Annotated in this window: 44 protein-coding genes; 21 read left to right on the top strand and 23 right to left on the bottom strand. The window is 70.4% G+C overall.

Going from position 1 to position 48585, the window contains the following annotated elements; translation table 11 throughout:
• From VED21_RS08305 to VED21_RS08295, 3 genes are all read right to left on the bottom strand, one after another.
• On the bottom strand, window positions 1-332 hold a 332-nt coding region (locus tag VED21_RS08305; protein WP_324881865.1), incomplete at its 3' end, for a transporter substrate-binding domain-containing protein.
• A gap of 46 nt (window positions 333-378) precedes the next feature.
• On the bottom strand, window positions 379-1032 hold the full coding sequence (locus VED21_RS08300; protein WP_324881864.1) for an amino acid ABC transporter permease: 654 nt from the start codon (window positions 1030-1032) through the stop codon (window positions 379-381).
• Window positions 1033-1044: 12 nt separating this feature from the next.
• A complete protein-coding gene (locus VED21_RS08295) occupies window positions 1045-1719 on the bottom strand; it encodes an amino acid ABC transporter permease (RefSeq protein WP_324881863.1) in 675 nt (224 codons plus the stop codon).
• Between the two features lie 442 nt (window positions 1720-2161).
• Here VED21_RS08295 and VED21_RS08290 point away from each other — a divergent pair, with 442 nt between their 5' ends.
• From VED21_RS08290 to VED21_RS08265, 6 genes are all read left to right on the top strand, one after another.
• Window positions 2162-4060, top strand: coding sequence for a multicopper oxidase family protein (locus VED21_RS08290; protein ID WP_324881862.1), 1899 nt, complete (start codon window positions 2162-2164; stop codon window positions 4058-4060).
• A gap of 107 nt (window positions 4061-4167) precedes the next feature.
• Window positions 4168-6945: a phosphoenolpyruvate carboxylase gene (gene ppc / locus VED21_RS08285; protein ID WP_324881861.1), complete on the top strand. Its 2778-nt coding sequence runs from the start codon at window positions 4168-4170 to the stop codon at window positions 6943-6945.
• 121 nt (window positions 6946-7066) lie between these two features.
• Entirely contained in the window at window positions 7067-7525 is a 459-nt protein-coding gene (locus tag VED21_RS08280) for a carboxymuconolactone decarboxylase family protein (RefSeq protein WP_324881860.1), read from the top strand.
• 86 nt (window positions 7526-7611) lie between these two features.
• Complete coding sequence (locus VED21_RS08275) at window positions 7612-7893, top strand: hypothetical protein (protein ID WP_324881859.1); 282 nt, start codon at window positions 7612-7614, stop codon at window positions 7891-7893.
• 122 nt (window positions 7894-8015) lie between these two features.
• Window positions 8016-8741: a hydrogenase nickel incorporation protein HypB gene (gene hypB, locus VED21_RS08270; protein WP_324881858.1), complete on the top strand. Its 726-nt coding sequence runs from the start codon at window positions 8016-8018 to the stop codon at window positions 8739-8741.
• 15 nt (window positions 8742-8756) lie between these two features.
• Window positions 8757-9431: a Crp/Fnr family transcriptional regulator gene (locus tag VED21_RS08265; RefSeq protein ID WP_324881857.1), complete on the top strand. Its 675-nt coding sequence runs from the start codon at window positions 8757-8759 to the stop codon at window positions 9429-9431.
• A 42-nt stretch (window positions 9432-9473) separates the two neighbouring features.
• Here VED21_RS08265 and VED21_RS08260 read toward each other — a convergent pair whose 3' ends face one another.
• Genes VED21_RS08260 through VED21_RS08230 form a run of 7 tightly spaced genes read right to left on the bottom strand, consistent with a single transcriptional unit; the run spans window position 9474 to window position 17026 of the window.
• Complete coding sequence (locus tag VED21_RS08260) at window positions 9474-9671, bottom strand: 4Fe-4S binding protein (RefSeq protein ID WP_324881856.1); 198 nt, start codon at window positions 9669-9671, stop codon at window positions 9474-9476.
• Window positions 9672-9689: 18 nt separating this feature from the next.
• Window positions 9690-10772 (bottom strand): nickel-dependent hydrogenase large subunit, encoded by a 1083-nt coding sequence (locus VED21_RS08255; protein WP_324881855.1) that lies wholly within the window; start codon window positions 10770-10772, stop codon window positions 9690-9692.
• The gene (locus tag VED21_RS08250) at window positions 10769-11362 is read right to left on the bottom strand and encodes an NADH-quinone oxidoreductase subunit C (protein WP_324881854.1); all 594 of its coding nucleotides are present in this window, start codon (window positions 11360-11362) and stop codon (window positions 10769-10771) included. Before VED21_RS08250 ends, VED21_RS08255 begins: the two co-directional genes overlap by 4 nt.
• Window positions 11359-11889 carry a 4Fe-4S dicluster domain-containing protein gene (locus VED21_RS08245; protein ID WP_324881853.1) on the bottom strand — a complete coding sequence of 177 codons (531 nt, stop codon included), beginning with the start codon at window positions 11887-11889 and terminating at the stop codon, window positions 11359-11361. The genes VED21_RS08250 and VED21_RS08245 overlap by 4 nt, the downstream gene beginning before the upstream one ends.
• Window positions 11890-11908: 19 nt before the next feature.
• Window positions 11909-12328: an NADH-quinone oxidoreductase subunit NuoB gene (locus VED21_RS08240; RefSeq protein ID WP_324881852.1), complete on the bottom strand. Its 420-nt coding sequence runs from the start codon at window positions 12326-12328 to the stop codon at window positions 11909-11911.
• Between the two features lie 20 nt (window positions 12329-12348).
• Window positions 12349-13287, bottom strand: coding sequence for a complex I subunit 1 family protein (locus VED21_RS08235; protein WP_324881851.1), 939 nt, complete (start codon window positions 13285-13287; stop codon window positions 12349-12351).
• Window positions 13288-13306: 19 nt separating this feature from the next.
• Window positions 13307-17026: a proton-conducting transporter membrane subunit gene (locus VED21_RS08230; protein WP_324881850.1), complete on the bottom strand. Its 3720-nt coding sequence runs from the start codon at window positions 17024-17026 to the stop codon at window positions 13307-13309.
• A gap of 416 nt (window positions 17027-17442) precedes the next feature.
• Here VED21_RS08230 and hypA point away from each other — a divergent pair, with 416 nt between their 5' ends.
• From hypA to VED21_RS08210, 4 genes are read left to right on the top strand one after another with little or no spacing between them, the layout of a single operon-like run.
• Window positions 17443-17820, top strand: coding sequence for a hydrogenase maturation nickel metallochaperone HypA (hypA, locus tag VED21_RS08225; RefSeq protein WP_324881849.1), 378 nt, complete (start codon window positions 17443-17445; stop codon window positions 17818-17820).
• Window positions 17820-19550, top strand: a complete 1731-nt coding sequence (locus VED21_RS08220; RefSeq protein WP_324881848.1) for an aldehyde ferredoxin oxidoreductase family protein — start codon at window positions 17820-17822, stop codon at window positions 19548-19550. The genes hypA and VED21_RS08220 overlap by 1 nt, the downstream gene beginning before the upstream one ends.
• A gap of 31 nt (window positions 19551-19581) precedes the next feature.
• Complete coding sequence (locus VED21_RS08215; protein WP_324881847.1) at window positions 19582-19806, top strand: MoaD/ThiS family protein; 225 nt, start codon at window positions 19582-19584, stop codon at window positions 19804-19806.
• Window positions 19807-19809: 3 nt separating this feature from the next.
• Window positions 19810-20631, top strand: coding sequence for a HesA/MoeB/ThiF family protein (locus tag VED21_RS08210; protein WP_324881846.1), 822 nt, complete (start codon window positions 19810-19812; stop codon window positions 20629-20631).
• A 36-nt stretch (window positions 20632-20667) separates the two neighbouring features.
• On the opposite strand, the gene VED21_RS08205 is transcribed toward VED21_RS08210, so the two are convergent.
• Window positions 20668-21165 (bottom strand): ferritin-like domain-containing protein, encoded by a 498-nt coding sequence (locus tag VED21_RS08205; protein ID WP_324881845.1) that lies wholly within the window; start codon window positions 21163-21165, stop codon window positions 20668-20670.
• A 175-nt stretch (window positions 21166-21340) separates the two neighbouring features.
• On the opposite strand from VED21_RS08205, the gene VED21_RS08200 reads away from it, so the two are divergent.
• The gene (locus VED21_RS08200; RefSeq protein ID WP_324881844.1) at window positions 21341-22609 is read left to right on the top strand and encodes an App1 family protein; all 1269 of its coding nucleotides are present in this window, start codon (window positions 21341-21343) and stop codon (window positions 22607-22609) included.
• A 4-nt stretch (window positions 22610-22613) separates the two neighbouring features.
• On the opposite strand, the gene VED21_RS08195 is transcribed toward VED21_RS08200, so the two are convergent.
• On the bottom strand, window positions 22614-23705 hold the full coding sequence (locus VED21_RS08195) for a LacI family DNA-binding transcriptional regulator (RefSeq protein ID WP_324881843.1): 1092 nt from the start codon (window positions 23703-23705) through the stop codon (window positions 22614-22616).
• A 128-nt stretch (window positions 23706-23833) separates the two neighbouring features.
• On the opposite strand from VED21_RS08195, the gene VED21_RS08190 reads away from it, so the two are divergent.
• From VED21_RS08190 to VED21_RS08170, 5 genes are read left to right on the top strand one after another with little or no spacing between them, the layout of a single operon-like run.
• Window positions 23834-24853 carry a TRAP transporter substrate-binding protein gene (locus tag VED21_RS08190; RefSeq protein ID WP_324881842.1) on the top strand — a complete coding sequence of 340 codons (1020 nt, stop codon included), beginning with the start codon at window positions 23834-23836 and terminating at the stop codon, window positions 24851-24853.
• Between the two features lie 46 nt (window positions 24854-24899).
• Complete coding sequence (locus VED21_RS08185) at window positions 24900-26786, top strand: TRAP transporter large permease subunit (protein WP_324881841.1); 1887 nt, start codon at window positions 24900-24902, stop codon at window positions 26784-26786.
• Between the two features lie 38 nt (window positions 26787-26824).
• Window positions 26825-27364, top strand: coding sequence for a VOC family protein (locus VED21_RS08180; protein WP_324881840.1), 540 nt, complete (start codon window positions 26825-26827; stop codon window positions 27362-27364).
• Window positions 27365-27375: 11 nt separating this feature from the next.
• Window positions 27376-28650 (top strand): ribulose-bisphosphate carboxylase large subunit family protein, encoded by a 1275-nt coding sequence (locus VED21_RS08175; RefSeq protein WP_324881839.1) that lies wholly within the window; start codon window positions 27376-27378, stop codon window positions 28648-28650.
• Window positions 28647-29969: a four-carbon acid sugar kinase family protein gene (locus VED21_RS08170; RefSeq protein WP_324881838.1), complete on the top strand. Its 1323-nt coding sequence runs from the start codon at window positions 28647-28649 to the stop codon at window positions 29967-29969. Before VED21_RS08175 ends, VED21_RS08170 begins: the two co-directional genes overlap by 4 nt.
• 104 nt (window positions 29970-30073) lie before the next feature.
• On the opposite strand, the gene VED21_RS08165 is transcribed toward VED21_RS08170, so the two are convergent.
• From VED21_RS08165 to ehuB, 6 genes are all read right to left on the bottom strand, one after another.
• Window positions 30074-31036 (bottom strand): alpha-ketoacid dehydrogenase subunit beta, encoded by a 963-nt coding sequence (locus VED21_RS08165; protein WP_324881837.1) that lies wholly within the window; start codon window positions 31034-31036, stop codon window positions 30074-30076.
• Between the two features lie 13 nt (window positions 31037-31049).
• The gene (locus VED21_RS08160) at window positions 31050-32006 is read right to left on the bottom strand and encodes a thiamine pyrophosphate-dependent dehydrogenase E1 component subunit alpha (protein WP_324881836.1); all 957 of its coding nucleotides are present in this window, start codon (window positions 32004-32006) and stop codon (window positions 31050-31052) included.
• Between the two features lie 22 nt (window positions 32007-32028).
• The gene (locus VED21_RS08155; protein WP_324881835.1) at window positions 32029-32724 is read right to left on the bottom strand and encodes a hypothetical protein; all 696 of its coding nucleotides are present in this window, start codon (window positions 32722-32724) and stop codon (window positions 32029-32031) included.
• Window positions 32725-32846: 122 nt separating this feature from the next.
• Window positions 32847-34187 carry a GAF domain-containing protein gene (locus VED21_RS08150; RefSeq protein ID WP_324881834.1) on the bottom strand — a complete coding sequence of 447 codons (1341 nt, stop codon included), beginning with the start codon at window positions 34185-34187 and terminating at the stop codon, window positions 32847-32849.
• Between the two features lie 10 nt (window positions 34188-34197).
• Window positions 34198-34665, bottom strand: coding sequence for a hypothetical protein (locus VED21_RS08145; RefSeq protein ID WP_324881833.1), 468 nt, complete (start codon window positions 34663-34665; stop codon window positions 34198-34200).
• Window positions 34666-34811: 146 nt separating this feature from the next.
• Window positions 34812-35639, bottom strand: coding sequence for an ectoine/hydroxyectoine ABC transporter substrate-binding protein EhuB (gene ehuB / locus VED21_RS08140; protein WP_324881832.1), 828 nt, complete (start codon window positions 35637-35639; stop codon window positions 34812-34814).
• A 302-nt stretch (window positions 35640-35941) separates the two neighbouring features.
• Between ehuB and VED21_RS08135 the strand changes: the two genes are divergently transcribed.
• Window positions 35942-39493 carry a PAS domain-containing protein gene (locus VED21_RS08135; RefSeq protein ID WP_324881831.1) on the top strand — a complete coding sequence of 1184 codons (3552 nt, stop codon included), beginning with the start codon at window positions 35942-35944 and terminating at the stop codon, window positions 39491-39493.
• Window positions 39494-39514: 21 nt separating this feature from the next.
• On the opposite strand, the gene VED21_RS08130 is transcribed toward VED21_RS08135, so the two are convergent.
• The 5 genes from VED21_RS08130 to VED21_RS08110 form a co-directional block, all read right to left on the bottom strand.
• Window positions 39515-41098: a multicopper oxidase family protein gene (locus VED21_RS08130; protein ID WP_324881830.1), complete on the bottom strand. Its 1584-nt coding sequence runs from the start codon at window positions 41096-41098 to the stop codon at window positions 39515-39517.
• A gap of 16 nt (window positions 41099-41114) precedes the next feature.
• Entirely contained in the window at window positions 41115-42806 is a 1692-nt protein-coding gene (locus VED21_RS08125) for a GMC family oxidoreductase (RefSeq protein ID WP_324881829.1), read from the bottom strand.
• Between the two features lie 12 nt (window positions 42807-42818).
• Window positions 42819-43349 carry a sugar dehydrogenase complex small subunit gene (locus tag VED21_RS08120; protein WP_324881828.1) on the bottom strand — a complete coding sequence of 177 codons (531 nt, stop codon included), beginning with the start codon at window positions 43347-43349 and terminating at the stop codon, window positions 42819-42821.
• A 161-nt stretch (window positions 43350-43510) separates the two neighbouring features.
• On the bottom strand, window positions 43511-44155 hold the full coding sequence (locus VED21_RS08115; protein WP_324881827.1) for a hypothetical protein: 645 nt from the start codon (window positions 44153-44155) through the stop codon (window positions 43511-43513).
• Between the two features lie 72 nt (window positions 44156-44227).
• On the bottom strand, window positions 44228-45049 hold the full coding sequence (locus VED21_RS08110; protein WP_324881826.1) for a helix-turn-helix transcriptional regulator: 822 nt from the start codon (window positions 45047-45049) through the stop codon (window positions 44228-44230).
• A 139-nt stretch (window positions 45050-45188) separates the two neighbouring features.
• Here VED21_RS08110 and VED21_RS08105 point away from each other — a divergent pair, with 139 nt between their 5' ends.
• From VED21_RS08105 to VED21_RS08090, 4 genes are all read left to right on the top strand, one after another.
• Window positions 45189-46916, top strand: coding sequence for an FAD-dependent monooxygenase (locus VED21_RS08105; protein WP_324881825.1), 1728 nt, complete (start codon window positions 45189-45191; stop codon window positions 46914-46916).
• The gene (locus VED21_RS08100) at window positions 46913-47104 is read left to right on the top strand and encodes a hypothetical protein (RefSeq protein WP_324881824.1); all 192 of its coding nucleotides are present in this window, start codon (window positions 46913-46915) and stop codon (window positions 47102-47104) included. Before VED21_RS08105 ends, VED21_RS08100 begins: the two co-directional genes overlap by 4 nt.
• 219 nt (window positions 47105-47323) lie before the next feature.
• Window positions 47324-48355 (top strand): TRAP transporter substrate-binding protein, encoded by a 1032-nt coding sequence (locus VED21_RS08095; RefSeq protein ID WP_324881823.1) that lies wholly within the window; start codon window positions 47324-47326, stop codon window positions 48353-48355.
• A gap of 21 nt (window positions 48356-48376) precedes the next feature.
• A partial coding sequence (locus VED21_RS08090) for a hypothetical protein (protein WP_324881822.1) occupies window positions 48377-48585 on the top strand: 209 nt, incomplete at its 3' end.

The following is a 48585-nucleotide window of genomic DNA, read 5'->3' as shown; positions in this document are numbered from 1 at the left end:
CGCTCCTCGGTGATGCCCAGCGAGGCGACCAGCACGTCCACCTTGTTGGTCAGCAGGTAGGGGATGCGGTTCGGGCCGGTGACCGGCACGATCTCCACCGGCACGCCCATGTGCTTGGCCAGCAGCTTGGCGACGTCGGCGTCGTAGCCGTCCGGCTTGCCGTCGGCGGTGGTGATGCCGAAGGGCGGGAAGTCCACCAGCATGCCGATGGTCACCTTGCCCTTGCCCTTGATCTCGGCCACGGTCTGGGCGCCGGCCGGGACGGCCATGGCAACGACGGCGGCGACGGCAGCCCCGGCGAGGGCGAGGCGGCGGGTAATCGAAACGGACATCGTGGGCTCCCTCGTATTGTGATCGATTATGATTGGCGGACGGGGATCAGCGGCCGGGGGCCGCGTAGCGGGCCTCCAGGCGCGCGGCCAGCAGCGACAGCGGCCAGCACAGGACGAAGTAGAGGGCCGCCACGATGCTGAACACCAGGAAGGGCTGGAACGTGGCGTTGTTGACGATCTGGCCGGCGCGGGTCAGTTCGGTGAAGCCGATGATGGCGGCCAGCGAGGTGCCCTTGATGAGCTGGACCAGGTAGCCGACGGTGGGCGGCAGCGCCACCTTCACCGCCTGCGGCAGGATGACGTAGCGCATCAGCCCCGGGTAGCGCAGGCCGAGCGCCGACGCCGCCTCCCACTGGCCCTTCGGCACCGCCTGGATGCAGCCGCGCCAGATCTCGCCCAGGAAGGCGCTGGCGTTCAGCGTCAGGCCCAGCGCCGCGGCGGCCCAGGGGTTCATGTCGATGCCCAGCACGGTGGCGCCGAAGAACACCAGGAACAGCTGCATCAGCAGAGGTGTGCCCTGGAACACCTGGATGTAGCCGGTGGCGAGCAGGCGCACCGGCTTGACGGTGGCGGTGCGGCCCAGCGCCACGAACAGCCCCACCGTGGCGCCGCCCAGGAAGGCGATGGCCGACAGCGCCAGCGTCCATTGCACGGCGCTGAGCAGGAACAGGAACTCGTTGTAGCCGAAGGAGCGGATCATGGCGGGCCTCCTTCAGCGGCGTTCGAGGTCGTAGGTGAAGACGAGGCGGTGGATGACCGCGAACAGCGCCGAGAACATCATCGCCATGACGAGGTACATGGCCGTGACGACGATGTAGATCTCGAAGCTGCGGAACGTCTGCGACTGGATGTTGTTGGCGGCCGAGGTCAGCTCGTCCGCCGAGATGGCCGACACCACGCTGGAGCTGAGCATCAGCAGGATGAACTGGCTGGTCAGCGCGGGGTAGACGGTGCGCAGCGCCGGCTTGATGATGACGTAGCGGAAGACCTGGAGCGGCTTGAGGCCCAGCGCCAGGCCGGCCTCGATCTGTCCTTTTTGGATCGATTCGATGCCGGCGCGGATGATCTCCGTGGCGTAGGCGCCGACGTTGACCACCATGGCGATCAGCGCCGCAAGGTCCGGCGACAGGCGGATGCCCGCGGTCGGCAGCCCGAAGAAGATCAGGAAGATCTGCACCAGGAAGGGCGTGTTGCGGATGACCTCGATGTAGGCGTTGATCAGCCAGCGCACCGGCTTCGGCCCCGAGGTCTTGCCCAGCGCGCAGAGGATGGCGACCAGCAGCCCCAGCGCCATGGCGCCGAGCGACAGCTGGATGGTGAGCCACGCGCCGGTGAGCAGGTAGTCCCACGACGCGAAGACCGCGTCGAACTGGAAATTGTAGTTCACGGACGTCCCTCCGCAACCGCGCCGGCGCCCTGCGGCGCGTCCGGCGGATTGTCCTTTGCCCGGAAGCGCGTTCCGGTGTTTGTCACACGGTAATTGGATCGTTCCAAATTGGCAAGGGCAATGAGGTCGCAGGGGGCCGGGGCGCCGGTTGGCGCCAGCCCGCGCATTCATGTTTTGCGAGTTGAAAAAATATGACCGGCAGAAAGTTCTTTTGTGTCTGGTCCCGAAAGGGAAGGAAGTACGCACTCGGAAAATAAAAAAGCCGCCGGACCGCCGCTGAGTCTTCCTAGGTGGAAGAGTTCCCTCCTTCCGGATTATGGGCGTGGGGTGCCGTGGCTTATCGGCACAGGTCGGTCTCTTGGGTGTGGTGCGTGTGCTTTTGGCGGGGGTACCATTTTGCGGGATTTCCGGTGCAGCCGTGTCCTGAAGAGGGGGGTCTGGGATGGAGGACAAGCACAAGGAGAAGCACACGCACGGGGGCAAGCGCGAACTCCTCGACCCCTCCACGCAGGACCGCTTCGTCAACGACCTGCCGGTCCCCGGCGTGATCGACGCCACCCGGCCCGGCCTGTACCGGCTGGAGATCCGCGAAACGGAGCAGTGGCTGGGCCTGACGGACAAGCATGGCAAGCCGCTGGAGACGACGGTCTGGGGCTTCGCAGAACCGGGCGGGGAGGCCAGCTATCCGGGGCCGACAATCCTGGCGCAACGCGACGTGCCGATCTCCGTCGACTGGGACAACCGACTGCCCACCGACGGCCACCTGCTGCCGCTCGACGAAAGCCTGCTGATGGACGGCGGGCTGGCCGGCCTGCCGCGGGGGCAGGTCCCCGTCGCCATCCACCTGCACGGCGGCCACACGGAACCGGGCAGCGACGGCCTGCCCGAGGCGTGGTTCACCCAGAACGCGGCGACGACGGGACCGGACTTCCGCTCGACCGTGGCCGACTACGCCAACGACCAGCCGGGCGCGACGCTCTGGTATCACGACCACGTGCTGGGGATGACGCGGCTGAACGTCTACACCGGGCTGGCCGGCTTCTACCGGCTGCGCGACGCGAACGAGGCGACGCTGATCGCCGACGGCGTCCTGCCCGGCGGCGGCCGCGACCTGTCGGTGGCCATCCAGGACCGCGCGTTCACGGCGGACGGGCAGCTCCTCTACCCGGCCTACGCCGACGATCCGGTGCCCGGCACGGACCAGACGGTGGCGGAGGAACTGGGGCCGGACTTCGAGGGCACGTTCCCGACCGCGCGGCCGGAGTTCTTCGGCGATTTCATCCTCGCCAACGGCATGGCGTGGCCGAAGCACGACGTCGATCCGGGGCAGCACCGGGTGCACCTGCTGAACGGCTCGGACTCCCGCTTCTACGTCCTGCGGTTCAGCGATCCGAACGTGAAGGCGACGCTGGTCGGCACGGACGGCGGCCTGCTGCCCAAGGCCGTCACCGTCATGGACGGCGACGGGGTGCAGGAGGCCGGGGAGCGCATCACCCTGGCGCCGGGCGACCGGGTGGACCTCGTCCTGGACTTCAGCGACGCCGACCTGCGCGGGCAATCGGTGGTCCTGGAGAACGTCGGGCCGCGGATCGACCCGTTCGGCGGGTTCGAGGCCGACGGGTCGCTGGCCGGCGACGTGGAGGCCGCCGACCCCGAGACGGACCCCGTCGGCACCATCCTGCGCTTCGACGTCGCCGACACGGCCCCCATCCACAACGCCGATGTGGCGGACGGCACCGTCCTCGATGCGGACTTCACGGCCCTGGAGGCCGACGACGCCGGCCGCACGCGCAAGCTCGGCCTGTTCGAAGGCACGGACGAGGAGGGGCGGATCGAACCGATGCTGGGCGTGGCGGAGGAGGTGCGGGACGTCGACGGCAACCGCATCCCCTTCGGGCCGCTGGAGTACGAGGCGCCGGTCACCGAGATGCCGAAGCTGGGCAGCACCGAGGTGTGGGAGATCCACAACTTCACCGCCGACGCCCACCCCATCCACCTGCATCAGGTGCAGTTCCAGGTGCTGGAGAAGCAGCGCTTCCGCTTCACCGACGCCGACGGGGACGGCGTGCCCGACGACACCACCGGCAATGGGCGGGTCACCGTCGGCGCCAACGCCCGCAACGACGACGTGGTGCTGCTGGGCGCGCCGGACGACCACCCGCTGCCGCCGGAGGAGACGGGGTGGCAGGACACGGTGTGGGTGGCGCCGGGCGAGGTGATGCGCATCGCCGCCACCTTCGACATCCCCGGCGACTACGTCTGGCACTGCCACATCCTGTCGCACGAGGACCACGACATGATGCGCCCCTTCCGGGTTGTGGAGGACTGGCCGGGCACCTGACGATTGGCCCGCGGGCGTTTGCTGCACCGCGAGATTGGGCGTGACAACGGGGCCGAACGGGCTAACTCTGCTGCAAGAAGCAGCACGAGACCGGAGCGCGCGCGACCATGAGCGAGACAGCCATCGCCACCATCGACGCCAACATCGATAAGGACCAGCCCCTGCGCGACGACATCCGCCTGCTCGGCCGGCTGCTCGGCGACACCGTGCGCGAGCAGGAGGGGGAGGAGTGCTTCGGCGTGGTGGAGCGGGTGCGGCAGGCCTCCGTCCGTTTCAACCGCGACGACGACGCCTCGGCCGGGCGGGAGATGGCGGAGATCCTGAACGGCCTGCCGCGCGACACGGTCGTCTCGGTGGTGCGCGCCTTCTCGTACTTCCTGCACCTTGCCAACATCGCCGAGGACCAGCACCACATCCGCCGCAACCGCGACCACGCCATCGCCGGCTCGCCCCCGCGCGAGGGCACGCTGCCGCACGCGCTGGACCGGCTGGAGAAGGCCGGCGTCGGCACGGGCCGGCTGGCGGAGGTGCTGGAGATAGCGCTGGTCAGCCCGGTGCTGACCGCCCACCCGACCGAGGTGCAGCGCAAGAGCATCCTGGGGCTGGAGCACAAGGTGGCCGCCCTGCTGGACGCCCGCGACCGCTCCCGTCTGACGCCGGAGGAGGCGGCGGAGAACGCCGAGGCGCTGCAGGCCGCCATCCTGACGCTGTGGCGGACGCGCATGCTGCGCCCGCAGAGGCTGGCGGTGATCGACGAGGTGAAGAACGGCATCTCCTACTACACCGACACCTTCTTCGCCGAGCTGCCGAAGCTCTATTGCCGGTTCGAGGACCTGCTGGCGCGCCGCTATCCGGACCGCGGCTGGCGCCTGCCGCCGTTTTTCCGCATCGGGTCGTGGATCGGCGGCGACCGCGACGGCAACCCGTTCGTCACGGCCCCCATCCTGCGCGAGGCGGTGCGCCGGCAATCGGCCGCCGCCTTCGACCATTACCTGTCCGAGATCCACGAGCTGGGCGGCGAACTGCCGCTGTCCAAGCTGCTGAAGGACGTGTCGCCGGAACTGGCGGAACTGGCCGCGCGCTCCCCCGACACCTCGCCGCACCGGGAGGACGAGCCGTTCCGCCGGGCCTTGAGCGGCATCTACGCCCGCACCGCCGCAACCGCCCGCGTGCTGGACCAGCACGAGGCGCTGCGCCACGCGGTGGCCGACGCCGAACCCTATGGCGCGGCGACCGAGCTGCTGGCCGACCTGGAGGTGCTGGCCGCCGCGCTGAAGGCCATGGGCGCGGCGCGGCTGGCGAACGGACGGGTGCGGCGGCTGATCAAGGCGGTGCAGGTCTTCGGCTTCCACCTCGCACCCATCGACCTGCGCCAGAACTCCGACGTGCACGAGCGCACGGTGGGCGAGCTGCTGGCGGTGGCCGGCCGCTGCGCCGACTACAAGGCGCTGGCGGAGGACGAGCGCATCGCGCTCCTGGCCGAGGAGATCGCGTCGCCACGCCCGCTGCGCTCCCCCTTCCACGGCTATTCCGAGGAGACGGCGGGCGAGCTGGCGATCCTCGACGCCGCCCGCGAGATCCGGCGGACCTATGGCGCGGCGGCGCTGCCCAACTGCATCATCTCCAAGACCGACGGTGCCTCGGACCTGCTGGAGGTGGCGCTGCTGCTGAAGGAATCCGGGCTGCTGGTGCCGGGCACGGCGCCGAAGCTGGCGATGAACATCATCCCGCTGTTCGAGACCATCGGCGACCTGCGCCAAGCCCCGGCCACCATGGGGCGGCTGTTCGCCCTGCCGGTCTGGCGGGCACTGGTCGCGTCGCGCGACGACGAGCAGGAGGTGATGCTGGGCTATTCGGACAGCAACAAGGACGGCGGATTCCTCACGTCGGGCTGGGAGCTGTACAAGGCGGAGATCGAGCTGGCCAAGCTGTTCGCCACGCACAAGGTGCGGCTGCGGCTGTTCCACGGCCGGGGCGGGTCGGTCGGGCGCGGCGGCGGGCCCAGCTATCAGGCGATCCTGGCGCAGCCGGCGGGGGCGGTGTCCGGGCAGATCCGCATCACCGAGCAGGGGGAGGTGATCGCCTCCAAATACTCCAACCCCGACGTCGGCCGCCGCAACCTTGAAGTCCTGACCGCGGCCACGCTGGAGGCGACGCTTCTGGACGTGGAGAACGACGTGGAGCCGGCGGAGGCCTTCTACGACGCCATGGAGCGGCTGTCCCAGCTGGCCTTCGGCGCCTACCGCGGGCTGGTGTACGAGACGCCGGGGTTCACCCAGTACTTCCGGCAGGCGACGCCGATCTCCGAGATTTCGACGCTGAACATCGGCAGCCGGCCGGCGTCGCGCACCAAGTCCGACCGGATCGAGGATCTGCGGGCGATCCCCTGGGTGTTCTCGTGGGCGCAGTGCCGGCTGATGCTGCCGGGCTGGTACGGCTTCGGCAGCGCCGTGGACGCGTGGCTGGCGGAGCGGCCGGACGGGCTGGAGCTGCTGCAGCGCATGCACCGGGCGTGGCCGTTCTTCCGCATGTTGCTGTCCAATATGGACATGGTGCTGGCCAAGAGCGACCTCGCCATCGCCGCGCGCTACGCCGAGCTGGTGGAGAACGCGGAGCTGCGCGACCGCATCTTCGGGCGCATTCGCGACGAATGGCACCTGACCAAGCGTCACCTGCTGGCCATCACGGGGCAGAGCGACTTCCTGGCGGAGAACCCGCTGCTGGTGCGCTCCATCCGCAACCGCTTCCCCTACATGGACCCGCTGAACCACGTGCAGATCGAGCTGCTGCGCCGCCACCGTGGCGGCAGCGGGGACGAGCGGGTGAAGCGCGGCATCCTGATGTCCATCAACGGCGTGGCCGCGGGCCTGCGCAACAGCGGGTAGGGGCTCATACGACGTCGTATCGGCGGGTGAGCGGCGCTCACCCGCGGGCGAGGATTGCGCGTTTGTGCCGGCGCGTTCCGCAAGCGAGGCTGTAAGCCCACTTGCGGAGCAGGAGCGCGCCATGCACACCGAAATCCCCGGCCGGATCCCCTACCGGAGCGTTGCGCCGGATGGCTACAAGGCGTTCGGCAGGGTCCATCACTACGTGGCCGGCTGCGGGCTGGAGCCGGCGCTGGTCGAGCTGATCTACCTGCGCGTGTCGCAGATCAACGGCTGCGCCTACTGCATCGACCTGCACTGGCGCGAGGCGGTGAAGGCCGGCCTGGACCACCGCAAGCTGAACGCCGTGGCGGCGTGGCACGAGGCGCCGTTCTTCACCGACCGGCAGCGGGCGGCGCTGGCCTGGGCGGAATGCCTGACGCACGTCGCGCGGACGCACGCGCCGGACGAGGATTACCGCGCGGTGACGGTGCATTTCTCCGAGAAGGAGGTGTGCGACCTGACCTACGCCGTCGCCGTGATCAACGCCTTCAACCGCATGGCCGTCGGCCACCGCCTGCCGGTCCCCGAGGAGGCGTGAGGGCGGGGCACGGCTTCTCCTTCCCGCCGGTCCCGGCGGGGCGTATGATGCGTCGGCAGGGACCAAGGCGGGTGGAGGAGACTCCCATGTCCGGAACGGTCGAGGTGCAGGGCTACATGTGGCTGGCGGACCTGTTCCGCGAGCGCGGCTGGACGAACCCCCGGCATGTCGAGCTGGACGGCGACACACCGGGGCCGCGCCTGCTGGAACGGCTGGACATCCCGGCGGGGCGGGTGGAGGTCGCCATCCTCAATCACAAGGCGTGCGCCGTCGATGCCGCCGTGGTGCGGCCGGGCGACCGCGTGGCTCTGGTTCCGCCCGGCGTGCCGGGGCCGCACCGGCTGCTGCTAGGCTTCAAGAACCGCTGAACGCCGGCCTTCCGTGCGGGGCAGCCATGTCCGTGTCCCGCATATGTCCTCCGGTCGATGCTTGAGTCGGCCCAATCACTTTGCAACACTAAGTTTTCGGGATCGCCGACCGGACACACACCATGTGCGACACCTGCGGATGCGCCGCCACCGGCCACTCTCACGAAGACGGGCGCACCATCCGCGTGGTGGCGGACCTGCTGCACGAGAACGACCACAACGCCGCCCACAACCGCGCCCATTTCGACGCGGCGGGCGTGATGGTGGTGAACCTCATGTCGTCGCCGGGCAGCGGCAAGACCAGCCTGCTGGAGGCCACCATCCAGGCGCTGCCGGCGGACGTGCGCGTCGCGGTGATCGAGGGCGACCTGGAGACGGAGAACGACGCCGCGCGCATCCGCCGCCACGGCGTGCCGGCCGTGCAGATCACCACCGGCACCGCCTGCCACCTGGACGCGGCCATGGTGCACGACGCGCTGCACGAACTGGACCTGTCGGGCGTCGACCTGCTGTTCATCGAGAACGTCGGCAACCTCGTATGCCCCGCCGCCTTCGACCTGGGCCAGCACCGCAACGTGCTGCTGCTGTCGGTGACGGAGGGGGACGACAAGCCGGCCAAGTACCCGGTGATGTTCCGCGCCGCCGATCAGGTGCTGATCACCAAGACCGACCTGCTGCCCTACCTCGGCGACTTCGATACGGCGCGGGCGCGCGGTGCGGTAGCGGCGCTGGGGCGGGCGACACCGGTACTGGAGCTGTCGGCCAAGACCGGGCAGGGGCTGGAGGGCTGGATGGCCAGCCTGACGGAGGCGGTGGCCGCGCGGCGCGCCGCCGCCCGGCCGCGCTGACGGGGGCGGGCGGTCATGCATCGCGGGGCGCGGCTGGTCAACGCCCATTTCCTGGAGATGATGAAGAGGAAGGAGTTCGACGGCTTCCTCAGCGGCTTCCACCTGCACCGTTTCGAGAAGGGCAGCACCGTGTGCGAGCCCGGCGGTGCCGACGACGCCGTGTTCATCGTGGTGTCCGGCCGGCTGCGCGCCTATCTGTCGTGCGAGGGGCGGGAGTTCACGCTGGCGCTGCTGGAGCAGGGGGCCATGTTCTCCACCCACACCCGCGCCATCGTGGAGGCCAGCAGCTATGCCGAGCTGATGGTCGCCGACACCGCCGTGTTCCAGGAGAAGCTGGCCCGCTACCCGCAGTTCGCCGGCGTCATGATCGGCATCCTGGCGGAATTCCTGGGCAGCGCCTTCACCATCATCGAGAGCCTGGTCTTCCACGACGTGCGCCAGCGTCTGGCCGAACTGCTGGTCGCGGCCGTCGAGACGGACGGTGCGGCGCGCACCAGCGACGGCGTCACCGTGTCGCTGGGCCTGAACACGGAGGACCTGGGCCAGCTGATCGGCGCCAGCCGGCAGACGACCTCGCAGCTGATCAACGACTTCATCCGCCAGGGCTTGATCGAGAAGACCGGCGGGCGGAGCTTCCTGGTCAAGGATCTGCCGGGGCTGAAGGCGGCGTGCGGGGATGGGGAGGGGTGACCGAAGCCCTTCTCCCCTCGCGGGGAGAAGGGCTTTCGAGGCTCACGCTGCCAGCGGCACGCAGGCACCCACCGGGCACAGGTCGGCGCAGTGCGGGGTGTCGTAGGCGCCTTCGCATTCCTTGCACTTGGCGGGGTCGATCCAATAGACGCCCTTCTTCAGGCAGATCGCCTCGTTCGGGCATTCGGCTTCGCACGAGCCGCAGGCGGTGCATTCGGCCGCATTGATCGTGTAGGCCATGATGGTTCTCCTTACGCTCTACCGTTCCGTGCACGAGATGCACGGGTCGATGCTGTTGACGATCAGCGGGACGTCGGCGACCTTGGCGCCGGTCATCATGATGCCCAGCGCGTCCCAGTTCATGTAGCTGGGCACCCGCCACTTCAGGCGTTCCGGGTTCTTCCCCCCGTCGGTGCGCAGGTAGTAGATCAGCTCGCCGCGCGGCGCCTCGCACTTGGCGATGGCCTCGCCGTCCGGCACGGCCGGGCGGCCGGCGACGGCGATCGGCCCTTCGGGCATCGCGCGCAGGCACTGGCGGATGAGGTCCACCGCCGCGCGCGCCTCGGCCAGACGGGTCACGGCGCGGCACCAGACGTCGCCGTCGCTTTCGATGTGCACGGGCACGTCCAGCCGGTCGTAGGCGGCGTAGGGCGCCTTGACGCGTACGTCGTACGCGATGCCGGACGCGCGGGCGACCGGGCCGACCACGGCGCAGGCCAGCGCGTCCGCGTGGCTGAGCACGCCCACGCCGCGCGTGCGCTGGAGGATGGAGTGGTTGGTGGCGTAGAGGTGGGCGATCTCCGCCAGATCGCGGTCCATGCGGTCCATCTGCGCGGCCAGATAGGCGCTGCGCTCCGCATCCAGGTCGTAGCGCACGCCGCCGATGACGTTGGCGCCCAGGTCCATGCGGTTGCCGAACAGCGATTCCTTGATGTCCTGCATCACCTCGCGGGTTTCCATGACGTGCATGAACAGGCTGTCGAAGCCGATCAGGTGCGCCATGATCGCCACGTTGAACAGGTGCGATGCGATGCGCTTGATCTCCCCGGCTATGACGCGCAGGTACTCCGCGCGCTCGGGCAGCTGCACGCCGGCGATGCGCTCCACCGCCATGCAGAAGGTCTCCGGATGGCTGTTGGAGCAGAGGGAGCAGATGCGCTCCGTCAATGTGATGTTCTGGTACAGGCTGCGCTTGGTCGCCAGGTATTCGATGCCGCGGTGCACGTGGCCGGCGGTGATGTCGACGGACACCACGGTCTCGCCCTCCACCTCCACCTTGAAGTACATCGGCTCTTCCAGGGCGACGTGCAGCGGCCCGACGGGGATCGTGAAGGCGTTCATGACGCACCGCCCTTCTTCGTCTCTTCTTTCTTCGTCATGATCTTCTCCCACAGCGTGCTGGTGCTGGCGGCGTTGACCAGCGTGGAGAAGGGGATCAGCCGTTCCAGGACGGCCGGCTCGACGCTCTCGTCGATGAAGAGGCGGCGCGGGTCGGGGTGCCCGGCCACGCGGATCGCGTAGATCTCCATGAACTCCCGCTCGGCCCAGTCGGCGTTGCGGAAGAGCGGTGTCAGCGAGTCCACCTCCGCCGCATCGTGCGGCAGCAGGACCACCAGCGTCAGCGTGTCGCCGTCCAGGTCGAAGTGGTAGGCCAGCTCGTACGCCTGCCCGTCGATGGCCACGCCCGCGGGCGGTGGGGGCGGCTCGGCCCCTTCCTCCACTTCCGGCGGTTTGGGCTGGAAGGCGGTGATGGTGGAGAGGCGGGCACCACGGGCCTTCAGCACGGTGGCGGCGGGCAGAAGGTCGCGGCGGTCGGCCAGCGTGCACCACGCGACGGTGACGCCTTTCGTGTCGGTGTCGCGCTTCAGCGCGATGCCGGCCGGGGCGGCGGCGGCCAGCGCCGCCTCGATGTCGTCGGGGAAGCGGGTCATGGTTGGCCTCCAGTGCCGGCGTCCTTGCGCGCGGCCTGCATGGCTGCGGCGGCCTTGCGGCGGCAGGCAGGGCACAGCGCGTGGAGTTGCGCCATCTCCTCCGCCGTCGGCTGGAAGGCCAGTGTCGCCACGTTCACGCCGATGGACAGGGTTTCCTTGCCGCAGCCGGCGCAGGCGACGTTGGGCAGCAGCCCTTCCTCCACCATCGCAAACTTCTCGCTCTCGGGATGGGCGAGGTGCCAGTCCTCGCTGAGGGTGATGGCGTCCACCGGGCAGTAGTGCTGGCACAGCCCGCAGAAGCAGCAGCTGTTGTGCCAGAGCAGGAAGCCCAGCCCTTCCTTCTTCTTCTCGAAGCGGATGGCGCCGGGGGCGCAGACCTGTTCGCACAGGCGGCAGCCCATGCAGGCGGCGGCGTCGAAGTGGACGCGCCCGCGCAGGCCCTTGGGCGTCGTCGCCTCGCCGAAGGGGAACGCCTCGGTCGAGGGCCCTTGGGCGAGGTTGCGCATGAGGATGCCGAGGAAGTTCATGATGCCGTCCCTCCCCCCTTCACAGCCGCGTCTTCCAGATCTCGATGGCCTGGGCGATGCCTTCGAGGATGGCCTGGGGGCGCGGCGGGCAGCCGGGCACGTTCACGTCCACCGGGATGTACTTGTCGATCGGGCCGCACACCGCGTAGCTCTCGCGGAAGACCCCGCCGGAGATCGGGCAGATGCCCACCGCCACGGTCACCTTCGGATCGGGGATTTCCTCATACAGGCGCAGCACCTTGTCCTTCACGCGCGCGGTCAGCGGGCCGGTGATCAGCACGATGTCGGCGTGGCGGGGGCTGCCGCAGTATTGGCAGCCCAGCCGCTCCACGTCGTAGCGCGGGATGCAGGCGGTGGTCGCCAGCTCCACGTCGCATCCGTTGCAGGAGCCGGCGTTGATCCGGTAGAGCCAGGGCGAGCGCGCCGCTATTTTCTGCATAAATCCCATGGCGCCCTCCTTCAGGCAAAGGCCAGGGCGACGGCGAAGCTGGCGGCGGCCAGCGCCAGCGGCCATTTCAGGAAGAAAGCGAAGGCCTGGTCGATGCGCATGCGCCCGACCGAGGTGCGCAGCAGCGTCATCCCCGCCAGGACCAGCACCAGCATCTTCGCGGCGTGCACCATCAGGCCCAGCGCCCCTTCGGGACCGGTGGGGAGGAACAGCGCGATGCCCAGGCCCACCACCACCACCGCCTTCACCGCCGACATCATCTTGAAAAGGCCGAGTGCGGGGCCGGAGTACTCCAGCAGCGGGCCTTCCAGAACCTCGGTCTCCGCCTCCGGGATGTCGAAGGGGGCGACGCCCAGGTTGGCCGGGAAGAAGGCCATGAAGGCGACCAGCGCCGGCCACAGCACGGGGTCCAGGAGGTTGGCGCCGTGTGCTTGCTGGTACGCGACGATGCCGGTCAGCGAGAATGAGCCGGTCTTGACGGCCACGGCGCCGACGACCAGCAGCAGCGGCCCCTCGTAGGCCAGCATCAGCACCATCTCGCGCGAGAAGCCGATGGCCCCGAAGGGCGAGCCGGAGGCGGAGCCCGCGACCATCATTGCCACCGCCGGCACTGCCAGCAGGTAGAGCAGGACCAGCATGTCGCCCAGCCGCGGGTCCGGTGTGTACACCCCGGCGATGGGCACCAGGGCGGCTGCCAGCATCATGGCGACGGTGCCGATGATCGGGGCGGCGAGGAACACCGGGCGGAAGGCGATGTCCGGAACCATGGTGCGCTTGGCCGCCAGCTTCACCAGATCGAAGAACGGTTGCAGCAGCGGCGGGCCGACGCGGCGCTGCAGGCGCGCCGCCACGCGCCGGTCGGCGCCCTTCAGCACCAGCCCGAAGGCCAGCGCGAACAGCCCGCCGGGGAACAGCAGGACCGCGAGGGGAAGGGCGAGGTCTTCGAGCATGTCAGCCTCCCTGGGGTCATCAGCCGCGGCGGCGCGCGAACAGCGCGCGGCGGATCGCCCGTTCCGGCGTCTCGAACAGGTTGGACGCGGTCACCTGGGTCAGCGCGGGGCGGAGATTGCCCACGCCGCATTCGTGCAGGTGCGTCTTCACCACCGCCTGACCGTGCCGGCCCAGGCGCGCGTAGCGCCACACCGGCACCGCCAGCGCCAGCAGCAGCACCGACAGCAACCCCGGATGCCAGCCGTCCGGCAGCGGGCCGGTCCAGGTGGCGGCGATGGGCGTCAGGCCCAACTGCGCCTCGATGCCGGCGATCGGCACCAGCAGCAGGCCGGGCATCACGCCGAACGCCACGCTGGCGGCCGTCAGCACGCCCATTGGGATCAGCATGGACAGCGGCGCCTCCTTCGCCCGCATGGCCTTCGCCGACGGGGCGCCCAGGAAGGCGGCGTGCGCGAACTTCAGCACCGCGGCCAGGGTGAACAGGCTGGCCAGCATGGCGCCCAGCGCCAGCAGCGGGTGGCCGGCCTGGAACGCCGCCTGATAGATCACCCACTTGGACGCGAACCCGTTCAGCGGCGGCACGCCGGCCAGCGACAGCCCGGCGAACAGGAAGATGGCGAAGGTGACGGGCATGCGCCGGCCCAGCCCGCCCAACTCGTCCAGGCTGGTGGCGTGCGTCTGCGCCATGACGGCGCCGGCCACCAGGAACAGCGTGTCCTTCAGCAGCATGTGGTTGACCGCGTGCATCAGCCCGCCGGCCACCGACAGCGACGTGCCCAGCGCCACCGCCATCAGCACGTAGCCCAGCTGGCAGACGGTGCTGTAGATCAGCAGGCGCTTGATGCCCGTCTGGATCACCGCCATGGCACCGGCGTAGAGGATGGTGACGCAGGCGACGACGGCGATGGCGTAGGTCAGGCCGCCCATCTGCCCGGCAAGCGCCGCACCGCCGAACAGGGTGGACAGCTTCAGGACCGCCCACGGCCCGCTCTTCAGCAGCACGGCGGAGATGTAGCCGCTGACCGGGGTCGGTGCCTCGGCCGGGTGCATCTGCCAGTCGATGCGCACGCACAGCATGGCCGCCTTCATGACGAACCCGGCGAAGACCAGCGCCACCGCCGTGACGGCCACGCCCGGCGGCAGGACGGGCAGCGCCTGCGCCATCGCCGCGAAGGCGAAGCCGCCGGCAGGCGCCGCCAGGACGGCGAAGCCCAGCATCATCACGGCCGCACCGGTCAGGTTGAAGAGGATGTACTTGAACCCTTCGCGCCGCGCGGCCTCCGTCTCCTCATGGACCAGTGCCACGTAGAGCGCCCAGCCGCTCATCAGCTCCCAGAAGGCGAAGAAGGCGAACGCGTCGCGGGCGGCGGTGAGGCCCAGGAGGCCGGCGATCATCAGGCAGAAGGCGGCGTAGAAGCGCGGCTGCGCATGGCCGTGCGCCAGATAGCCGGTGGCGTGCAGCAGGTTCAGCGCACCCACCCCGGCGATCAGCACCGCGAACCAGAACGACAGCCCGTCTGTGCCGTCGGCCTCGGCCAGCACCGCCGCCAGCGCCGCGAGCGGCACGGCGACGGCCAGCCGGCCGGACCACGCGGCGGACCGGCGCCCGGCCAGCCACACCGCGACCGCACCCAGCGCCGCCACGGCGGCCCCCGCCGGCCAGACGATGGTCAGGTCGGGCATGTCGGGGGCGGCAAGACCAGCCACCGGCCGCACGAGGTCGAGCTGGAAGCCCGGCAGCAGGCCGCCGAACAGCGAGGCCGCCGCCAGCACGCCCATGGCGACGAGCATGGAGGCCGGCGCCTCGGCCACCGCCGGGCCGTGGTAGGGGTGGAAGAACAGCAGGCGGACGACGCGCAGGTAGTAGACGGCGCCGACCAGCCCGCCCAGCAGGATCAGCGCGGCGATGGCCGGCTGCCCGGCCGCGGCGGCGGCGTAGACCAGCAGCACCTTGCTGACGAATCCGTTGAACGGCGGCAGGCCCATCAGCGCGAAGCTGGCCAGCGCGTAGCAGATCGCCGTCACCGGCATGACGCGGCCCAGCCCGGCGAGGTGGTTGATGCTGCGCCGTCCGGTGCGCAGGATCAGGGCGCCGATGGCGAGGAACAGCAGGCTTTTCAGCACCGCGTGGTTGGTGGCGTGCAGCAGCGCCGCCGTGGTGGCGAGCGCCGTGCCCAGCCCCAGCACCGCCGCGATCTCGCCCACCTGCGCCAGCGTGGAATAGGCGAGCATGCGCTTGGCCTCCTGCTGGCGCAGCGCCATCACCTCGCCATAGATCAGCGTGGCGCAGCCGAGAACGCTGACCGCCAGCCCGACGTCCACGCCGCCCTCGGCGAAGCGCGTCAGCGCGCCGGCTCCGAAGACGACCAGGAAGATCTTCACCAGCCCGAAGACGCCGGCCTTGGTCAGGATGCCCGACAGCGGGGCGGAGATGGCGGACGGGGCGGCCGGGTGGGCCAGCGGCAGCCAGCCGTGCACCGGCACGAGGCCGGCCTTGACGGCGAAGCCGGCCAGGAAGCAGGCGGCAATCACGGCGCCCGTCGCCGGGGCGACGCGGCCGATGCCGTCCGCCACCACGGCGAACTCGAAGCTGCCGAGCTGCGCGTGCAGCAGCAGGATGCCGAAATGCATGACGTAGGCACCGGCCACGCACATCAGGAAGTAGACGAGGCCGGCCTTCAGCGCCCGCGCCGACTGCTCGTGGACCACCAGGAAGTAGGAGGTCCAGGTCATCAGCTCCCAGAAGACATAGAAGTTGCCGAACTCGTGCGCCGTCGCGAGGCCGAGCAGAGAGCCGGTCATCAGGAACAGGAAGAACCAGTAGCGGCCGGTGTTTTGCGCGTGCGCCATGTATCCCAGCGAATAGACGACCACCACCGCCGAAATCCCGGCGAACAGCAGCGCGAACAGGCGCTGCGCGGCGTCCAGGTCCGGCGCCGCCGCGGCCAGCGCCAGCGTCGCCAGGGCCAGCGCCACGGCGCCAACGTCGCGCGCCCGCGCCGACACGCGGCCCAGCGCGTAGAGCGCGAAGCCGCCCAGGTAGGGCACCAGCACCAGCGCCGACCAGGGTGCCTCGAACTCCGGCACCGCCAGCGGGTCGGTGACGCCGGCCACGGCCTCCGCCCAATGCAGGACGGGGGCGGGCCACAGGCTCATGACCACGGTCAGCGCCGCCAGGATCCAGGCCAGCGGCGCCGCCAGGGCCGGGGCGGGGCGCAGCGTCACGGCGTGGCGCGGCGGCTCCAGGCAGACGCGCTGGATGGTGATGGTGACGTAGACGGCGGCGATGACGCTGGCCAGCGTGCCGACGGCGGCCAGCAGCCACTGTCCGTGCTCGATGGCGGCATAGAGCACCATGAACTTGCTGAACGATCCCTTGAAGGGCGACAGCCCCATGACCGAGAACATGCCGAAGCCGAACAGCAGCGCCGGCACCTGCAGGCGCCGCCCGCTGCCGGCCAGCGCGGCGAGGCGGGTGGAGCCCGTGCGGCGGATCAGCCACCACGTGGCGACGATCACCAGCCCGCGCATCACCGCCTGATAGGCCAGGTGCATGGCGGCCCCGGCGTCGCCCGCCGCCCCGCCGATGCCCAGGCCCAGCAGGACGTAGCCCGCCTCGGCGGCCGTGGAGGCGACCAGCAGCCGCTTCAGGTCGCGAAGACATGCGAGTGCTGCGATTTCCCCCGCCAGGAGGAGCAGCGCGCCCACCCACGCCAGCAGCGCGGAATCCATCGTCATGGCAATCATGTCGGCCAAACCTCCGCGCGGCCACCGGGTACGGGGGCGCGATCAACCGGCCAATGGGAGCGGACGACGCTTCGTTCTGAAGCCCTTCTCCCCTTGAGGGAGAAGGGATGGGATGAGGGGTACTTACCGGCGGCAGCCGGGATAAAGACTCTCTTCCGGCCTCCGGCCGTAACCACCCTCACCCCAACCCCTCTCCCCTCAAGGGAGAGGGGCTTAAGAAGTCGGCGAAAGCCAAATCCAACCCTACGCCCCGGCGTCGCGGCCTGTCTGTCAGCCCGCCGACACCCGTGCTCGATGTCCGCCGCGGCACGCTGACGCACCCGTTCGGGAGAGCGCCGAACTGTCGGGTCGCCGACAGACAGGGGTGTGGGGCGGGTTTAGGCTCCCCCCTGACCCGAGGCGGCACCATGCACGAGACGGCGATCGTCAGTGGCCTGATGAAGATCCTGACCGAGCAGGCGGCGCTGCACGGCGTCGCCCGCATCGCGCGGGTGAACCTCAAGGTCGGGCGGCTGCGCGGGGTGGACCCGCGCCAGCTGCGCGCCTGCTTCGAGCTGTTCGCCGAGGAGACGCTGGCCGACGGCGCCGAGCTGGTCATCGACGAGGTCGCGGTGCGCGGCCGGTGCCGCGCCTGCGGCCACGACTTCGCCGTGCCGCGCTACCGTTTCGAATGCCCGGAGTGCAAGGGCCAGGACATCGCGGTGCTCAGCGGACAGGAACTCTACATCGACAGCTTCGAGGCGGCGGCCGCCGAACCCGCGGGCCCGGACGAGAGGAGGCACTGATGGACAAGATCTTGCGCGTGAACATGACGGACCTCTCCGTGCGGACGGAGGACGTGCCGCCGGACTGGGCCGGGCTGGGCGGCCGCGGCCTGACCTCCACCATCGTGGCCGCCGAGGTGCCGCCGACCTGCCATCCGCTGGGCAAGAACAACAAGCTGGTGTTCGCACCGGGGCTGCTGACCGGCACCATGGCCGCCAGCTCAGGCCGGCTGTCGGCCGGCGCCAAGAGCCCGCTGACCGGCGGCATCAAGGAAAGCAACTCCGGCGGCACCGCCGCCAAGCTGTTCGCCAACCTCAACGTCCGGGCGCTGATCATCGAAGGCCAGCCGGCGGACGACCGCTGGTACAGCCTGCACGTCGACAAGGACGGCGTGACCATTCAGGAAGAGACCGAGCTGGTCGGTGCCGGCAACTTCGCGGTGGCGGAGGCGGTGGAGGCGCGGCTCGGCAAGAAGGTCGGCGTCCTCACCATCGGCCCGGCGGGCGAGTGGAAGATGGGCTCCGCCAACATCTCGGTGAAGGACCCCGAGGGCAAGGTGCGCAGCATCGGCCGCGGCGGCCTGGGCGCCGTCATGGGATCCAAGCGCATCAAGTTCATCGCCGTCGACGACACCGGCGGCCCGCGCGTGCAGGTGGCCGACCCGGCGAAGTTCAAGGAAGCGGCGCTGCGCTTTTCCAAGACGCTGCTGGAGCACCCGGTCAGCGGCCAGGGCCTGCCGACCTACGGCACGGCGGTGCTGGTCAACATCCTGCACGAGGTGGGCGGGCTGCCGACCCGGAACTTCACCGCCGGCCAGTTCGCCGAGCACGAGAAGATCTCCGGCGAGACGATGCACGACACCATCGTCGCCCGCGACGGCAAGCCGAAGCACCCCTGCCACCCCGGCTGCGTCATCCAATGCTCGCAGGTCTACAACGACAAGGACGGCAAGTACCTGACGTCCGGCTTCGAGTACGAGACGATCTGGGCGCTGGGGGCCGACTGCTGCATCAGCGACCTCGACGACATCGCCACCGCCGACCACGTCATGGACGACATCGGTGTGGATTCGATCGAGACCGGCGTGATGTTCGGCGTCGCCATGGAGGCGGGCATCCTGCCCTTCGGCGACGGCAAGGGCGTCATCCGAATGCTTCGGGAAGAGATCGGCAAGGGCACGCCGCTGGGCCGGCTGCTGGGCGGCGGTGCGGCGGCGGTGGGCCGGGTGTACGGCATCACCCGCGTGCCGGTGGTGAAGGGGCAGGGCATCCCGGCCTACGACCCGCGCGCGGTGAAGGGCATCGGCATCACCTACGCCACCAGCCCGATGGGGGCCGACCACACGTCGGGCTACACCATCGCCACCAACGTGCTGAACGTCGGCGGTCACGTCGATCCGCTGAAGAAGGACGGGCAGGTGGAGCTGTCGCGCAACCTGCAGATCGCCACGGCGGCCATCGATTCCACGGGTATGTGCATCTTCATCGCCTTCCCGGCGCTGGACATCCCCGACTGCCTGGCGGCCCTGGTGGACATGATCAACGCCCGATTCGGCATCAGCCTGACCTTGGAGGACGTCACCAACCTCGGCAAGCGCATCCTGAAGACCGAGCATGAATTCAACCTGAAGGCCGGCTTCACCAACGAGGACGACCGCCTGCCCGAGTTCTTCGCCCAGGAGCCGCTGGCCCCGCACAACGTGGTGTGGGACTTCACACCGGCGGAGATCGACGCGTTCTGGAACTTCTGATCCGGAGCGTTCGAGGGAAAGGGGGGGCGTCATGCAGGTGACCATCCGTCTGTTCGCCTCGTTCCGCGTCGGCCGCTTCGTGGAGGAGACGCGGGATTTGCCGCCGGACGCCAGCGTCGCGGACGTCGTCCGGGCGCTGGAGATCCCGGCGGAGGCGATCGGCATGATCATGCTGGACCGCCGGCACGCGCCGCTGGAGCAGCGCCTGCACGACGGCGCCCGCCTCGCCCTCTTCCCGCTGCTGGGGGGAGGGTGAGCCGTGGACACCCTGCGTGAAGTCCTCCAGGAGGCCGATGGCGACCTCCTGTCCTGGGGCGTGCAATGCGCGGCGGCGGAGCGCTTCGGGCTGTCCGTCGCCGCAGTGGAGGAGGAGGCGCTGTCCCTGGGCCTTCTCCCCGCGCGCTACCGCCGCAACCGGGAGACCATCTCCGTGCGGCAGCAACTGACGCTGTTCCGCAGCCGGGTCGCGGTGGTCGGCTGCGGCGGCCTGGGCGGATACGTCATCGAGGAACTGGCGCGGCTCGGCGTCGGCACCCTGGTCGCCGTCGATCCCGACCGGTTCGAGGAGCACAACCTGAACCGGCAGATCCTGTCCAGCATCGCGGCACTCGGCCGGCCGAAGGCCGAGGTGGCGGCGGAGCGGGTGCGGGCGGTCAACCCGGCTGTGACGCTGGTGCCCGTCACCACGCCCTTCGCGCCGGGTGACGGCGCCGCCTGCCTGGACGGGGCAACCGTGGTGGTGGACGCCGTCGACAGCGTGCCGGGGCGGCTGGCGCTGTGCGAGGCCTGCGCGCGGCGGGGCGTGCCGCTGGTGCATGGCGCCATCGCCGGCTGGTACGGGCAGGTCACCACCGAGTTCCCCGGCGACGGCACGGTGGCGGCGCTCTACGGCGTCGCCGAGACGGACCGGGGGGAGGAGCGCCGGCTGGGCAACCCGTCGTTCACGCCGGCGGTGGTCGCGAGCCTGCAGGCGGCGGAGGTGTGCAAGCTGCTGCTGGGCGTCGGGCAGCCGCTGCGCCGCCGCGCCCTTATCCTCAACCTGCTGGACATGAGCGTCGAGGAGATCCCCTTCGACGGGTAGGCGCCGCAGCCCCCGGCGGGAGCCGCGGCCCAAGCCCTACGCCGCCTTGAAGGCACGCACGTTGATCTCGCCCTCGGCCAGTTGGTTGAGCTTCTGATCGGTCGCCTTCTCCTCTTCCAGCGTCTGTTCGAGGAGCCGGGCGACGTCAGTCATGCCGCACGTCTCCGCCAGCGTGCGGAGCGAGCCATAGCTGGCGATCTCGTAATGCTCGACCTTCTGCGCCGCCATGATCAGGGCGACGTCGAGCACCTCGGGCGGCAGGCCTTCGTCGATGATCTCCTCCGTTTCCTCGATCAGGCCCTGGGTCGCCTCGCACGTGTTCCCGCCGGGATCGGCCTGGAGCATCTGGAAGATCTGTTCCAGGCGCTTCACCTGCCCGTCGGTTTCCCGGAGGTGGGTTTCGAAGGCCTGCTTGAGCTGGGGCGAGGAGGCCGCCTCCGCCATGGCGGGCAGTGCCTCGATGATCTGCGTTTCGGAGCTGTAGGTGTCCTGAAGCTCCTTGATGAGAAGTTCCTTGAGCGCTTGCTCGGACATGGTTGGCCTTTCCTCACGGATTGTGTGGTGCGGGGCATGGCATGGGTGCCGTGCACACCCCTTCAACAGGCGTCCGGCCGGGTTCTCGCGCCGGATTCGTCGCCGGGCCGGAAGGAACTTTTGCCCCGCCGGCCATTGATACCGGCATATGTCAACGCGAGCCGGGAGCGGAGGAATGGGCCTCGGCGACAGGGTGGCGACATGGGCGCGGGCGGCTGCCCGCATCCTGGACTTGGCCGCGCGGCCGGTGCGGACCGCCCAGGGGCGGGAGGGCATCGTCCTCCAGCCCTACCGCGGCTACGGCTCCCGGCGGGAGGTGTTCCTGATCGGCCGGGTGTTCCGGCAGTCCGCGCCGGACGGCGGCGGAACGGACCGGCTCACCGCGCAACTGCGCGACATCGGCCGGCGCATCGCCCGGCGGGCCGTTGCCGCGGCACCGGTGACCGCGCGCCTGGGCGGGGCGGAGCGGCGGGTGGAGACCGACCGGGACGGCTACTTCCGCATTCATCTGGATCTCAAGGACCCGCCGCCGGCCGACCGGCCCTGGCACCCCATGGAACTGCGGCTGGAGGGGGAGCATCCGGTGCAGGCGGAGGGGCCGGTGTTCATCCCGCCGGAACACTGCCGCTTCGTCGTCATCAGCGACATCGACGACACCATCATGCACACCGGGGTCGCCAACAAGCTTGCGATGCTCTGGCGCCTGTTCGTCGAGGACGCGGAGAGCCGCATGGCCTTCCCCGGCGTGGCGGCGCTGTACCGCGCGCTGCACGGTGGCGCCACGGGCGGCCAGTGCAACCCGATGCTCTACGTCTCCCGGGCACCCTGGGGGATCTACGACGTGCTGGACACCTTCTTCCGTCTGCACGGCGTGCCGGTCGGCCCCGTCCTGTTCCTGCGCGAATGGGGCGTGTCCTGGCGCAGCCCCCTGCCGCGCCGGGCGGAGGACCACAAGCAGGCGCTGATCCGCAACATGCTGGACCTCTACCACGACCTGCCCTTCGTCCTGATCGGCGACAGCGGCCAGCACGACCCCGAGGTCTACCGCCAGATCGTCGAGGAGAACCCCGGCCGCGTGCTGGCCGTGCTGATCCGCAACGTCTCGCGCGGGGAGGGGCGGGTGCGGGAGATCGAGGGGCTGGCGATGGCCGTGGCGCGCGCCGGCAGCACCATGCTGCTCGCCGCCGACAGCGCCGCCATGGCCGAACAGGCCGAGCGGCTGGCCCTGGTGCCGCCCGGCACCACGGCGGCCGTCCGGCAGGAGATGACGCGCGAGGGCGGCGAGCGCACGCCGTCCGGCACCCGCCGCGTCCGCCGCCCGACCCCGCGCGGCACCGCCAAGGCGGTGGCGGAGGGCGCCCTGCGCGACGCCATCGACGAAGGGACGCCCGCCGCCCCGCCGAACGTGGTGGTGGAGGCGGAGGACACGGCGCGCAAGCCGTAGGGCTTTACGACCCCAGGTTCTCGCGGAAGATCACGTCGATGCGCGGCGGCTCGACGCCGTGCAGCGCCTCGCGGCCGGCGCGCAGGTTGGCGAAGACGGTGGCGCAGCCCAGCATCGCCGCACGCGGGTCCTGGGTCAGCACCGCGTCCATGGTGCCGTCGATCAGCATGGCGCGCGTCTCCGGCGTCAGGCCGTGGCCGACGAAGACCACGTCGCGCTCCCGCCGCGCCTCGCGCAGCGCCTTGGCGACACCGCCGGGGCCGCCGCCGATGTTGTAGATGCCGGCGAGGTCGGGGTGGTGGCTGAGCAGGGTGCGCGTCTGGCGGTAGGCTTCCCCCTCGTCGTCGTGCGCCTCGCGCAGGCCCAGCACCTCGATGGCCGGCGCGGTCTCGTTCAGGCAGTGCAGGAAGCCGAACTCACGTTCCTCGTGCGCGCGGTAGCTGAGGCTGCCGGCGATCATGGCGACCTTGGCCGGGCGGGGGCCGATGAAGCGCGAGATGAGGTAGCCGGCGGTGCGCCCCGCCGCGCGGTTGTCCAGCCCGACGTAGGCGACGCGGCGGCAGTTCTGCACGTCGGAGATCAGCGTCACGGTGGGCACGTTGCGCTCGGCCAGTTCGTTCACCGCCTCGCGCACGGCCGGGTGCTCCAGCGCCATGAAGGCGATGCCGTCGGCCTTGCGGCAGTGCTGGAGCAGGGTGCGCGCCAGCAGTTCCGGGTTGAAGCTCTTGATGAACTCGACCTGCGCCTTGACGCCCAGCGCGGCCAGGGTGGCTTCGGAATTGCGCACCAGCTGGCCCAGCATGGTCAGGTAGCGGTTGGTGCCGGACGGCAGCAGGAAGACGGTCCGCACCGGCTTCGGCGCCATGGCGGCGTGCAGCTCGGCCTCCGGCAGGTAGTCCAGCTCGGCCGCGGCCTTCAGCACCCGCTGCACCGTGGCGGCGCGCACGCCGGGGCGGTGGTTCAGCACACGGTCCACCGTCGCCGTGGACACGCCGGACAGGCGGGCGACGTCGGCGATGGTCGGCAGGGTGCGCGGGCCTCCGGAGGCCGTCGTCACAGCATCGGCATCGGCGTGCCCTTCATCGCGCATCATCATAATTCCATCGTCCAAAACATCAAATCACATCATTATTCACGTTTGACAGCCTTAAGTGCACGACCTACCGTGTGTCCAACAATCACCATACAGCATCAAAATACATCATTGATGCAAGGGAGGAAAGGATGAATGCGCTCTCGCGCCGCACGGTTCTGAAGTCGCTGGCCGCCGCACCCGCCGCGGGCGCGCTCATCGGCATGCCCCGCATCGCACGCGCCGCCGAGTTCGAGTTCAAGTACGGCAACAACCTGCCGCTGACCCACCCGCTGAACGTCCGCGCGCACGAGGCGGCGGAGCGCATCGCGCGGGAGACCAACGGGCGCGTCACCATCCAGATCTTCCCGAACAACCAGCTGGGCGGCGACACCGACATGCTGTCGCAGGTGCGCAACGGCGGCATCACCTTCTTCACGCCGTCGGCCCTGGTGATCGCCACGCTGGTGCCGGTGGCGGCCATCAACGCGGTGGGCTTCGCCTTTGCCGACTACGGTCAGGTGTGGTCGGCCATGGACGGCAAGCTGGGCGCGCACGTGCGCGAGGCCATCGGCAAGGTGAACCTCTACGCCTTCGAGAAGATGTGGGACAACGGCTTCCGCCAGATGACCAGCGGGTCCAAGCCCATCGAATCCGCGGCCGACATGAACGGGCTGAAGATCCGCGTGCCGGTCAGCCCGCTGAGCATCGCCATGTTCAAGGCGTTGTCCGCCGCCCCGGCCAGTTTGCAGTTCAGCGAGGTCTACTCCTCGCTCCAGACCCGCGTGGTGGACGCGCAGGAGAACCCGCTGCCGATCATCCAGGTCGCCAAGCTGTACGAGGTGCAGAAGCACTGCGCGCTGACCAACCACATCTGGGACGGCTTCTGGTTCATCGCCAACGGCCGCGCGTGGCGCGGGCTGCCGGCCGACCTGCAAAAGATCGTGGCGGCGGCCATCAACGACGCCGGCATGCAGCAGCGCGAGGACATCAAGGCCCTGAACCAGTCGGTGCAGGCCGACTTGGCGGCCAAGGGACTGGCCTTCAACCAGCCGGCACCCGACAGCTTCCGCGCCAAGCTGCGCGAGTCCGGCTTCTATTCGGAATGGAAGGGCCGCTTCGGCGAGGACGCCTGGGCGCTGCTGGAAGGCGCGGTCGGCAAGCTGGCCTGACGCGCCGGTGACACCCTTGGACAATATGGGAAAGGAGGGGGCGGCCATGTCGCATCATGCGGCGGCTATCGACGTGGACGGCGTGCGCCCGGCCGGCGGCGCCGCGGCGCTGGCGGACCGGCTGGACCGCGGGCTGTCGGCGACGGTCGAGGGGATCACGGCGCTGCTGGTGCTGGTGGAGATCGTCGTGCTCTTCGCCGGTGTGGTGGCGCGCTACGTCTTCCACGCGCCGCTGGTGTGGTCGGACGAGCTGGCCTCCATCCTCTTCCTCTGGCTGTCCATGCTGGGCGCGGTGGTGGCGCTGCGGCGCGGCGAGCACATGCGGATGACCGGGCTGGTCAGCCGCGTCGGGCCGGGGGCGCGGGCGCTGCTGGAGACGCTGGCGATCACCGCGCCGGTCGCCTTCCTGGGCATGATCCTGCATCCGGCCGTGGACTACGCCGTGGAGGAGCAGTTCATCGTCACGCCCGCGTTGGAGATCACCAACGCGTGGCGCGCGGCGGCCATTCCCACCGGTGTGGCGCTGATGCTGGTGGTCGCCGTCACGCGGCTGGTGCGCCTGGGCCGGCCGCGGCTGGTGCTGGGGGCGCTGGCGCTGACCGCCGCGGTGGCCGGGCTGTTCTGGCTGGCCGGGCCGACGCTGAAGCCGCTGGGGCAGGCCAACCTGATCATCTTCTTCGTCGGCGTGGTGGCGGCCTGCGTCTTCGCCGGGGTGCCCATCGCCTTTTCCTTCGCGCTGGCGACCTTCGGCTATCTGGCGCTGACCACCACGACGCCGCTGCTGGTCATGGTCGGCCGCCTGGACGAGGGCATGTCGCACCTGATCCTGCTGGCGGTGCCGCTGTTCGTGTTCCTGGGATTGCTGATCGAGATGACGGGCATGGCGCGCGCCATGATCCAGTTCCTGGCAAGCCTGCTGGGGCACGTGCGCGGCGGCCTGTCCTACGTGCTGATCGGGGCGATGTACCTGGTGTCGGGCATTTCCGGCTCGAAGATCGCCGACATGGCGGCCATCGCGCCGGTGCTGTTCCCGGAGATGAAGAAGCGCGGCGCCCCGCCGGGCGACCTCGTGGCGCTGCTGTCGGCCACCGGCGCGCAGACGGAGACCATTCCGCCCTCCATCGTGCTGATCACCATCGGCTCGGTCACCGGCGTGTCGATCGCCGCCCTGTTCGCCGGCGGCCTGCTGCCCGCCGTGGTGCTGGGGGCGGCGCTGTGCGCGGTCGTCTGGTGGCGCTACCGGCACGAGGATTTGAGCCACGTGCGCCGCCCGCCGAAGGCGGAGATCGCGCGGCTGGCGCTGGCCGCCCTGCCGGCGATCCTGCTGCCCTTCGTCATCCGCGCCGCGGTGGTGGAGGGGGTGGCGACCGCCACCGAAGTGTCGACCATCGGCATCGCCTATTCCGCCGTCATGGGGCTGCTGGTCTACCGCCAGTTCGACTGGGGGCGGCTGAAGCCCATGCTGGTCGAGACGGCGTCGCTGACCGGGGCCATCATCTTCATCGTCGGCTGCGCCACCGCCATGGCCTGGGGCCTGACGCAATCCGGCTTCTCGCGGGATCTGGCGCGCTGGATGGCGGGCATTCCAGGCGGCGCCCACGGCTTCCTGGCCATTTCCATCGTCGCCTTCGTCATCCTGGGCAGCGTGCTGGAAGGCATCCCCGCCATCGTCCTGTTCGGGCCGCTGCTGTTCCCCATCGCCCGCGAGGCCGGCGTGCACGAGGTGCACTACGCCATGGTGGTGATCTTCGCCATGGGCATCGGCCTGTTCGCCCCGCCGTTCGGTGTCGGCTACTACGGTGCCTGCGCCATCAGCAAGGTGCACCCGGACGAGGGGCTGAAGCACATCTGGGGCTACGTCGCAGCATTGCTGGTCGGGCTGGTCGTGGTCGCCGCCATTCCCTGGATTTCCACCGGCTTCCTCCCGTTCTGAGACGCCGGTCTCCCTTTCTTCGACAAGGAGTTCACCGCATGAGCCGATTCTTCGGCGAGGTCCGTCAGGCCGGCTACGTCGTCACCGACATCGAGGCCGCCATGGACTACTGGAGCAGCAAGCTGGGCATCGGCCCCTGGTTCTACAACGAGCGCGTGCCGATCAGGAACTACACCTACCGGGGCGAGCGGTACGAGGTGCACAACTCGGTGGCGCTGGCGAACTCCGGCCCGCTGCAGATGGAGCTGATCCAGACGCGCAACGACGCGCCGTCCATGTACCGCGACTTCCTGCGGGCCGGCCGCACCGGGCTTCAGCACGTCGCCTACTGGACGCAGGACTACGACGCGGATCTGGCGCGCCTGACGGAACAGGGCTTCACGCCGGTCATGAGCGGCGAGGTGGGCGAGCGCGGCCGCTTCGTCTACTTCGACACCGAATACCACCCCGGCACGGTGATCGAGCTGTCGGAGGTGGCGGGGCCGAAGGGCAAGATGTTCGACCTGATCCGCGAGGCCTCGCAGGGATGGGACGGCCGCGACCCGGTCCGCCCGTTCCCTGACCTCAGCCGCCTGTGAGGCCGACACCCATGCGCGCCGACCGCTTCGAGGCTGACTACCTGATCGAAACGCCGCTCGACCCCGCCAAGGTGGCGGAGGTGATGGCGGGCGAGCAGTCCTGCGGCACCTTCACCCGCGTGCACGGGGAGACGGACGACCTGCGCGCCCGCGCCCGCGCAGTGGTGGAACGGGTGGAGGAGATGGAGGAGGCGCTGACCCCCAGTCTGCCCAACAGCTGGCTGGAACGGCAGAATCGGCCGGGGCCGTGGCGGCGCGCGCGCGTCACCATCTCCTTCCCCACCGCCAACGTGGGGGGGAACCTGCCCACATTGGCGGCGACCGTGGCCGGCAACCTGTACGACCTGGGCGAGGTCACCGGGTTGCGGCTGGAGTCCGTGCGGATCCCCGCCGCCTACCGCGCGCAGTTCGACACGCCGCGCCACGGCGTCGACGGCACGCGGCGGCTGACCGGCGTGGCGGAAGGCGCGCTCGTGGGCTCCATCATAAAGCCGAACCTCGGCCTGTCGGCGGAAGAGACGGGGGAGCTGGTCGGCCGGCTCTGCGCCGCCGGGCTGGACTTCATCAAGGACGACGAGATCTGCGCCAACCCGGCCCACGCGCCGCTGGCCGAGCGCGTGCCGGCGGTGATGGAGCGCGTGCGCCGGCACGAGGACCGCACCGGCAAGTCCGTGATGGTCGCCTTCAACATCACCGACGAGACGGACGCCATGCGCCGCCACGCCGATCTGGTGTGGCGGGAGGGCGGCAGCTGCGTGATGGTCAGCCTGAACTGGTGCGGCTTCTCGGCCGTGCAGACGCTGCGGCGCAGCACCGGGCTGGTCCTGCACGGGCACCGCAACGGCTTCGGCGCGCTGTCGCGCCACCCCATGCTGGGGATCGGGTTCGACGCCTACCAAGTGCTGTGGCGGCTGGCCGGCGTGGACCACATGCACGTGCACGGTTTGCAGGGCAAGTTCGCCCAGCCGGACGCGGAGGTGATCGAGGGTGCCCGCGCCTGCCTCGCCCCGCTCACCGACGGTGGGGATGATCGGGTGATGCCGGCCTTCTCGTCGGGCCAATGGGCAGGCACCGTGCCGGCGACGTGGCAGGCGGCGGGGACCGACGACCTGCTGTTCATGTCCGGCGGCGGCATCATGGCCCATCCGGACGGACCGGCGGCCGGCGTCGCCAGCATCCGGCAGGCCTGGGCGGCGGCCCGCGCGGGCGTGCCCCTGGACGAGGCCGCGCGCGGCCAGCCGGAGCTGAAGCGGGCGCTGGACTTCTTCGGCGGGGCCAAGACGTGAGCGCGCCCCGCCTGGGCGTAAGCGCGCCGCGCTACGGCTGGTACGGCGACGACTTCACCGGCGCCACCGACACGCTGGCGTCGCTGGCCGAGGCCGGACGGCGCGCACTGCTGCTGCTGGAGGTGCCGGATGCGGCGCGGCTGGCGGCGCTGGGGCCGCTCGACGCGCTGGGCATCGCCGGGGCGGCGCGCGGCATGGACCCGGACGCCATGCGGGCGGAGCTGGAGCCGGTGGGGCGCTTCTTCGCCGGCCTGGGCGTGCGCGTCCTGCACTACAAGTGCTGCTCGACCTTCGACAGCGCGCCGCACGTGGGCAGCATCGGCGCGGCGGTGGCGGCCCTGCGCCCGTTCTTTCCCAACCGGTTCGTTCCGGTGGTGGGCGGGCAGCCGAACATCGGGCGGTATTGCCTGTTCAGCAACCTGTTCGCGGCGGCCGGCACCGGGGGGGCGGTGCACCGGCTGGACCGCCACCCGACCATGAAGGTCCACCCGGTCACCCCCATGGGGGAGGCCGACCTGCGCCTGCATTTGGGCGCCCAGGGGCTGACCGGCATCGCCGGGCTGCACTACCCCGACTACGCGATGGACCGCGCGCGGCTGGCGGAGCGGCTGGACCACCTCGCCGATGCGGGGGGCGGCTGCGTCCTGCTGGACGTCGCCCGGGCGGCGGATCTGGCGCCGATCGGCCGGCTGATCTGGGAACGCGCGCGGCTGGCGCCGCTGCTGGCCGTGGGGCCGAGCGGCGTGGCGCAGGCGCTGACCACGCACTGGGCGCTGAGCGAACGGCCTTTGGCCGGCATCGCCGAGGCGGCGCTGGAACCGGCCGCGGGGCCGGTCTTCGTCATGGCCGGCAGCCTGTCGCCGGTGACGCGGCGGCAGGTGGACGCGGCCGTGTCCTTCGACCGCCTGCCGGCCGACGCCGGCCAACTGTGCGGCGATGCGGACTACGCCCGGCGGCTGCTGGAGGACGTGGCGACGCGCCTGCGCGCCGGGCGGCACGTGCTGGTGTGGACGGCGCCGCCGGAGGGTGCGGCGGCCGACACCACGCGCGCCTCCGCCGTCGCCGACGCGACCGCCGCCTTCGTGGCGTCGGTGGTGCGCGAGGTGCCGTTGCGCCGCGTGGGCATCGCCGGGGGCGACACGTCCAGTAAGGCGGTCAAGGCGCTGGGCTGCTGGGGCCTGTCCTACGTCACCACGCTGGCGCCCGGCGTGACGCTGAGCCGCAGCCACAGTGCCCACCGGGCGTCGGATGGGCTGGAACTGATGCTCAAGGGCGGGCAGATGGGGCCGGAGGATCTGTTCGAGCGGTTGATTTCCTGAGTGGAGGTGTAGGTTGGGTTGAGCCGCAGGCGAAAACCCAACGCGCTCGCGGTTCTGGCGACGTTGGGTTTTCGCTGGCGCTCAACCCAACCTACGACGCCAACCTACGACGGCGTGACCAACCGGCGCGCCGCGGCTTCGATGGCGTCGGGCTGCGGGACGAAGGCCTGCTCCAGCGGGAAGCTGGCGGCGGCGGGGGCGTCGGGGCCGGTCAGGCGCAGGACGGGTGCGCGCAGGTGGGCGAAGGCGTGCTCCGCCGCCAGCGCGGCGATCTCGGCGCCCAGGCCGCACGGGCCGGCCGCCTCGTGCACCACGACCAGACGGCCGGTCTTGCGGACCGAGCGCAGGATGGTGTCGGTGTCCAGCGGCTTCAGCGTGCGCAGGTCGATCACCTCGGCGCCGATCCCGGCCTCGGCCAGACGGCCGGCCGCCTGCAGGCAGCCGTCGACGGTCTTGGCGTAGGACACCAGCGTGACGTCGTTCCCCTCGCGCAGCACGGCGGCCTGCCCCAGCGGGATGGCAGTGTCGCCCTCCGGCACCGGGCCGTCGGTGTAGCCCAGCGCCAGATCGGTGAAGAACAGCACCGGGTTGTCGTCGCGGATCGCCGACTTCAGCAGCCCCTTGAAGTCGGCCGGGGTGGACGGCATGACGACCTTCACGCCGGGGCTGTGCACGAACCACGCCTCGACGTTGTGGTTGTGCTGGGCGCCCACGCCCCAGCCGGCGCCGGTCTGCGCCAGCACCACCATGGGAAAGGCGAACTGCCCGCCCGACAGGAAGCGCAGCTTGCCGGCACTGTTGACGATCTCGTCCATGGCGTAGGTCAGGAAGGGCGCGAACAGGAGGTCGACCACCGGGCGCAGGCCGGTGGCCGCGGCCCCGGCCGCGGTGCCGGCGATGATGCCCTCGGCCAGCGGCGTGTTGCGCACGCGGGCGGCACCGAATTCCTCCACCAGATCGCGCCGCTTGGTGGCGACGCCCTCGCCGAACACCAGGACGGTGGGGTCGCGCCGCATCTCCTCGGCCAAGGCGGCGGAGACGGCGTCGTTCACGGTCATCTGAAGCATGCTTGCCATCTCCTCAGGCGTAGACGTCGCTGGTCAGCTCTTCCAGGCCGGGGTAGGGGCTGGCGTCGGCGAAGGCGACGGCGCGGTCCATGGTGTGCCGCGCCTGCGCCTCGATGCCGCGGATCTCCTCCGCGCCCAGAACGCCGTCGCGTTCCAGCCGGGTGCGCAGCAGGACGATGGGGTCGCGCTCGCGCCAGCGGGCCAGTTCGGCGGGGTCGACGTAGGACTGGTCGTCGGGCTCGAAATGGCCGCGCAGGCGGTAGGTGCGCGTCTCCAGCAGGAAGGGCTTGCGGGTACGGCGGACGGCGGCGACGGCCTGGGACGCCGCCGCGTGCACGGACTCCACGTCGTTGCCGTCGACGCTGGCGCCGGCCATGCCGTAGGCGGCGGCCTGGGCGGCGACGCCGTCCGCCAGCGTCGTTTCGTTCCTATGGACGAAGGCCTGCCACTGGTTGTTCTCGCACACGTAGAGGATCGGCAGGTTCCACACGGCGGCGAGGTTCAGGGATTCGTGGAAGCGCCCCTCGCACGCCGCCCCGTCGCCGAAGAAGCAGACGACGATGCCCTCGCCGCCCAGCATGGCGCGCGACAGCGCCACGCCGGGCGCCAGCCCCAGCTCGCCGCCGACGATGGTGGAGGTCAGCACGACGCCCAACTCTTTGGCGGAGATGTGCAGCGACCCGCTCTTGCCCTTGCAGTAGCCGTCGCGCTTGCCCATCACCTCCGCCATCAGGCGGCCGGGGTCGGCGCCGCGCGCCAGCAGGTGGCCGGCGCTGCGGTGGTTGGTCAGGATCAGGTCGTCCGCCGCCAGGGCGGAGACGACGCCGACGGCCGACGCCTCCTGCCCGACGGACGTGCAGGTGCCGGCGGCGCGGCCGCGGCCGTGCAGGTCGACCAGCGTTTCCTCATAGGCGCGGATCAGCGTCATCCGCTCCAGCGCCTGGACCAGGGGGTGGGTGGTGGTCATCATGGTGTTCCTCGGGCGGCGTTCCTCAGGCGGCGAGCGCGGGGGCGGCCAGCGCGCGCACCAGCTTGCCGTGCGCGGCCGGCGGCAGGACGGACTTCAGCATTTCCAGCAGGCCGGCGAACGCCTCGGCCGGGACGGTGGGGCGGACGGCGGACAGAAGGGCGGCGCGCTCGGCCGGCGTGGCGGCGGCGATGATCCAGCGCATGCCCAGCATCTTGTCGTCGGGCGACTGGGACTCGACGATGGCGTGCTCGATCGCCATCAGCTCGGCGTCGGTGTAGGCGGCCCACAGTACGGCGTTGTTGGCGCCCTCCTCCTCTTCCATGTGGACGAGGTTCTCGCCGACGAACGCGGCCAGCCGGCGGTAGAGGGCGTGCGCGGCGTCGGCGCGGGCGGCGCCGCGGGCGGATTCCACTGCGGCGGCGGCGGCTTCAAGGGCGGCGATCTCCGTCGCGTGGTGCTCGTGCTCGGCGGCGATGGCGGCGGTGGAGCCGGGGGCGCGGGCCTCCATGGCCGCGTGGACGTGGGTGTTCTCGTGCTTCACGTGCTTGGCGCAGAAGTCCAGCAGGCCGCGCACGCGCGCCAGCACCGCCGCGACCTCGCGGTCGTCGTCGGTGTCGAGCGTGCCGGCGGCGGCCAGCGTGTCGGCCATCCAGGCGCGCAGGCCCTTGTGGATCAGGCGGTACATGTCGTAGCGCGGCGCCGGCGTTTGCCCGGTCATCTCGTCTCTCCCTGTCACGGACTGTGAATGGGGCGGACGATACGCATGCAATGGACGGGGCGCTTGCTAACTGTTCGCTCACGGGATGCTAAAAGAATCGTAAGCGCGGCGGTTTGGATGCCTTAGACCATTTCCTCCAGCGCCAGGGGGCGCTGCACGGCAAGGCGGAAGCGGCCGCGGCCGGTCTTCTCGATGCCCAGGAAGGCGCAGCGTTCGGCCAGACGGCGCTGCAGCAGGATCAGCCGCGCCTCCAGGTTCTCGGCGAAGTAGGGCAAGGGAATGTCGGGCGCCAGCCGCAGCTCGCGGTTGGTGAAGTCGGTGCGGCCGTGATGCACGTAGTCGCGCGCCAGCTTCCAGAAGATGGCGCCGGCCACGCCCTTGATCAGGTAGTCGTGATCGATGAACACGCTGTCGTCGGCGGCGTAATGGCGGATCACCGCCGCCGCACCCCCGCCGGCCGCCACCGCGCCACCGGCCGGCGCCTCCTCGGCCGGGGCGGCGGCCTGGGGCAATGCTGCCATCATGGCGCCCATCTGGGCGGCGAGGGTCGCCAGCGCGTCCTCGTCGTCGTAGCAGAAGCGCAGTTCCTGCGGGCTTTCCACGAACAGCACGCCGGCCAGCCGTGGCCCGGCCAGGATCGGCACGGCCAACTGGCTGTGCGGCTCGGCGAGGCCGGGGAAGGGGATCTCGCGCGCGGCGAAGGCCACGCCCGCGTCCGTAGCGCTGGCACGCACGGCCTGGCTGTAGCTGTATTCCGACGTCATGTGGGTGATGCGGATGGGCGTGCGCTCGCGCGCCGCCACGCCGATGACGCCGTCGCCCAGCGCCACCTCCGACCCCACACCGGACACGGCATGGCCCATGGCGGCGACGGTGTAGAGGCGCCCGGCCGCCTCGTCCGCCATCAAGACCAGCGCGTGCTCGATGCCGAAATCGTCCTTCAGGGCGGCCAGCGCCGTGTCCAGCAGTTCACACAGGTCGGCGCAGGCGGCCAGCCGCTCGCAGCTGCGCCGCACCACCGGCAGCAGGCTGCGCCGGCCCACCGGCGGCGGCAGGGTGGTGCCCGGAACCTCCTCGATCCGTTCCACCCGATACAGGTCGGCGCCCATCAGGCGGAAGACCCCCTGCATGCCGGCGTGCGAGGCGATGCCGGACAACTTGGCCTTCATGCTCTCGAACAGCGGGCCGCCGGTCTCGGTGTGCAGGTAGCGCAGGTGCAGCCGGTACTGCGCCACCGTCGCCGGGTCGATCACCTGCACGGTGGCGAAGGGGTGGGCCAGGATGTTCCGCCGCGTCTTGTTGAAGAACTGGTAGGACAGCGCCACGTGCGCGCCGTCCACGTAATGCACCTGGGACAGCAGGGAGACGTTGGGCGTGCCGTCCGGGTCGCAGGTGGCGATGGCGGCCGGGATGACGCCCTCCAGGCAGTTGCGGATGGCGTCGATGGTCAGCGTATCCTTCATGGTTCACCACTCATGGCGCCACCGCGCAGCCGGCGTTGGGGCCGGGCGTCTGGTCGAAGAGTCCGCACGGCGTGAAGGCCACCGCCACGACGTCGGCCGGGTCATGGTCCATCAGCGTGCGCGTGAAGCGGCGGTCGTAGCCGATGGTGAGCAGGTCGCGGGCGAACGCCTCCCCATGGTGGGCCAGGATCGCGTGGGCGTCGGCGGGCAGCGGCACGCGCGCAGCCGCGCGTCCCTTGATCTGGATGGAGCGGTGGGTGCTGGGCTTGGTCACGGCGACGGCGATCCGGCCGCTGCCGGCGATCGCCGCGAGGAGCCCTTGGGACGCCGATTCCGCCAGGAACACGGTGACGCGCCGCCCGTCCGCCGCCACCGCGCACCCCAGCGCGCGCCCCACCGCCGGCCAACCCCCGGCCCCGCCGGAGGAGACGACGACGCTGACCCCGTCCGCCAGGAAGGCGGCCAGGGCCTCGCTCACCACAACATCCTGCGGCACTCTCGCCACCTCAAGCTGCAAAGACGTCCGAGGATAGCAAGGCAATATTCCGGGCGGCTACAGCTCGATCGTGGAGGGGCGTGTCCGACGTTGGGCCGCGCTGGCGCTTGGCCCGTCGCCGTCATTCCTCACGGCGACGGCGCGCAGAGCTGCGCCGTTGTCCGGTCCGGCAGGTTTTCGCGGGTCAGGCCGAACGGTGCCACCAGATCCAGGTACTCCGGCGTGCGCAGCAGTTCCGCCAGGTGGCGGTTGAACGCGTCCCGCAGGTCTTCGTCCTCCGGCCGGAAGGCGTAGGCGCCGTGTTCCAGTGAGGTTCGGCCGCGGACGGTGGGGTTGCGGAACGGTTCGGCGCGCTCCAGTTGGCGGGGGTTGCGCTGCACCAGGCTCTGCACGGTCAGCGCCATGGCCGCATAGGCGTCCACGCGCCCGGCCTTCACCCCGGCGGCGGCGGTGGCGGCGTCGGGGAAGATCACCAGCTGTTCCTCGGTCACGCCGCTGGCGCGGGCGTAGTCCAGCTCCACCGCCCCGGCCACCGCGCCGAGCCGGACCGAGCCGTCGCGTGCGACGTCCTCGAAACTGTGCAGGCCCCGCGGGTTGCCCGGCCGCACGGCGAAGCCGGTGCCCGCCTGGAACGCCGGTTCCGAGAAGATCACCTGACGGCACCGTTCCGGCAGGATGAACATGCCGACCGCGACCACGTCGAAGCGGCCGGCCTTCAGTTCGCGGAGCAGCGCGCCGAACTCGCTCTCCACCGTGCGCACCGTGCGGACGTCCATCCGGGCGAACACCCGGCGTGCCAGGGCCGGACCGATGCCGCTCAGCTGTCCGTCCGATGTGCGGAAGGCGAACGGCACCTCCGGCGCGTAGCCGATCCGCACCTCGCCGGTCCGGCCGATCCTCTCCAGCGTGGTTTCCGCCAAAGCCGGGTCCGTCCCCAGCGCCAGGGCAAGCATCATGAACATCATCCGGCGACGTGCGTCGAACGCCCGCTGCCGATCCGAAGCTGTGTGGAGCTGCATGTTGCACCTTCCTCGCGCTTTGCTGCCTCGCCCTCGCTTCGAGAACAAAGTAAAGTTTCGACACAAAACCGAAAATGGCTGACATGGTCACGTCATAGGGCGTGTTGCATCGGCCGAATGTCACTGTATCAATATGCTCTTTATAGCGAGTGTCCGGTTGATGTTCTGCCGTTTACTTTTCTCGGCACAAGCACAATCATACTGTTCAGGGTGCTTATTCTGAAGGTCAAGCATTGCGCATGCGCCTCCGCCTGCCCGCTGCGGCCCTTGCGGCTGCCCTGCCGCTGATCGTCTTCGCCGCGGCGATGGTCGTGGTGTTCAACCGGCAGCAGCAGCGATCGGTCGAGAGCATGCTCCAGCAAACCTCGTCCGCGTCCGTGCGCACCGTGGATGAACGGATCGCCGTGAGCCGAAGCGCGCTGGAAATGCTGGCCACCTCCCAGGCTTTTATGGAACGGGACGAGGCGTCCTTCGCCGACCGGGCGCACCGTGCGCTGGAGCAGCGCCCGGATTGGATCGCCCTGGAGGTGCGCGACCGCAACGGACCGGCCCGGCTGTTCCTGCGGGACGATGCCCCGCGGGACAGCCCAGCCGCCCGCCCGGCCGTCAATGGCCAGGTCGACGCCGTGTTCCGCTATGGCGAGCCGCGCATGAGCGGCGTTCTCATCACCCCGGACAAGGGGCGTGAGCCCAGCGTGGCGGTGAGCGTTCCCGTGTTCGGCGACCATGGCGTGTCGCACGTCCTTACGGCACACGTCCGGGCGTGGGCGGTGAACCGGGCGTTGCGGGACCAGGGATTGCCGCCCGGCTGGGTTCTCGCCGTCATCGACGACGAAATGCGGTTCATAGCGCGCACGCTGTCCGACGGTCCGCTCGACCCGAACCTGGGCATGCAGCCGGATCCGACGGTCATCGAAGGGCTGCGCCGGGGGGCGCCGTTCTTCTTTGCCCGGACACGGCAAGGCGAGCGGATCTTCACGGCCGCCGCCGCCTCCGCCGCGACGGGCTGGACGGTGCTCCTCGGGGCGCCCGCCGCCGTCGTCGAACAGGCCACCCGGCGCACCACCCTCACCGTGGTGGGAAGCGGCATGGCGGCGCTGCTCCTCACCATGTGTGTCGGCTGGGTCCTGGCCCGTGCCCATCTCCGAAAGGAATTGGCCGAGCGCCGGGTGCTGGCGCTGGAGGCGTCCTCCGCCGCCGAGCGCCGGTCCACGGCCATCCTGGAGAGCACGGCCGACAGCGTCTACGAGCTTGACCGCGACTGGCGGATCACCTTCGTCAACCAGCGCGCCCGCACGCTGATCGCCGGGGGCCGCGACCTGACCGGCCACGTCCTGTGGGAGGCGTTTCCCGAAGCCGTCGGCACGGTGTTCTGGGAACGGTTCCACCACGCGATGGCGGAACAGATGCCGGTCGATTTCGAGGCCTTCTACCCGCCCTTCGGCCGCTGGTACGCGGGACAGGCGTTTCCCACGCCGGACGGCCTGGCGGTGTACTTCCAGGACATCACCGAGAAGAAGCGGCTGGCGGAGAACGTGACGCGGTACGAGGCGCTGCTGGACCGCGTGCTGGAAACCTTGCCGGTCGGCGCGTGCGTCATCGGCGCCGACGGGCAGATCCTGCGCATGAACCCGGCGGCCCGGCGCATCTGGGGCGGCGCGCGCGAGGTCGGCATCGACGACTACGGCGAATACCGGGCGTGGTGGCGGGACACCGGCAAACGGATCGCGCCGCACGAATGGGGCGCCGCCCGCGCCATCCTCAATGGCGAGACGTCGCTGGACGAGATCATCGACATCGAGAGCTTCGACGGCACGCGCAAGACCATCCGCAACTCGGCCGTGCCGATCCGTGCCGGCGACGGCGGCATCTCCGGCGCGGTCGTGGTGCTGGAGGACATCACGGAACAACTGCAGGCCGAGGAGCGCCTGCGGGGTGCCGTCGAGCGGGCGACGGAGATCCTGGAGAGCATCGGCGACGCCTTCTACGCCATCGACCACGACTGGCGCTTCACCTACGTCAACCACCACGCGTTGGCCTTGTTCGAACGCAAGCGCGAGGACCTGATCGGGCGCCATTTCTTCGACGTGTTCCCGCAGGTCCGGGGCACCGAGGTGCACGCCCGCTACCGGCAGGCCATAGCCGAGGGCCGCGCCAGTGCGTTCGAGGCCTACTCGCCCATCCTGCGGCGCTGGACCTCGTTCAACGTCTATCCGCAGGCGGGCGGCGGGCTGTCCGTCTACTTCCGCGACATCTCCGCCCAGAAGGAGGCGGAAGCCCTGCTGAAGGACAGCGAGCACCGCTTCCGCACGCTGGCGGACTCCATACCGCAGCTGGCGTGGATGGCGCGCCCGGACGGGTCGATCTTCTGGTTCAACAGGCGCTGGTACGACTACACGGGGACGACGCCGGAGGCGGCGGGCGGCTGGGGGTGGAGCGCGCTGCTGCACCCCGACCACGCCGCGCGCGTCGTCGAGCGGTTCCGCCGCTCGCTCGATACAGGGGAGCCGTGGGAGGACTCCTTCGCGTTGCGGGGGCGCGACGGCGAATGGCGCCGCTTCCTGTCGCGGGCATTGCCGGTGCGCGACGACGACGGCAACGTCGTCCTGTGGTTCGGCACCAACACCGACGTCACGGAACAGTACGAAGCGGAGGAGGCGCTGCGCCGCGCCAAGGAGGAGGCGGAGCAGGCGGCGCGGTCGAAGTCGCGCTTCCTCGCCTCCGCCAGCCACGACCTGCGCCAGCCGATGCAGTCGATCTTCCTGTTCGCCGGCGCCCTGCACGAGCATGTGCAGGGCGAGAAGGGGCAGGCGGTCCTGGGCCACCTGGAGCGCGGGCTGGACGCGCTGAAGTCGCTGCTGGACAGCCTGCTGGACGTGTCGCGCCTGGACGCGGGCGTGGTGCGGCCGACCATCGAGGACTTTCCGATATCCCTGCTGCTCGACCACATCGCGGCCGGCTATGCGCCGGTGGCGCGCGGCAAGGGGCTGTACTGGCGCATGGCCGGCTGCCCGGCGCACGTGCGCAGCGACCGGGTCCTGCTCGGCCGCATGATCCGCAACCTGGTGGAGAACGCCGTGCGCTACACCGGGCAGGGCAGCATCGCCATCGACTGCGAGGTGGCCGGCGACCGGCTGCGCATCTCGGTCAAGGACACCGGCATCGGCATCCCGCCCGACCAGCAGGCCCGCATCTTCGAGGAGTTCCACCAGATCGGCAACCAGGAGCGCGACCGCACGCAGGGCCTGGGCCTGGGGCTGGCGATCGTGCAGCGCATTGGCCGCCTGCTGGACCACCCGGTCACCGTGCGTTCGGAACCGGGGCAGGGATCGGTGTTCAGCATCGAGGTGCCGCTGGGCGAAACGCGCGCCCTGGTGGAACGCAACCCGGCGGCCGCGGCGCCGGCCGCGGGCGGCGACCTGTTCGCCGTGGTGGTGGACGACGACGCCATCGTCCTGCTGGGTCTGCAGGCCATCCTAAAGGAGTGGGGCTACACGGTTCTGATCGCCGGGTCCGGCGAGCAGGCGGTGGAGAAGCTGCGGGCGGGCAGCCGCACGCCGGACATCGTCATCGCCGACTACCGGCTGCGCGACGGCAAGGTGGGCACCGACGCCATCGTGGCCATCCGCGCGCTGTTCGGCACGGACATCCCCGGCATCATCGTGACCGGCGAGACCGGGCCGGAGTGCCAGCGCGACGCCGCCGCGCATGGCTTGGGCCTGATGCACAAGCCGGTCACCCCGCGCCAGCTGAGCAGCGCCATGCGCCGCCACCTGGAGGCCACGGGGTGAGCACGGACGGTGGCCTGTGTTTTAGGCCTCCACGGTGATCAGGCGCATCATGCCCTGGTCCTCGTGCGCCAGCGTGTGGCAGTGGAAGACGAAGGGGCCGTCGAAGTCGCGGTAGCGGGTGCGCAGGCGCACGCGGCCGTGCGGCGGGATGGTGATCGTGTCCAGCCAGCGGCCCGCGGGCACCGCTACCGGCAGACCCTCCGCCTCCAGCACCTGGAAGGGGTTGATGTGGATGTGGAAGGGGTGCGGGTCGTTGGTCTGGTTGGTCAGCACCCACTCCTCCGCCGTGTTCAGCTTGGCGGTGAAGCCCGTCTCGTCGGCGGCGAAGGGCTGGCCGTCGATGGTCCAGGTCCAGTTGGGCAGCGTGCCCACCTGGCCGAAGCCGACGCGCCGGCCCTTGACGATCTCCTTATCTTCGATCGGCTTCAGGTGGCCGTCGAAGTCCGTCGCGTAGCTCACGAGGTCGCCCTCGTAGAGCTTCGTCTGGGTCTTCTCGTCGGGCTTCTCGTCGGTCACCCGAACGGCGGCAATGGGGCCGTAGGTGACGCCGAAGTTGCTGCCGCCGTCCAGCACGTAGGTGCCCGGCGTCTCGGACGCCTTCACCAGCACCTCGGCCCGGTTGCCGGGGGCGAGGAAGATCTTGTCGGCGCGCTCCGTCTTCTCCAGCGGGTTGCCGTCGTAGCCCAGCGCCACGAAGCCGTGCTTCTCCAGCGTCAGCGTCAGGAAGCGGTCGTGCGTGGCGTTGACGAGGCGCCAGCGCTGCACCTCGCCGCGCTTCATGCGGATGGCCGGATGTTTCTGGCCGTTGACGTAGACCTGCGTGCCGAGGTCGAGCGTGGCGTAGCTCTCCAGCTGGCCGCGGTCGTCCACGGGCAGGCTCTGCAGCAGCATCACCACGTCCTTGGCCTTGGCGATCTCCTCCTTGCGGTCGACCTTGCCCTCGACGATCAGGGCGCCGGCCATGCCGCTGGCCACCTGGAGCGCCACCGACCCGTGCTCGTGCGCGTGGTAGAAGTTGAGGCCGCAGGGGTGGTTGGGCGGGATGGCGTAGACGTAGTGCTGCGTCTGGCCCGGGTACACGGTGAGCAGCACGTTGTCGGCCGGGGAGCGCGGCGAGACGTGCAGCCCGTGCACGTGCATGTTGGTGCGGTTGAAGCCGTGCGGCACGTTGAGGCCGGAGACGCCGGGGATGTTCGCCGGGGCGTGCCCGTGATGCCCGCCCGCCGCAGCCGGGGGGGGCGCGGTGTCCCCCGTCATCGGCATGCGGTTGCTGAGGTCGAGGGCGAGCGTGTCCCCGGCGCCGACGCGCAGGGTGCGCGGGCGCGGCGTGCCGTCGTAGCCGCGCAGCGCCACCGGCCGCCCGGCGAGGTCGTAGTAGCCGTAGCGCGCGTCGATGGCGACGTCCAGCTGGCGGGTGCCGGCCTTCACGCGCACGTCGTCGGGGGTGATCAGCTCCTCCGCCCCGAAGCCCTTCGGCAGGGTGCCGCTCGGTGGCGTGCCCTGGGCCTTGGAAGGGCCGGGCAGGCAGGCGGCGAGCGCCAAGCCGCTGGCGCCGGCCAGCAGGGTGCGCCGGGTGAGGGTCGGCTGTGCGATGTGGTCATTCATGGCCCTGTCCCCTGGCTCAGCCCTGGCCGGCGTTGGCGTGGATCTGGTCGGCGGCGCGCAGCGCCAGCGCGGCCGCCGTCATCGACGGCGACACGATGCCCGTCGTCGGGTAGACGCCGGTGCCGATGATGTACAGGTTCGGGTGGTCGTGCGCGCGGCAGAAGGAATCCACCACCGAGGTGCGCGGATCGCTGCCCATGCGCGTGGTGCCGGCGATGACGGCCGTCTCCACGTCCGGGTCGGGCCGCTGCACCTGCGCCGCCTTCTCGTCCTTCTCCTCGATCCCCAGGGAGCGGAGGATGGCGGTGTGCATCTGGCGGGCGACGGCGATGCCCTTCTCCGTGTACTCGTCCCAGGTGAAGTACACTTTGGGACGCGGGATGCCCAGCGCGTCGCGCTTGGAATAGTCGGCGTCGATGTAGTTGGTCTCCAGCGGCAGGACGTCGACCATGCTGCCCAGCGTGATCTCGCGCGCCGTCTGCTCCTCCAGCGTCCTGGCGAGGTCGGCGCCGAACACGCCCTGCGAGATCAGCGTCTGCGCCCGCTGCGCCGGGCCCAGCGTGGCGTTCCAGCCGCCGTTGACGAAGTTGGTGGCGATCGCCGCATGCTCCTTGCGGAACTCGCCGTCGCGCAGCGACTTCAGGCCGCCGGTGGCGCTGACCGGGCCGCGGTAGGGGAAGGTCGCCTTCGGCGCCAGCGCCAGCGTGTTGACGTCGGCCAGCGCGATCAGCCCGCGCCCGACCTTCTCCGAGCTGTTGGCGACGCCCTTGGGCAGCCGCTCGCTGCGCGAGATCAGCAGCAGCTTCGGCGTTTCGATGGCGTGCGCGGCGAGGATGTAGCGCTTGCCCGTGGCGCGCCCCTCCCATCCGTCGGGGTGGCGGTACAGCACGCCGGAGATCATGTGGTCGTCCCCCACCTCGATGCGATAGGCGACGCGCTTGTCCATCACGCGGGCCCCCAGCTGTTCGGCCTTGGTCACGTGGACGCTGGCGTCGTACTTGGCGGCGATGGGGCACAGGAAGCGGCAGGACGCGTTGCCGCAGCACTGCGGCCGACCGTCGTAGGGGACCGAGTTGCGGGCGTGCGGGTAGGGGCCGTAGTCCAGCGCGGGCGTGAACGCGGCCTTGCGCGCCGCCTCGCCCAGCACGTGGTCGGAGTAGGACATCGGCACCTTGGGCAGCGGGAACATCTCGCCGTTCCGGTTCGGGCCGATGTAGTCGGCGGAATCGCCGGACACGCCCCATTCCTGCTCGACCCGCAGGTAGTAGGGCAGGATGTCGCTGTAGGAGATCGGCCAGTCGACGCCCTTGCCGTAGGCCGTCTTCATCTGGAAATCGTTGGGGTAGTGCCGCTCGGCATGGCCGGTCCAGTGCCAGGACGTGCCGCCGACGCCGCGCACGTACAGGCCCTGGAACTTCCGCGGGCCGGCCTGGACGTAGTAGCTGTCGAAGTCGTCGTCCTCCGGCTGCGGCGCGTACCAGGGGTTCTCGTACGGTGCGTTGGAGCCCTTGACGGGGGAGGCGCGGAAACGCTCCAGCGCCTCCACCCGGTCGATGCGCGGGCCGGCGTCCAGCACGATGACGGAGTGCCCGTAGCGCGCCAGCTGGTAGGCGGCGAGGCCGCCGGCGACACCGGCGCCGATAATGACCACGTCGGCGGAGACCGCCTCCACGACGTTGGCGTGCGCGTGGCGATGATTCTGAGTCATGGCGGGGTCCCCTTACGCCTTGCCGGTGGGCTTGGCCGCGGCAACCGGCTCGTAGGCCTGTTCCCAGTAGCCGAAGGTGCCGCCGCAGGTGGCCGGCGGCTTGGTGAAGGCGCAGGAACGCCACATCAGCGCGTCGTTGTAGAACAGCACCGTCTGCCCGCCGTCGGCGGCGCTGGCGCCGGTGTACCAGGTGGAGGTGACCGCCTGCGCGGCCGGCAGCAGCCCCTGTTCCAGCAGCACGTCCTTCAGCGGGCGCTGCGGCGGGGCCGTGTTCACCGCCTGCACCAGCTTCTCCAGCACCGGCGCGCCGTAGGTGGGCGCCAGCGTGTCCCACACCTTTTGCGCGAGGTCCAGGTAGGAGAGGTCGAGCGGGATCCCCGTGAGCGTCGCCGAGGCCTTCAGGATCGATTTGGCGTCGGCCGCGGCGGCGGCCGTGGGCATCAGCGCGGTCGGGGCGACGGCGACGGCGGCGACGCCGGCCATGCCGGCGAGCACGTCGCGGCGGGTCGGCTCCGCCGGCCGGCGGGGCGGGGAATCGGGCATGGGGCGTCCTCCCGTTCAGGTAGCTTGTTCGGGGAGGGACTATCGAATTGATAAAGTATGCATGTCAAATGCAGTGGGTGTGTTGTTACAATATGTCACAATTTGATCAACTGCAGCGTGCGGCCGCGGCGCTGTCCCGCCGCAGCCGCGCCTTGGCCATATCAGCGCGTGGGCGCCATCTGGTACCAGTAGCCGTGCGGCGGCTGGACGTAATAGTTGCCCTGGTTATCCATGACGTAGCCGTTGCCGCTGCCGGGGTCGACGTACAGCGTTCCGGGATTCGTGTGCGGCAGCGCCGCTTCGTATCCGGTGTTCGGGTCGATCCACGTGCTCTTGCCCTGCAGCGCGTAGCCCAGTTCCTGCTGGTTGCGGTAATAGCCCTCGGCGTGGCCGCCTTGCGCGGCGGCGCGGGCTTGCTCGGCTTGGCGCAGGCCGTCCATGGCGCGGCGCTCGCGCATCTGGTTGTCGGCTTCGCTGTTCCGGAAGCGCGCCATGCCGTCGGGCGTGAAGCCGGCCGTCGCCGCGCACTGGTAGGCGAAGTCGGGGTAGGGCATCTGGCCGCCGCCGGCGAGATGCTGCTGGTAGGCGTTCTGGCAGATTGGGTTGTGCATGGCCTGCTGCACCACCTGCGCTTCCGTCTGGCGGATCCGCTGGCCGAGCGCCTGATCCTGCTGGAGCAACTGGTTGACGATGGCGCCGTAATCGGGGCCGAGATTGTAGCCGCCGTACATGGTCTGCGCCACGGCGGCGGTGCCGGCGAGGAGGCCGGCGGCGAGAATCGGTCCGGCGAGAGCGGCCTTGAGCATCGGTGCCTCCATCCATCGTGGCCTTTTCCTTGGTCCGGGAGGCTACGTGGAGGCGTCCGCACCGTCTGTGAGTCAGCACACAGCGGCGCGCAGGCACAGCGCGAACAGTTCGTGCTGGCTGCTGATGCCCAGCTTGGCATAGGCGCGCTTGCGGTAGGTGGCGACCGAGTTGCCCGTGACGCGCAGGTCCAGCGCGATGCCCTCGCTGGAATAGCCGGCGACGATGCGGGCGCAGACCTCGACCTCGCGCGCCGACAGGGCGGTGACGTGCGCCGACAGCAGGCGGCGCAGCGTCGCCAGATCGGGCGGGATGGGATTGGGCAGGGCGGGGGCGGGCGGGTGGCTCCGCGTCAGCGCGCGGTGGCGCAGGATGCTCTTGCACACCAGCCCCGACAGCCCGGCGAGGTTGCCGACCTCGCGGTCGGAGAAGTCCGCGTCACCCGCGCGCTTGTAGACGTTGAGGTACAGCCCCTCCGCCGAATCTTCGTTCAGAATCGACACCTTGCGGTCGAGGTCGGGCCTGTCGAAGAAGTGGCGGCGGTACGCGGCGTCGTCGATGTCGTCGCGGCGCAGCAGGCGCAACTTGCGCGGCTGCCCGGTGATCCGGCGCAGGTACCGCAGAGTCGGGTCGAGCCGGTCGAACCTCCCCTCGACGTACCGCTGCGAGAGCGCCGCCGCCAGCCCGGGCGCCGAGCGGTGCCAGCCGTACAGGCAGCGCGCCTCCCCCTCGCGCGGGACGGCGAAGACGATGACCTGCTGAAACTCGGCGGCGGAGGTGAGCACGTCCGCCAGCGCCCGGTCGAACGCCGCCCCGCCCAGCGATTCCACCAGCGTGCCGGTGCGGTCCATCAGGGTCTGGTCGAACAGGGTCTGGTCGAACACGGGTGCGGTCATCGTCCTCCTCCCCCTTCCCGTATACCACGGCGCCTGTCCCCCGCCAGAGTGACAGACCGCGTGGCCCGCCGCACCCTATCCTGCATGCCGACAAGCATCGCGCCGGACTCGAATGCCGGCGCCGCGGAGGAAACGCAGCATGCACGCACCCGATGCGAAGCCGCGGGCTTCGGTCTTCTACGAGTACGCCATCCACCCCTACCGCCGACCGCCGGAGATGGACGGGAACGCCGTCCGTCATCCGGTGGTGATCGTCGGTGCCGGGCCGATCGGCATGGTCACGGCGCTCGACCTCGCGCGGTTCGGCGTGCCCTCGGTGATCCTGGAGCAGGAGCTGCAGGTCTCGCACGGCAGCCGGGCCATCGTGCTGACGCGCCGGTCCATGGAGATCCTCCAGCAGGTCGGCGTCGCCGGGCCGTTCCTGGCGAAGGGGCTGCAGTGGTCGCGCGGCCGGTCCTTCTACCGGGGGCGGGAGGTCTACCAGATGGTCATGCCGCACGACGCGGACGACCGCTTCCTGCCCGGCCTGAACATCCAGCAGCAGTACATCGAGGAATACCTCGTGGATGCCGTGGAGCGCAGCGGCCTGATTGACCTGCGCTGGGGATCGAAGGTGCTGGCGGTGCGCCAGGACGATGATTCGGTGACCCTGCGCGTGGACACCCCGGACGGCGAATACGACCTGACCGCCGGCTGGGCGGTGGCGGCCGACGGCGGGCGGTCCGCCGTGCGCCGGCTGATGGAGTTGCGGATGGAGGGGCGCTCCTACCCCGGCAACTTCGTGATCGCCGACATCCAGGCCAAGCTGGACCTGCCGACCGAGCGGCTGTGCTTCTTCGATCCCGACTGGAACCCCGGCAACAACGTGCTGGTGCACCGCCAGCCCGACGACCTCTGGCGCATCGACTTCCGCCTGCCCGACGGCGAGACGGCCGAACAGGCGCTGGAACCGGATCTGCTGGCGCGCCGGATCGAACTGGTGCTGGGCATGATCGGCAAGCGCGTGCCGTGGCGGCTGGACTGGGCGACCGTCTATTCCGCCAACACGCTGACGCTGCCGGATTATGTGCACGGGCGCGTGCTGTTCACCGGCGATGCGGCGCACCTGCTGCCAATCTTCGGCGTGCGCGGTGCCAACACGGGGTTCCAGGACTGCAACGACCTCGCCTGGAAGCTGGCCTTCGTCGTCCAGGGCAAGGCGCCGCGCGGCCTGCTGGAGACCTATTCGTCGGAGCGCGTGCAGGCGGCGCGCGAGATCTGCGAGGAGGGCGGCAAGAGCACGCGCTTCATGACGCCGCCGACGCGCGGCTTCCGCCTGATGCGCGACGCCGTGCTGTCCTTCACCCTGTCGGAGGAGTTCTGCAAGGACCTGCTGCACTGGCGCACGTCGCGCCCGCACACCTACGCGCACTCGCCGCTGAACAGCTTCGCCGACGAGGACCGGGCGTTCACCGGCGGCCCCGCCTGCGGCGAGCCGCTGCGCAACGTGAGGCTGGGCGAGGGGGACTACCTGTTCGACCACTTCGGCACCGGCTTCCACCTGCTGGTCTTCGCCGGGGCGGACGGGCTGGGCGAGGGGCAGCGCGCGCTGCTGCGGCAGGCCGGCGAACTGGGCGTGCAGTTGGGCGTGCCGATGGTGCGCGTGATCCTCGCCGCAGCGCCGACACCGGAGATGGCGGCGCTGGCCGAGGCGGTGCTGGCCGACCCCGGCGGGCGCGCCGCCGCCAAGTACGCCGCCGGTCCGGGTGCCGCCTATCTGGCGCGGCCGGACACGCACGTCTGCGCCCGCTGGCGCAGCGCCACCGCCGGGGACGTCGCGCACGCCGTGCGGGTCGCCATGGGTACGGTTCCGGGAGAGACGAAATGATCACGAAGACCCTCACCACCACGCAACTGGAAGAGACCTACGACCGCATCGCCGAGGGCATCGACACGGCGGGCGAGGGGCGGGAGGCGCTGTTCCTGGCCAAGCTGTCGCTGGCGCTCGCCGCCATGCTCGGTGATCCGGTGAAGATCCGGGAGGCGATCGACGCGGCGCTGCGCGACCTGGGGTGAGTTCCTTGTGATTGTTGGGTTTTCGCTGGCGCTCAACCCAACCTACGGGAACGCCCCGCGTAGGTTGGGTTGAGGCGTGAGCCGAAAACCCAACGTCAGCTCCTCCCCCGGCAAAAACCCGCTTGACAAGTTAACATGTTAACGACCATGATTGTTAACATGACAATAAAGGCGCGCCGTGCAACAGGCGCGCCGCCCGTCCTGCGGAGGAAACCCCCCATGAAACTGTCCGCGCTTGCGCTCGGCCTCGGCCTATGCGGCCTCGCCGTTTCCGCTCCCACCATTGCCTGGGCCCAGACCGTCACCCTGAAGGTCGCGCACTTCCTGCCGCCGACCTCGGCCGCGCAGAAACAGGTGCTGGAGCCCTGGTGCGAGCGCCTGGGGCAGGAGACCAAGGGCCAGATCAAGTGCCAGATCTTCCCGGCCATGCAGTTGGGCGGCACGCCGGGCCAGCTGGTCGATCAGGCGAAGAACGGCATCGCCGACGTGGTGTGGACCGCGCCCGGCTACTCCGCCGGCCGCTTCCCCGTCATCGAGGCGATGGAACTGCCCTTCGTCGTCAGCGGCGGGGTGAGCGGCAGCAAGGCCGCCTGGACCTTCTACGAGCGCCACGCGCAGAAGGAGTTCGACGCCTTCAAGGTGCTGGCGATGCACGTGGACGGTGGGGTGGCCTTCCACACGGCGGGCAAGCCGGTGACCGGCCCGGACAGCCTGAAGGGGCTGAAGCTGCGCGCCTCCACCCGCATGGTGTCGAAGACGCTGGCCGCCTTCGGCGCGGTGCCGGTGAACATGCCGCCGGCCCAGGTGACGGAGGCGATCGCCAAGGGCGTCGTCGACGGCGCCATGGGTGCGTGGGAGGTGGTCACGCCGACCAAGCTGCAGGAAGTCACCAAGTTCCACACGGACCCGCCGGCCGGGCAGCCCTTCTACTCCACCACCGTGCTGACGCTGCTGATGAACAAGCAGCGCTACGACAGCCTGCCGGCCGAGCTGAAGGCGGCGGTGGACCGCAACAGCGGCCCGGCGCTGGTCGAGATCTTCGGCCGCGTGTGGGACGAGGCCGCCGCGTCCACCCGCACGCTGGTCCTGGCCGGGGGCGGCACCATCGCCCAGCAGTCCGCCGCCGATTACGAGGCCATGCGCACCGCCGCCAAGGCGGTCGAGGAGGAGTGGGTGAAGGACATGACGGCCAAGGGCATCGACGCCGCGGCCCTGGCCGCCTCCGCCCGCAGCCTCGCCGCAGCCCACTGATCCCCGGCCGGGTGCGGGACGATGAACGAGCCGATCGGGATTCCCGTCGAGCTGGCGCCGCACGACGTGGTCGAGCGGATGCTGATCCAGGCGGCCAAGGGCTTCGCCCTGCTGGGCGGGACGGCGCTCCTGGGGCTGATCGCGATGTCGCTGGTGTCGATCGTCGGGCGCAAGCTGGCGAACGCGCCGATCACCGGCGACGTCGAGATGATGCAGGCCGGCACGGCGGC

This window comes from Azospirillum sp., from assembly GCF_035627195.1.
Lineage (GTDB): Bacteria > Pseudomonadota > Alphaproteobacteria > Azospirillales > Azospirillaceae > Azospirillum.
Note: the sequence above shows the minus strand (reverse complement) of the source record. Positions and strands in the feature narration are given on the sequence as shown.

Bases quoted from the DNA above. Each gene is read 5' to 3' on its own strand.
- VED21_RS08135 (WP_324881831.1), top strand. From the start codon at position 35,942: ATGCGCCTCCGCCTGCCCGCTGCGGCCCTTGCGGCTGCCCTGCCGCTG.
- hypA (WP_324881849.1), top strand. From the start codon at position 17,443: ATGCACGAGACGGCGATCGTCAGTGGCCTGATGAAGATCCTGACCGAG.
- VED21_RS08115 (WP_324881827.1), bottom strand. From the start codon at position 44,155: ATGCTCAAGGCCGCTCTCGCCGGACCGATTCTCGCCGCCGGCCTCCTC.
- VED21_RS08300 (WP_324881864.1), bottom strand. From the start codon at position 1,032: ATGATCCGCTCCTTCGGCTACAACGAGTTCCTGTTCCTGCTCAGCGCC.
- VED21_RS08180 (WP_324881840.1), top strand. From the start codon at position 26,825: ATGAGCCGATTCTTCGGCGAGGTCCGTCAGGCCGGCTACGTCGTCACC.
- VED21_RS08125 (WP_324881829.1), bottom strand. From the start codon at position 42,806: ATGACTCAGAATCATCGCCACGCGCACGCCAACGTCGTGGAGGCGGTC.
- VED21_RS08185 (WP_324881841.1), top strand. From the start codon at position 24,900: ATGTCGCATCATGCGGCGGCTATCGACGTGGACGGCGTGCGCCCGGCC.
- VED21_RS08275 (WP_324881859.1), top strand. From the start codon at position 7,612: ATGTCCGGAACGGTCGAGGTGCAGGGCTACATGTGGCTGGCGGACCTG.
- VED21_RS08100 (WP_324881824.1), top strand. From the start codon at position 46,913: ATGATCACGAAGACCCTCACCACCACGCAACTGGAAGAGACCTACGAC.
- VED21_RS08235 (WP_324881851.1), bottom strand. From the start codon at position 13,287: ATGCTCGAAGACCTCGCCCTTCCCCTCGCGGTCCTGCTGTTCCCCGGC.
- VED21_RS08250 (WP_324881854.1), bottom strand. From the start codon at position 11,362: ATGACCCGCTTCCCCGACGACATCGAGGCGGCGCTGGCCGCCGCCGCC.
- VED21_RS08260 (WP_324881856.1), bottom strand. From the start codon at position 9,671: ATGGCCTACACGATCAATGCGGCCGAATGCACCGCCTGCGGCTCGTGC.
- VED21_RS08095 (WP_324881823.1), top strand. From the start codon at position 47,324: ATGAAACTGTCCGCGCTTGCGCTCGGCCTCGGCCTATGCGGCCTCGCC.
- VED21_RS08255 (WP_324881855.1), bottom strand. From the start codon at position 10,772: ATGAACGCCTTCACGATCCCCGTCGGGCCGCTGCACGTCGCCCTGGAA.
- VED21_RS08190 (WP_324881842.1), top strand. From the start codon at position 23,834: ATGAATGCGCTCTCGCGCCGCACGGTTCTGAAGTCGCTGGCCGCCGCA.
- VED21_RS08110 (WP_324881826.1), bottom strand. From the start codon at position 45,049: ATGACCGCACCCGTGTTCGACCAGACCCTGTTCGACCAGACCCTGATG.
- VED21_RS08165 (WP_324881837.1), bottom strand. From the start codon at position 31,036: ATGCTTCAGATGACCGTGAACGACGCCGTCTCCGCCGCCTTGGCCGAG.
- VED21_RS08160 (WP_324881836.1), bottom strand. From the start codon at position 32,006: ATGATGACCACCACCCACCCCCTGGTCCAGGCGCTGGAGCGGATGACG.
- VED21_RS08150 (WP_324881834.1), bottom strand. From the start codon at position 34,187: ATGAAGGATACGCTGACCATCGACGCCATCCGCAACTGCCTGGAGGGC.
- VED21_RS08280 (WP_324881860.1), top strand. From the start codon at position 7,067: ATGCACACCGAAATCCCCGGCCGGATCCCCTACCGGAGCGTTGCGCCG.
- VED21_RS08130 (WP_324881830.1), bottom strand. From the start codon at position 41,098: ATGAATGACCACATCGCACAGCCGACCCTCACCCGGCGCACCCTGCTG.
- VED21_RS08205 (WP_324881845.1), bottom strand. From the start codon at position 21,165: ATGTCCGAGCAAGCGCTCAAGGAACTTCTCATCAAGGAGCTTCAGGAC.
- VED21_RS08200 (WP_324881844.1), top strand. From the start codon at position 21,341: ATGGGCCTCGGCGACAGGGTGGCGACATGGGCGCGGGCGGCTGCCCGC.
- VED21_RS08215 (WP_324881847.1), top strand. From the start codon at position 19,582: ATGCAGGTGACCATCCGTCTGTTCGCCTCGTTCCGCGTCGGCCGCTTC.
- hypB (WP_324881858.1), top strand. From the start codon at position 8,016: ATGTGCGACACCTGCGGATGCGCCGCCACCGGCCACTCTCACGAAGAC.
- VED21_RS08290 (WP_324881862.1), top strand. From the start codon at position 2,162: ATGGAGGACAAGCACAAGGAGAAGCACACGCACGGGGGCAAGCGCGAA.
- VED21_RS08265 (WP_324881857.1), top strand. From the start codon at position 8,757: ATGCATCGCGGGGCGCGGCTGGTCAACGCCCATTTCCTGGAGATGATG.
- VED21_RS08175 (WP_324881839.1), top strand. From the start codon at position 27,376: ATGCGCGCCGACCGCTTCGAGGCTGACTACCTGATCGAAACGCCGCTC.
- VED21_RS08155 (WP_324881835.1), bottom strand. From the start codon at position 32,724: ATGACCGGGCAAACGCCGGCGCCGCGCTACGACATGTACCGCCTGATC.
- VED21_RS08120 (WP_324881828.1), bottom strand. From the start codon at position 43,349: ATGCCCGATTCCCCGCCCCGCCGGCCGGCGGAGCCGACCCGCCGCGAC.
- VED21_RS08230 (WP_324881850.1), bottom strand. From the start codon at position 17,026: ATGACGATGGATTCCGCGCTGCTGGCGTGGGTGGGCGCGCTGCTCCTC.
- VED21_RS08245 (WP_324881853.1), bottom strand. From the start codon at position 11,889: ATGAACTTCCTCGGCATCCTCATGCGCAACCTCGCCCAAGGGCCCTCG.
- VED21_RS08220 (WP_324881848.1), top strand. From the start codon at position 17,820: ATGGACAAGATCTTGCGCGTGAACATGACGGACCTCTCCGTGCGGACG.
- VED21_RS08240 (WP_324881852.1), bottom strand. From the start codon at position 12,328: ATGCAGAAAATAGCGGCGCGCTCGCCCTGGCTCTACCGGATCAACGCC.
- ppc (WP_324881861.1), top strand. From the start codon at position 4,168: ATGAGCGAGACAGCCATCGCCACCATCGACGCCAACATCGATAAGGAC.
- VED21_RS08105 (WP_324881825.1), top strand. From the start codon at position 45,189: ATGCACGCACCCGATGCGAAGCCGCGGGCTTCGGTCTTCTACGAGTAC.
- ehuB (WP_324881832.1), bottom strand. From the start codon at position 35,639: ATGATGCTTGCCCTGGCGCTGGGGACGGACCCGGCTTTGGCGGAAACC.
- VED21_RS08195 (WP_324881843.1), bottom strand. From the start codon at position 23,705: ATGATGATGCGCGATGAAGGGCACGCCGATGCCGATGCTGTGACGACG.